We start from the raw sequence: 47,016 nt of genomic DNA on the forward strand, positions 1-47,016 counted from the left end.
GGTTTGGCTTAATGGCGTTGAATATTGGGATTTATGGATTGATGCTCACCCAATGGAAGTATTTGTTTGATATTTCATTTATCGCTATGAAGAAAATAGAACTGGGCGCTATCTATATCTTTCCTGCGCTGGCCATACAAATGCTTTGGTCTTTGCTGCGTTTGCCGATTGGTCCGCTGCTCAGGGCTTATCAGGTCAGTTTTGTGCTCGTGTCTATGATAGTGGTCGTTGTACCCGGGGACATTATTCACTATCAGACTCTGAGTTGGTGGCAGCTATGGACTTTGCCGGCTATTGCTACAGCCCTCTGGGTGATGGTTGGCCAGGTGCGGGTCGGCAACCCCGAAGCAAAAACGGTATTACTGGGGGCGATCATCTTTCTTGCCACCGCCATCAATGATTTACTGATTGACTTGGTGTATCTGGATTCCGTGAGGTTGGCCCCACTGGGGTTCGTCGCCATTTTACTGGCCATGGCGGTGTCAATGGCCAATAGATTTACGGCCATGTATTCCAAACTTGAGTCGGAGGTGGCAGAGCGCACGGCGGACCTTAGCGCGGCCAACAGGCGATTGGCTGAGGCAGCCAGAGTAGACCACCTCACTGGTCTGCTAAATCGTCGCGGCTTTACCGAAGAGGCAGAGACCGAAATTCGCCGTATGTTCCGTTCGGGCAAAAGTTTTTCCCTGGTGTTGACGGATGTCGATAACTTCAAAAGCTTCAATGACCGTCATGGCCATGTTTGCGGTGACCACGTGCTCAAACGGATGGCCAGCATCCTCGAGGAGCGTACCCGCGACGTGGACCGGATTGCTCGCTGGGGTGGCGAAGAATTTATCCTGCTGTTGCCGGAAACTGAAACTGAGGGCGCTGCCAACCTGGCCGAGAAGTTGCGTGAATCGATTGCTGAAAACGTGTTCGAATTCGACAACCAGCGTTTGAAAATTACCATGACATTCGGTATCGCCAGCTTCCGCAGAGGCGAGTCCCTCGATACCTGTATCGCTCGTGCCGATACCGCGCTTTACCATGGTAAAGAAGGCGGCCGAAACAAGGTCATGATTGGTAACTATAAAGGACTCAGCGTGGTTAGCTAGGCTGCCTTTTTGGCACCGATTGGCTTTAGCGGCTGCGAGTCTTTTAGTCTCTGAATGCTAGCTGTAATACCGGTCTTTGTATTCGCTGTAGTTCAGCCCTGTCCAGCGCCTGAATGCTCTGTAGAAACTGTTTACCTCTAAATACCCAAGCTGGTCGGCCAGGCATTTGCCGGGCAGCCAAAGGTTGCGCAGCTGTTGCTCGCAGCGATACTGTCGTGCCCGGTCCAGCAGGAACTGGTAGTGGGTATGATCGGCGCGTAATCGTCGCCGCAACGTTGTGGGACTAATACCCATGCTCTCGGCAATAGAGTCAGCCCTCACCCGTGACAGGTCGTCGTTGAGCAAAATTTGAAGAACGCGATCGGTAGTGCGATAGCGATGATGGGTGCCCGGCTGTTCCGAGCGCATGCAGCAGTGAGGCTCCCCACTGCCGAGGGGAATTACGTGTTCCATAGCCATAACGTCCTTGTCGTGGTGTATAGAAACTTGTCAGTTGTAGCCGCAATCGGCGCGGCGTACTATTTAGACTAGCACAGGATTTTTTATTGGGAAGTGGTTGGCTGAATTTGATGAAGGGGTCGGGCCTGCGGTGTCCAAATGATCTACAGCAACTCCGGTGAGGGGCAATCCATCACAGCGGCCATTGCCGCAATGATCTCTTTTTCTTCAGGGCTCAGCTGCCCATCTTCCCCGGCGGCGAGCGTCATGGCCTTCAGAACGCGTGGCTTCAGTAAGGGGTAGCAATCTGCCAGTTCGTGCACTGACTTGCTAAAAGCAGACACACTGCATTGGTCACGGGGCAGCAGTTGCAGGCTGTCCAGGCCCAACTCCCGGGTTCCCATCTGAAACACTGTTGCAGTGTCGCCGCCGCCTTCATGCGCCAGTACCGAGAGTGTCACTCGCAGATGTGGCTGTACCTTGCTTAAGCTCCGATGCCGAGCGCGACTGGGTTTTACCTGAATAAATTCAGGGTCTAGATAGTGGCGTACCAGTTGGTACAGGCACCATTCATGCAGTTCGGTGCGAGCGTCCGCCTGAATAAGTTGGAGCAGCGTGGTTTTCAGGCTTCTGTACTGTTTGAGTGAGATTGACTTGAGCGCGGGCAGGCACAATTCCAGCAGTGGCAGACGTTTGGGCGCGCCCAGTTCTGCTACCGCGGGAAACAGAGTATGGGTGAGCACCGCAAGCCCGCGAGTTTTACTTTGCTGCAACACATCTATCTGCAGCGGATAAACGTCCTCGTGCACATTCATCAACAGGGCACAGGTCAGGGCATGGGCACCCAATGGTTCGTGGCTGTGCCGCACCAGTGCTAAGGGTATTTGTGCCTGCTCAGCCGTTTCAGCCTCGAAATCCACGGTCTCTTCGGCGAAGTCGGCGTCTGGCAGAGCCTGCTGAGTCCCGGCAGACGAGGCAACGGAGGCCATGGCGGCGGCAACCAGCGCAGCCCTTTTCGTGCCGGCGACGTCACGGGGCTCGATTGTGGGATTGGGATAGTGCTTTGGTTGGCGCTGAATGTACTGACCGTCCCAGCGTGCATCCAGCCGACGAATGCGTTCCTGCAGCGAGGGGTGGGTACTAAACAGCTGCCACAAGTGGTGTTCTATCTGGCCAAAAAATATGTGTGACATCTCCGCAGCTCGCGCCGCATGTACCAGGGAGCCGGGTATGTATCCGCCAATGACCTTAAGCGCATCAGCAATGCCACCTGAGTCGCGAGTAAATTGAACCGCGCCCGCATCTGCGAGGTATTCTTTTTGACGACTGATGGCTGCCTTGATAAAGCCGGCAGCCAGGCCGCCCAGCCAGCCCAGTATCCATAGCGCCAGCCCCAGCATGGGCAGTGCCGCGTCATTCTTGCTGCTGCGGCCAGTGCGCACCCGGTTATTGCTGCGCAGCAGGATATGGCCCACATCGCCGATGAAGGTGATCCCCTTGAGCATCGCTGCCAGACGGATGTTAAGGCGCATATCTCCGTTGAGTATATGGCTGAATTCATGGGCGATTACGCCCTGTAGCTCATGGCGCTTGAGGTGATCAATGGTCCCTCGGGTGACCGCAACCACCGCATCTGCCGGCACAATGCCTGCGGCAAAAGCGTTGATTCCTCTCTCGTGATTCATCACATATACCGGGGGCACAGGCATATTGGCTGCCAGCGCCATCTCCTCTACGACATTGAGACACCGCCGCTCCGCTTGGTCGCGAGTCTGTGGAAGAATGCGAATGCCTCCCATGCTTTCCGCCACCACTTTGCCGCCAGTCGATAGCTGAATCCACTTAACCATTACTACCAGCGTCACGGTTGCAGTGATGGCCAAACCAATGCCGCCAAAGCGCTCCCAACTGAAATAGGAAAAAAAGCCTGATACGCCGCTGCGGCTGCCGCTATAAATGCTGTAGTCGTCACCGAAATAAAGGAAAGCGGCTACTGCAGCGTTGGTCAGCAAGATAAGCCCCAGCACGGCCAGACTGAAGAGCAGCACCAGTAAACGCGAATTGCGCCGGGCGACATCTTGTTGTTGGAAGAAGTTCACTCAGGCTTACCCCGTTATTGTTGCGAGCGACAGATTAGAGTGAGCCAGTGGCGACAGTACAGGTGTTTCACCGTAATGCCCGATTGAATTAAAACTGCACCTTGGGCGCCGCCTGAATTTCCGCAGAGTCCTCAAATTCCAGTAGACCAGCGTCTTCTGGATGCCCAAATTTAGCGGCGAAGAATACCGGCGGAAAACTCTGGCGGTAGGTATTGAAGTCCATTACCGCATCGTTGTATCCCTGCCGGGCAAACGCGATACGATTTTCGGTAGTGGTTAGTTCTTCCGACAACTGCTGCATGTTCTCACTGGCTTTAAGATCAGGGTAAGCTTCCATGGTCACATTCAGTTTACCTAGAGCCCCCTGCAGCGCTGTCTCTGCTCCGGCGAGTTTGGCAATGTCGCCACCGCCAAGATTGCTGCCCTCAAGCGCTTTGAGAACCGTTGCCGCGTCGTTGCGCGCGGTAATAACGGCATCCAGAGTTTCTCGCTCGTGGTCCATATAGCCCTTGGCGGTTTCTACCAGGTTGGGAATCAAGTCATAGCGACGCTTCAGCTGTACCTCGATTTGGGCAAATGCATTTTTGAAACGATTTTTGAGTGTGACCAGCCTGTTGTAGATGCTGACGATGTAAATCACCAGCGCCAGCAGCGCGAGCCAGAAGATAGTGCCGGACATAAATTTCTCTCCAGGAATAAACGATCAGGGCTACGACGATGGTATCACGGCATGAAATGTCGATTAACCACCGGGGTATGAGTTCGCGTGAGTTGGAGTTAGGTTTTTTTAGCTGGCGGCCTTTAACGCAACCAGCCCGGCTTTCTCGATATCACCTAAAAGCTGCGCCATGTCCTCCAATAACTGGTCGGCCTCCACCTCATACTCGTTCAGCATAGTGTCATATATCTCCTGTAGATTGCCGGAGGAATCAATCAGTTGCCAGATACGGGTGCCCACTTCGTCCAGTCCAAAGTAATGTTCGCTATTGAGGTCCAGCAGTACGGTTTCGCCAGAAACTTCCTGGGAGATAACATCAGGTGAGAGGGTAACAACTTGATTGAGGTCCATGGGGTGCAGCCTTTAACCGTAAGGCTGATAGGGTGCGTCGACAGGCCCCGAAAATCAAGTATAGGAAATCACTAACCCCGACCAGCGTTGAGCGCTCATGGCGGCATCCCGGCATTTGTTGCGGATGGGTTTATCATGCCATCCCGGATTTGCACAGGTGCGATGGCTGCCGCTTTCGTATTCAGTTACATTGCGGTTCGGTTTTTGAAAAAGAGTCATAACAGCATGCTTGAGAACCAACGCATTCTAATCACCGGTGCAACCGGTCAAGTCGCCAGGCCGATCGCAGAAAGCCTGGTGAAGAACAACCAAGTATGGGCAGCGGCTCGCTTTAGTAATCCGGATGCCAGGGGTGAACTGGAAGCTCAGGGCATTAAGACGGCGACCTTCACCATTGGCGATGCAGATCTCGCACACTTGCCAGATGTGGACTACGTGATTCACTGTGGCTGTAATACCGATCCCAAAACGTCCGATGAAGGCATGCTTAATGCCGAGGGCACTGGCTTCTTAATGCAACGCTATCAGGACGTAAAGGGCTTCTTTCACATGTCTTCATCCTCGATTTACCGGGATAACCCTGACCCGCTGGCGGTTATTGCAGAGGATGCAGTGCTCGGGGGTTTCTCACACTATTCGCATCATTACGCCATGAGCAAGCTCGCCACGGAGGCTGTGGTGCGCTATCAGGCCCTGTCCCTGAACCTGCCTACTATTATTGCTCGCCTTGATGTGGCTTACGGTGAACACGGACACGGCGGCGTGCCTATGGTGTTGGTAGATTTCATGAAAAACGGTTGGCCATATCAACGCAAGGCCGATAGTGAGAGTTATTGCTCGCCCATCTACCAGGATGATATTACGCAGCAGGTTCAGGGCTTGCTGGCCCATGCAGCAGTGCCGGCTCCGGTGGTTAACCTGGGGGGTGATGATCCTGTTTCAGTGGAAGCGATGGCCGCTTATATTGAAGAGATTACTGGACTGAAGTTGACGATGAACAGTGGTGACAATGCGATGTGGCAGATGAAAATTCTGGACAGCAATAAACGCATGGAGCTTGCCGGTGCCTGCGAGTATGGCTGGAAGGACGGCATCCGCGCTGCTATGCGCAAACGCTTTCCAGAGATTGAACTTAAGGCCTGAGCCGGTGCCGCTCAGGCCTGAGTTGCTTATGCTACGTTCAGATATTTGCTGACATCCACGTTATCGATCTGTGACGCTGGCAGGAAGCGCTCGGCGTATTGCAGATAAACCTCATCGCGAATAAATAGCTCAAAGCAGTCCTTATCCAGATGTTCATCGAGTACCATTTTATGCAGGATATCGATGGCAATACTGATGGGTTTGGCTTTTTTATAGGGCCGGTCCGAGGCAGTGAGCGCTTCGAAGACGTCGGAGACCGCCAGTATCCGCTCGGGAATACTGAGTTGTTCTCCCGGGAGTTTCCTCGGATAGCCAGAGCCACGCATCGTTTCGTGGTGAGTGGATGCGTAACGTGGCACGTTTTTCAACTCGTCAGGGAAAGGCAGGCTTTCTAGCATTTTGATGGTGCTAATCATGTGCTCGTTGATCTTGAACCGGTCTTCCGCAGTCAGTGTGCCCCGGGAGATAGACAAGTTATAAATCTCGCCCAGGTTATAAAGATTTTCCGGTATATCCATATTGATATTAAACTCGGCCGGATAATCTGTAGATCGGGTGCGCTCAATCAGGTGCTCGGGGCGATCCTGTAACAGATGTTCTGTCGCCGGTAAATCGGCAGTTTCATTGGGCGGCGTACTGAGTTCTTCGACCGGAGACAGACCCATACGATCATCAAAGTGCCGTTGCCAGGTTAGGTTGGCGATAGACTGCAGCCTCTCCTGTTTTTCTGGGTCCAGGAACTCGCCACCCACGTTACACTCGGCAATGAAAGCATAGTCATCCTGCAGTCTTTCGCGTTGGCTGGCCAGCTGCTCTTGCAGCGCTTGCTCTTTTTCGGGATGCTCAATGAGCTCCTTGAGGAAGTCGATTTCTGCATCTCGCCACAGCGTCTCAAAACGCATGCGCACTTCGTGGATTCGATTGTAAATAGTTTCCAGTTTGCTGCCTTTATCGACGATGTGCTCTGGCGTAGTGATTTTGCCACAGTCGTGTAGCCAGGCGGCTATTCTGTATTCCCGCCATTGGTCTTCATTGCCCAGGGTGAATGCATGGAAAGGACCATCGGAGCTTGCAGATGCCCTTTCAGCGAGCATAAGTGCGAGCTCGGGTACGCGCTCGCAGTGGCCTCCGGTATAGGCAGATTTGTCATCAATAGCTTGCGCAATCAACTGAATGAAAGCATCCATTAAGTCACGCTGCGCTATTTCATGGGCCTTGATAGCCCCCACCATCTCCACCATGGACTCTGACAGCTGGTAAATTTCCTTGATATTGGACGGCACTTGCTGCACTTCGTCGTAATGACGCAGACTGATCTTGTCGTTCTCAAGTGCTAACTGCCTGATCGGGCGCACAATGGGGGTGGCGAAGGCCCAGGACAGTGCAATCAGAAGCAGCAGAAACCCTGCAGTAAGCGCGCTGGACAACTTTACCTTGTCCATAAAGGGATCGATGACCACTTCTTTGGGGACCAACATTCCCAGTGATAGCGAGCCCTGGACGAAGGCGGACAGGTTAGCGGCATAGGCGTAATATTCTCGGCCATCGATTTCGATTGGCAGCAGTCTCTTCTGCTTCGTTTCGTCGTTGGCCGCTTGAATGAAGTCATCAGAAGGAACTGCCATATTTTCCCCGTCAGCTTTGCCGATCTCGTAATTCAGCCATTGACTGTTAAGGTATTTCCTTTGCTCAGGGCCTAAAGCTGCAATCGCTTTATCAATAATGTCGACTAGCTGTGGGTTGCCTTCTTTGACCAGAATATGCAGATTTTCTGGCACATCCCCGGTTCCCAGGTCTATATCGATATCGTATTGAATGCCGGTGAGGAAATAATGCTTTTCCAGGTACCGCAGGATCATTTCGTTATCCATGGCAGCATCGACACTGCCGTCCTGCACACGTTCGATGCCTTCAAGCGTATTCCTGGTCGCGACAATCTCCACGTCTGGAAAACGCTCTTCCACCACCGGTACAACCGACCAGCTGGAGGGGATAGCCAATTTGCGCCCCGCTAATTCGTCCAGGCTGCTAATGGCGGGCGAACCTTCTCTGGTGACCAGAGTCCAGGGAAGTCTGGTGTAGCTGTTAGTAGGCTGACCCCACTGGGCGTTTTCCTCACTCAGGCGCACCGAGTGTAATAAATCTATTTTCCCGGCCTTGAACTGGGCGACCAGATCCGTCCATGTGAGGCCTTGCACAAAAGTGATGTCCAAACCAATCATTTTGGCGATCATGCGCATAACATCGACAGAGTAGCCCTGCGGTTTGCCCAGCAGGGTGTAGTCGATGGGAGGCCAGTTCGCTTCGTTCGAAACTACCAGAGGCGGCAGCGAGGCGATATAGGCTTGTTCCTGTTCAGTGAGCAATAGCTGAGGCACCTCAAAAGATGCCGCTTCCTCGGATGCCTTGTTCGAGGCGATAATTTGTCCATCTGCTTTGTAGATGAATATTTCTGACTCATCTGAAATATCCTGATCCCTCAGGAAAGCGGAGAGGGTATCCAGCGTCATATCGATACCGATTACTGAATCGGTGTCCGCGATTCGCTTGGACAAGGTTCTGCCGGGCACACCTAGCTGGGCGAATAGATAAGGTGGCGAAACATAGGCTGAGTCTGTCTTGAGAGCCTCGGTATACCAGGCCCTCTCGGTTGCCAGAAAATCGGTGGCCTCGCTTCTGACAATTCTGGTGTTGAACGAATCGTCCAGATATTCAAAGCGCCGGTATTTTTCGATAGCGGAGCCATCAATGCTGATCACCACCCACTTGTCGCTGTGGGTGGCCCGAAGTGACTTGCGGGCCGATTTGCTTGCGTCGAGGTTGACCAGTTCGTAGAAGCTGCCGTCAGCGTAACCGAGATACATACCGTAGTAGAGAGGATTGCGCTGCATGACACTGGCGAACGTTGCGAGGTGCTTATCTACCTCATCTCGGTTGGTCATATTTGGATTGTCTGAGAGCAGCGAGATAACCGTTGAGTTCTGGTCACCGATCGCATCCCATTTGGTTACTATCCCTGCAGAGGCCGTCGTATAAAGCTTGGTTGCCGCCTCGGAAGCCAGTTCCCGGCCAAAGTGATATTGCAGTCCGATAGCCAGTGCGGCGGTGAGGGCAGTGGCCAGCATGAACACGGCGACCACAGTCATGCGAATGCTGATAGCAAAGTGCTTGGATTCTTCTTTCATTTAAATCTTTTAACCGGGGGTCATTGCGAAGTAATAACTAAAGCACAGTTTGAGGGGATGTCACTATTTTCTGTAAACATTAAACGGACATTTGCGCATTTTGTGGACCAAGCCATTCATGTTTGGTGTTAGCGCCCTGCGTCTCTTTGGTTTTTAAGATTCCTAGGGGACCGGGATGTGAGGGTGGTATAAAATTTAGCTATAAAAAAACCGAGTCGACTGACTCGGTTCCTTAATATGGTGCCCAGAAGAGGACTTGAACCTCCACGCCCTTGCGAGCACTAGCACCTGAAGCTGATATCCCGACTCCGGTCTAATCCGGTCTTCAGCGTATAATCTCCGTAAATTACTGATATATATAACAAAAAAATTCGGCATCCCGGATCCCGGTTAAGACCGTTTTACGCCGTTTTGGTCGCAAATGGTCTCAAAATGGGCGCGATGCCTGGGCAAAATGATAACACCAACTGAGCCCGTGAGAGAGCGGTTTTAAACCGACGGCGGCTCTCTTGGCATCTCTTATAGTCTGTGGACCACCAAGTACGCCCCTCGCTGATTGGTAGGTAGGACTTCGACCGCCCCGACTCAGGCTCTCTTGCGGACTGAGCCACGGACATTCGTTCTGGTTGGATTAAGACCGCACTCGTCATCGGCCGTCATTTGAAATAGATTAGTTCGAAGGCAATTCGCGCTGCTCTTCTCGAGCCTGGAACGCCAAGAAACGCAGTGGCAGCTTCTGTCGTAGTTACTCAGCTAATCGGGACTGGGACGGGCGCCCGCGTCACTACCCGCTTTTTCGCTCTGTAGTGACGTGAGCAGCGAGTGTCTTACGCCTTCTTCACCCCGGTAAACTACCGCATTGGATGAATCGCGACAGGCCCGAAGGCCACTTCTGATGTGGCATTATCCGGCCTCCCGATACAGGCAGTTTTGTTCGGTCTCCCTGGTCTCCAAGGCGGAACCACCATGTTGGCACAAGGCAGGGATGGCCTTGGCAAAACCGCCTACGAACGCCATCAACCCGAGCAGACACTACTCTACCAACTCGTCGAAGCGTACTTTCCCGCCCTTGTGGACCAACTGGCCCAGCAGGGCAAATCCCTGCCAGACCATGTCCACAGGGAATTCGAGGCCTACCTGAAGTGCGGCCGCCTCGAGCACGGCTTTCTCCGGGTACGCTGTGACAAATGCCATTTCGAACGACTTGTAGCGTTTTCCTGCAAGAAGCGCGGATTCTGCCCCAGTTGCGGAGCACGCCGCATGGCCGAGACCGCCGCGTTGCTGGCGGATGAAGTCTTCCCCGATGTGCCATTGCGCCAATGGGTCATCAGCTTTCCCTTTCCTCTGCGCTACCTGTTTGCGGCCCACCCCCAGGCCATGGCCAAGGTGCTGGGCACCGTTTACCGGGCGATCTCCACCCACCTGATCCACAAGGCCGGATTCTCGCTCAAGGATGGCGCCGCCGGAGCAGTTACTCTAATCCAGCGCTTCGGTTCCGCCCTGAACCTCAACATACATTTCCACATCCTGTTCCTGGATGGCGTCTACGTCTATCGCGACAACCGCCCACCCCGATTTCAACGCGTCAAGGCGCCGGACAAAGCCGAGTTGGAGGAGTTGGTCCAACTGATCAGCCAACGCGTCGGCCGCTGCCTTGAACGCCAGGGCTTGCTGGAACAGGACGCCGAGGGCGCCTGGCTGGATCTCGACCCCGCCGAGGATACCGATGCCATGCCGCAGATTCTGGGCAGTTCCATCTCCTACCGCATAGCCGTCGGCCCACAGCAGGGACGTAAAGCTTTCATGATCCGCACCATCCGTCCGCTGGACAGAGCTGATCCTGGGCTGGAGCGGGTGGCCAGGGCCAATGGTTTCTCTCTCCACGCCGGGGTCAGCTGTGATGGGAATCAGAAAGACAAGCGTGAGCGCCTGTGTCGGTATATTTCCCGCCCTGCCGTGGCAGTTCCTCGCCTTTCACTGAGCTCCACGGGCAAGGTGGTTTACACCCTGAAGACCCCGTACCGAGATGGAACGACACAGGTAGCCTTCGATCGGGGCGGCCATCCGCCGGTGGATTTCGTTGCCCGTTTGGCGGCTCTGGTGCCAAAGCCGAGGGTCAACCTCACCCGCTACCATGGCGTTCTCGCTCCGAACCACCGCTGGCGTGGGCTGGTCACACCAGCCAGGCGCGGGAAAGGCATCAAGTCTATCTCCAACGCAGAAGTCCGCACACCCGCCGAGCGCCATGCCGCCATGACCTGGGCCCAGCGCCTAAAACGTGTGTTCAGTATCGACATCGAGGTCTGCGGCCGCTGCGGTGGTTCTGTCAGGGTCATCGTCGGGGCGCCGAACCGTTGCATTGAGGATCAGGACGTCATACCCGATAAAGCGGGGCAGGCCCTCGATCGAATACTGAATCACCTGCGCCAGAAAGAACAGGAAACACCGACTCGGCCATTGCTGGTGCCACCGACCAGAGCGCCACCTGGGACGTTGCCTCTTTTCGCTGGGAAGGATTCCAGCACAACAGCACTACACCAGCAAGGAAGCCAGTGAATACCGCATGGCATGAGCTGTCGCGTGCACCCGTTCAGGAATGAACGTATTTGAATGGCATGCTCAACGCCGCGAACAGGATTTTCGGGTCAATAGACGGGTATTTCGACAGGTCAGCAGGTCCAGTCGATACAATTAGCGAGGATGTCTACTCTCAATAGGCCGTTTGTATTTCCTATCCTTAACGCTCTGATTCTGCTGCAAAACCTCGGAAAACCCAGCAAACAGCAGCTGGTCATCCACAGTCGGTGCGGCCTGGCGGGGCATCACTATATTATAGCATTATATATGCTATAATATTGGTGCAATTGTATTCAGTCATTCGTATAGATGAGGATTCCCATGAACGTAGAAAACAAATTGGTGGCCAATAAAGAGCAAATCAGGGGCTTTATGAAAGAAGATGCAGGCACACCAGTTCATATGGTGAACCTGCTTAAGTTTAAAGATAAAGCGGAATATGAAGATGGTCGTGAAACAGATCTGACAGGGCAGCAAGCCTACGCGATCTATAGCGCTGAGATTAAGGGGCATATCGAAAAAGTGGGTGGGCAAATAGTCTTCGAGGGTCAAGTTAGCCAATTGCTGGTAGGAGAGGTAGAAGATCTTTGGGACATGATCGCTGTCGTCAGGTACCCCGACGTGCAGGCGATGGTGAAAATGACCAGTGATCCTGCGTACAGTGAAATCGCGATACACCGAATCGCGGGTCTGGAAGGGCAGCTCAACATTAAAACACTGGAAGGGCCGCTCACCCCTTAGACTAAAGTCTCCTGGCCCAGGCTGTCGCGGTTTAATCCTGCCGGTACTTTGTCCAGGCGGGAACGTCAGCGACAATTGGCGCATAGAACGGCAAGGCGTGGATGCGCTCTACGTAGGCGGCATATGCGGGCCAGCGCGAGGTGTCGACGCTCACGCCTGCGAGGTTCAGGTTGACGAAGCTGGTGGTCAGGGCGATGTCCGCGAGTGAGAACATGCCGCCTACCATGTATTCGTCGTCTCCGAGGCACTTCGTCAGGTAGTCAAGCGCTCGGGGAAGGGTCTTTCCGAGTAAATGGTCGACAAGCTTCGTGTTTGTCTCAAGCTTGAGGATCTTGGGCTTCACGACGCGCTCGAAGAATATACCGGCCGTTGCTTCGTTGAGCTTCGAGCCTCCGTACTCCTGGAACCACAGCGCTCTGGCACGGGGCTGCGGGTCGGCGGGCAACAGGGGTGGCTCCGGGTAGCGCTGCTCGATGTAACTCAAGATCACCGAAGAGTCGGGCAGTACAAAGTCGCCTTCCTGCCATACGGGGATCTTCGACAGGGGGCTGAGCTCTCGGAACTCAGCTGGGGCGCCGAATGGCGTTTGCTCCACGTCTTCGAACTCTACGTCCTTGTAGGCGAGGGCCACCCTGACCTTGCGGACATAGGGTGAGACGGTGCCGCCGTACACTCGCGGCTTCTGCTTGTTCAATGATTTATTCATAGGATAACTCAGCCGAGCCTCAAAATTCCGATCACCAAACCAATGGTAATCAATTCAAAGACAATGCCTATCACGCCTTCCTTACTTTTGCCGTCAGCTATCAAGCTCACCACACGGCCCAAGATCACCGCTGCCATGAGGCCGATGATGGTTAAAGCCCAAACCTCTCCGTGAAATAAGAACAGGAAAATGGCAATGCCTGAGGTAATCAGGAGGCCACCGATATCTCCCCTCAAGTTGCTCCTGCCTATATTGGCGGTGGTCGAGATTCCGGTATCCGCCATCATTTTTTCAAGGCTGAAAATCCAGCGCCCACCCATAGTCAGCAGTAGAAGCCCCATTAAACCCAGGCCCACTTTCAATATAATCAACATAGGCTATGTCAAGAATTCCTTAACGAATAATAGTAATACAGAATTTACCGGCGAAGAACTCAATCTCGTTGGTCGAGTCGCTATGGGAGATGTGTTGCGCGCAGTGCCGGGGCGGGCTCAGTGGTCGAACACCGAATTGAGCATACTTGCTATTACCTTGGTTGCCTGTGCTTTACCCAAACCCTGATGACGGCGCAGACGATTCCACATCTCAAACGAGATGATAGCATTTGCCGATTCACGCGCGGTGCGGTCAAAGTCCTTCAGTTCGGGTAGCCACTCATCCAGTTCCTGGCGCAAATTACTTTGGTGGCGCGCATAGTTCTTGCGTAGTGCTCTGGAACGCCAGAACTGGGCCTGGGTTGATAGAATAATATTTTCATGATGTTCCCAAATGAAGCTCCGAAACTCGATCAGGCGGGTTATGCGCTCTGACAGGGGAGCGTCAGGCTCAACCGATGGGATTCCCCCCGGATACTCCTTCTGGAGATCGTCCTGGAGCATTTGATCAAATGCGATATGTAGGTTTTCCATGTCATCAAAGTGGCGAAAGACCGAACGAATGGCGACGCCGGCTCGAGCGGATATCTGCTGCGCACTCGGAATAAGGTTGCCTTCTTTAACCATCGCCATGGTTGTTCTGAGAATAGCCTCCTTCATGCGTTCACCGCGTGCTATACGGCCGTCTTGTTCTACCGCTTCTTCAGATTCTGGCACTGCTTGATCCCTTGATTAAAAAGCCTGCTTCATATAATGACGCGCCAAAAGAAATAATTCTAGCGCTGTTATGGGTTTCGATCGCCCACCGAGTATTCAGGCGGCTGTGGTCTGCCCAATTTCGGCATGTACAACAGCGCCGGCCAATCGATTCGTGATGATCTGCTCAGCATCGCTAACAATTGTCTGTACCAATTCCCGGCAGGTGGGAATGTCGTTGATCAGGCCCCCACACATGCCTACGGTTACCATACCTGCATTGATGTCACCGGTTTTCCAGGCTTTATCCTGATTGCTACCGGACACCAGGGAATGCACCTCGGCAAACTCGCCTCCTCGTGACTCGATATCGACCACCTGGTCTGCGATGGAGTTGCGATATACCCGGGCGGTGTTGCGATAACTGCGGAAAATCAGGCGTGTCTGGTTTTCATCCATTTCTACAAACTTTTCTTTGATTGCATGATGGATTGGTGCTTCCTGCGACACCAAAAACCGGGAGCCCATATTGATGCCGTCGCAACCCAACGCAAGTGCGGCAACCAGGCCGCGTCCATCGGCGATGCCACCGGAGGCGACCACCGGAATCTTCAGCGCCTGGGTGGTGGCCGGAAACAGCACCAGCCCGCCCACATCATGCTCTCCCGGGTGGCCGGCGCACTCGAAACCGTCGATACTGACCACATCCACGCCAATACGCTCGGCGGAGAGTGCATGACGTACGGTGACACATTTGTGAATCACCTTGATGCCCGCCGCCTTTAACCGATCCATGAACGGTTCCGGACTGCGCCCTGCCGTTTCCAGGATTTTGACGCCACTGTTGATGATTACGTCGAGAATATCGTCGTAATCGATCTGAGTGGCGACAACGCCGACAGTAAGGTTTACGGCAAAGGGTTTGTCAGTCAGCGAAGCGCAGCGAGCGATCTCGGCTTCCAGGCCCTCGAGTGTCGGTTGGGAAAGGGCTGTCATTACGCCCAGGGCGCCTGCATTCGATACCGCGGCCGCGAGGTCTGCAGTGCCGACCCGCATCATTCCGCCGCATATGATAGGGGTTTCAATGCCCAACAATTCTGTCAATCTGGTTTTCACGCCAAGCTCCCAGCTCATGAAATCAAAATCCGAGCATACACAAATAGCAGTGGTAATGTCAATATATGGGCTTTCCGGTCTTGCTCAGGTAGAAAACTCCTTGAGTGATGAATCATGTGGGCTGGATTGTCTAACTAATATGGCGTACCCTATGCTAAAACAATACGAACTATGGTAAGAGCCGGAAGATGAGCGAGCGAGAAGCCGAAGGCTACGACATTTCGGCGGTAGAGCAGTGGGTCGCGGAGGGAGTGCCCGACCTGACCCCGCCTTTTAAGTGGGAGCGACTGGAGGGTGGTCACTCCAACCTGACCTACCGGCTGCAGGATCAATCCGGGAAGCTCGCGGTTATTCGCCGCCCGCCGAAGGGCGAGTTATTACCCAAAGCCCACGATATGAGCCGCGAGTGGGAATTGATTTCGTCGCTCGGCGCCACCGGCTTTCCGGTGCCTGCAGCCTATGGCTTTTGCGAGCGCAAGGAGGTGACTGGAGCATGGTTCTATGTCATGGGCCATGTCGAAGGTCGTCCTCTGCACAACGCACAGCAAACATTGGATTGGGTGCCGGAGGATAGACGCGTCACGCTGGCATACTCGCTTATCGACACACTTGCTGATTTGCATGTGTTGGACCCGGATGGCATTGGCCTGGGCGAGCTTGGTAAAAAGGAGGGATACGTGGCGCGGCAGTTAAAGACCTGGTACCGCTCCTGGACGGCATCGATCGAGCCTGCAAGATACGATGATCGGCGAGCACATGAACTGCACCAGTACTTTGTCGAGCATATGCCGGAGCAGGGCATGGCGCGCGTAGTACACGGTGACTACGGCTTCCACAATTGCCTGATCAACGAGCAGTCCACCGTTGCGGCCGTGTTGGACTGGGAACTTGCTACTCTCGGTGACCCGCTGGCAGACCTGGGTTACACCCTGAACCTCTTTGGGGAGAGCCAGGCCGATATCGATACCAACTCCGAGATGGCTACCTCGCTGCCCGGCTTTCCTCCCCGAAGTGTGCTGGCGGCTCGCTATGCCGAGCGTACCGGGCGCACCCTGGAAAAGCTGGACTATTACAGGGGGTTCAATTACTGGAAAAGAGCGGTAATCGTCCACGGCGTTTACGCCCGTTATATGGCAGGCCAGAAGAGTACGGAAGGCGTTGACCTGGATGGATTGCTGCAGACTATCGACAAATCGCTGAGTTCAGCACAGCAGGCTGTTGACAGGCTGGAGTACTAAATGAAAGCAAAGATAACAACCTGGGCAATTCGTCTCCTTATAGGGCTATTGATTCTGCTGGCCCTTGCTTATCTGGTCCGCAGCAGCCTGGTGCCGGCACGTACGGCAGGCCTGTTTTTGGACTATGCAGAAGGGGTGGATTGGATTCCGGCGCCGCAGAACCCGCTTTTTGACGGCGGCAGCATTGAATTTGCCGGATACGATCCGGTGCAGTTGGCCGGCCCAGATATGGGCGAGTGGGAGGAAATGGTGATCGTAAGTTTCTCCAGCGACGATCGCTATGAGGATTTCCTGAAGCGCATCGAAGCGCATCAGGGTTTGTCGCGCTACAATCTTTCGCTATTTATGCCCGGGTATGAGCAGCGCATGTTTGCCAACTGGATGCTGCGTCGCGATCGGGGAAACGACAGCGTCAATATTGATGATAGGGCCACGATCGACGAAGCCATTCCCGCCAATCCCCATTATGTTGATCGTTGGCAAGACATTTTTGCCGGCGCCTACCGGGGCGAAATAGTCTTGCTTAACTTTGTGAGCCGGAACAAAGATATGGGTGACGCTGAGGGTGCAGAAGACGCCGAGGAACTGGAAAAGCAATATAGTAAACCTGCGATGCGTATTCTCGGCAGAATGGGAGCACAACTTGCCGCTGTAGGCAGTGTAGAAGAGGTTGTTGTAGGGCCGGAGCCGCGCCAGCACGACGAATACGGCTTTGGCCACTATCCCTCGGTTGATGCCTTTGAGGTTGTATTTACAGCGCGCGGTCGACTTGCCCTCGTTCCCACCCGGAACAAGGCCATGAACGCGGACCGTTCCGTTGGTTATTGGCTTAAACCGTATGCACCATTCAAGCTGACTGCAAAGGACCCCTGACGCCGTCTAGCCGGGGGTGTATGCACCTTGTGGAATGTTCTAGGGTGAAAACGTGCGTGATCGTGCAGATGTTGGAAATCAACCACACTCGGAAGAGAAGCAGTAGATGAAAAAGGTTGATCGTATTCGAATTCTGGGTGATACCGGATCCCCCTATACAAAAAAAATGTTGGCGGTTATGCGTTACCGGCAGATTCCCTACAGTTTGATCTGGGGAACTCCAGGTCCAGTTCTTGACGAGATGGGCCTGGCTAGACCCAAACCGTTATTGCTGCCGGTTATGGTGATGCCACAATTTGATGGTAGCGACGTTGCCCGCTATGACTCCACGCCAATTATCCGCGATCTTGAGGCCATCTATACGGGTCGCTCGGTACTGCCGGACGACCCGGCCACAGCCTTCCTGGATTACCTGATCGAAGATTTCGGCGACGAGTGGTGCACCAAGTATATGTTTCATTATCGCTGGCACCCCCCAGAGAGCGCTGATAATGCCGGTACCCGATTGCCGCTGGGTCACAATATTTGTCTCGATTCTGAGGAGCACCAGCGAGCAAAAGAAGATTTTGCCAGGCGCCAAATAGACCGCCTGTACGTTGTTGGCTCGAATGAGATGACTGCTCCCGTTATTGACCGAAGTTATCGGCGTTTTCTGGCAATAATGGAGGCCCACCTGGCCAGGCAGCCCTTTATTTTGGGTAATAGGCCGGGGGCGGGGGATTTCGCTGTTTACGGGCAACTCAGCCAGTTGGTGGGGTTTGACCCCACGCCGCGAGCTATCGCCCACGAGGTTTCGCCACGCACGGTGGAATGGGTTGATTTGATGGAGGATCAAAGTGGTCTTGAGCCCGATGAGGAGGCATGGAACGACGTGAGTGACTTGCCAGGCACGTTGCGTGAACTGCTCAAGGAAATTGGCCGTGTTTATGTGCCCGCGATGCTGCGCAATGCCGCAGCGGTAGCGGCAGGTGAGAGCGAATGGGAAACGGAAATTGATGGCACCGCCTGGAGCCAGAAAACGTTCCCCTATCAAGCAAAGTGTCTGCGCTGGCTTAACGAACAATATGATGCTCTGGACGCCGACAGCCGCGATAGAGTGGATGCGGCATTGAAAGGTACCGGCTGTGGAAGGCTGATTGGTCCGAACGAACCAGATTCTGAGGAGTCACCATGAAAAATCTCAAGCAAAAGGTCGCGGTTGTCACAGGTGCGGGCTCCGGTATCGGTCGTGCCACGGCTCTGGCATTAGCGGATGAAGGCTGCCTGCTGGCAATATCGGACATTAGTGAGCCGAACCTTGAAGATACACGCCTTGCTGTTGAAGCGCTTGGCGCGAAAGTACTGGCCAATGTACTGGATGTTGCCAATAGAGAGGCTTTCGAGAACTATGCCAGTGATGTCGCGAACACCTTCGGTAAGGTAAATATTGTTATTAACAATGCCGGGGTCATTGTGCGTGGCAGCCTGCAAAACACCAGCATTGAAGATTTTGAGTGGATTATGAATATCAATTTTTGGGGAATGGTGTATGGCAGCATGGCTTTTCTGCCCTATCTCAAAGAATCTGGCGAAGGGCATATCTGCAATGTCTCCAGCATGTTCGGCATGATGGCGCCTGCCAATGTGGGGGCGTATGCCGCAGGCAAGTTTGCGGTCAGAGCGTTTAGCGAAACCCTGCGTACGGAGTTGGATGTAGAGGAATGTGGCGTCAGCGTCACCTCGATTCATCCGGGCATGATAAAAACCACGCTCTTGCGCGATGGAAGACTGGATCCTTCGCTACTCGAGGAAATCGGGGCGGCGGATGAAGAAGAAGCTCATGCTCAATACACTCAGAAAGCCTTTAACACTCCGGAGAAAGTCGCCGATAGCATCATCAAGGGTATAAAGAAGAACAAGATGCGAGTACTGGTTGGGTTTGATGCCTATCTCGTGGACTGGGCAACGCGCCTGACTCCGGTTCTATTTCGCCGGCTGGCGACCAAAATATTAAAGATCGATAAGGCCAAAAGGCAGAAAGCGGCGGCAGCATCTGCATGAGTCACAAGTCTGAAGATGATTGTTTTCGCCATCGATTGTGGGTTTATCTATGAACGCGGAAAGGTCTCCCGAAAAAGATCTGGATATTGTTGTCTTTGGAGCCACCAGCTTTGTGGGAAAACTGGTGTGTCAGTACCTTGTCGCGCAATATGGTGTCGACGGGCAGGGCACTGGTCGCATTTCAGAACGGGTGCGATGGGGTGTTGCCGGTCGTTCCGAGCCCAAACTGAACGAGCTGAAAAAATCGTTAGGGGCGGACGCAGAGCATCTGCCGGTGGTTCTCGCCGACGCAGAGTCAGAGTCAGACTTGCACAGCTTGTGTGCGCACAGCCGGGTCATAATTTCCACGGTAGGCCCCTACGCACTATACGGTTCCCCTCTGGTTAAAGTGTGTGTTGAGACAGGCACTGACTATTGTGATCTTACCGGTGAGCCGCAATGGATTCGACAGATGATAAGACGTTACGAAAGCGCGGCCAAAGACAGTGGCGCCCGCATCGTCCATAGTTGCGGTTTTGATTCGATACCGTCTGATATGGGCACCTGGTTCCTGCAACAGCAGTCAGCACGAGAGCACGGAGAAACCTGCGCGGAAGTCTGCATGCGTGTTCAGACCAGCAAGGGCGGGATATCGGGAGGAACAATAGCCAGCTTACTCAATCTATGGAAGGAAGAGGCGAAAGATCCTGAACTGCAAATGATCATGGCCGATTCCTATTCAAATTGCCCTGCGGATGCCGTCAGGAGCAGTGAGCAACGAAGTATCAAGCGAGCCGAGAAGGATGCCAATGCGCAAGGATGGATCGGCCCTTTTCCTATGGCACCAATTAATGAACGGATGGTGCTGCGCTCCAATGCGCTGGCGCCCTATCACCAAGACTTCAGCTATAACGAGGCAGTAATAACGGGCGCCGGGTTCGCCGGTGCATTCGGCGCAAAGGCATTGGCGGCAGCGGGGCGCATCGGCAGTTTTGCGCTGCGTTTTCCGTGGCTGATAAGCTTGCTGGAAAACAAGGTGCTTCCCAAGCCTGGAGAAGGCCCTTCGGCAAAAGAGCAAGCCGAGGGCTTCTTTGATTTACTGTTTTTCGGGTCAACCAGTGGCGGCAAAAAGGTCGCAATCAAGGTAACCGGTCAAGGCGACCCGGGATACGCCAGTACAGCAAAGATGCTGAGCCAGGCTGCGGTTTCTCTTGCCCTGGATGTTTCCAAAACTGAAAAGGCAGGTGGTTTCTGGACCACCGCCACTGTGTTTGACGGGCGATTAATAGAGCGCCTTGAAAAATATGCCGACATGAAATTCGAGCTGCTATAGGGCTTTTGAAGTCATTAGCGATTCGCCACTATCACCAGCTCTTGCTCTTGTTTTTCCCCCCGCCAGCCGGCTTGGAAGTGACAGATCTCGAGCAGGCCTGATAGTTCCAGTAATCGCTCTGCCTCGGCCAGGTGTTCTGTGCCCAGCTGCAGATAGAAATCTCGCAAACGTTGGCATCTCCAGGCCGTATAAGGGGGGACCGCTGAACCGATACCGATGATCTCCCCGGGAGGCCTGTCGCGCAGGCTCTGATCGGCTTGCTTCACCTGGTTTAACGCCCGTTCGCCATACCACTGGCCGAAGCCGGCGAGCACATGCTCCATGGATGGCGTGAGGTATAGGTCGCCTCGATCCGATTCCCCGGCCGCCGCTAACATGTGTTCCGTCCATAGAGACAGGCTGATACATTCCCAATGCATATAATCACTGAGTTCACCGGGGTCGCGATAGAGATGCCCGTACATTGCGTTGAGCATGCCCAGGTCTGCAAGGGAAGGCCGATCACCGAGCAGGAAGGGCGTGGCAGTGAGATGGGTATCGAGGCGGGACAGAATGTCGCGTGTGGCTTCTATGTGTAACTGCGGGTCATAGTCAGTTCCAGCCAGCTCAGCAAACCGCTTGCGAATTGAGGTTCCTATGCGCACGCCGTTATCAATCCCGCGTTGGCGCAACTGGGTATCCTTTACGCGTTCACTGGAAACCTGGCTGAATAGCCGCTTGGCCCACTCGGCGTTGCGGTCATGGCACCAGCGGGTTGTCATTGCCCCTTCAAGAATAAAGCAATCGGCTATCAGTTCTGTGATTAGACTGACCAGGTGTAGCAGTGGATCAGCGGGGATAACCGGACGCGCCGGGTGGCGCTTTTCGAGCGCTTCAACAATATCGCAGCCATCGCGCAGTACCGCACCGTCCGGGCACATTACCACCGGGTATATATGCGATCCGGTAAGCTGCTTGGCGCGCATAATGGATTCTATATTGGCGGTCACTTCGACATAGGGCAGGCGCTTGTATAGCAGGCAGGCGCGCACCTTTGCGGAGAAGTAGGAGTTTTTTGACCCAATCAGCTCGTACTCATCCGGGTATATCACCAGCTGGTGTTGCTGCGCCTGGTTGGCTTTGTCCTGATCACTCATAGCGGCCATCCTGTGTCATTGATTGCCAAGGGCCTATTTTAGTTCAAGTACACGGTCACGGACCGGGCGCATCCGTAAGTTGAAGAAATCCATGTAATAGTTCTGGTAGACGCGCCAGAGCGACGAATCGCCTTGTTTGGGGAATAAATCCATGCCGCGTGTAACATAGCCTGACGACAGGTCGAGAAAAGGAGAAGCCTGCATGCCGTTTGCATCTGCGCGGGGTGTGGCTATTCGTTTCCCGGAGCGACGCATGTGGTTGCGGAGCCGGCACACATACTTACTGATCAGATCCGCCTTCAGTGTCCAGGAAGAATTCACATAGCCAAATACCTGGCCCAAGTTGGGCAGGTCCGACAGCATGGTACCTCGATAGACGAAGTGCGATGACAAGTCGATTTCCTGACCATCAACGGTCACTGAAGCGCCACCCAGGTATTTCATGTTCAGGCCCGTTGCCAGCACGATGATATCTGCCTCTAAAGCATTCCCGGATTCCAATTGAATTCCGGTTTCAGTAAAGCTGGAGATCTTGTCGGTCACGACTTCGGCGCGCTCTTCGCGAATAGCCTTGAACAGGTCATTCTCCGGGACTGCACACACCCGTTGGTCCCACGGGTTATATCTGGGAGTAAAATGCTTTTCGATATCGTAGTCGGCGCCCAATGCATCACGAGCCTGTTGCAACAGTGCATTGCGGGCCAACTGCGGCCTCCTGCGTGCTAATTGATAGCCAAACATCTGTGCAGCCATCTGTTTCCAGCGGGTAATGCGGAACGCCCAGGTGTTCGGCAGGAACTTGCGCAGGGTTACAGCCCAGGGATCTTCGATTGGATTCGAATAAATGTACGTTGGCGAACGTTGCAGCATGACGGTGTGTTTTGTCTGCTTCGCCAATTCCGGAACGAGTGTTACAGCGGTGGCACCGCTGCCAATGACGACTACTCGCTTGCCCTGATAGTCGAGCTCTTCAGGCCATTGCTGCGCGTGTATGACTTTGCCTGAAAAACTATCGCGACCAGGAAAGTCGGGCGTATAGCCGGCTTCATAATCGTAGTAGCCGCAGCACATCATTAGAAAATTACAGCTAAAGCAAACAGTCTCCTCGGTATCTGTTCGCAGGGCCGTAACCGTCCAGCAGGCGTCTTCTGATGACCAACTGGCGCTGATTACCTTGTGCTGAAACCGAATGTGCTTATCCACGCCAGCCTCCCTGGCCGCTTCGGTGATGTAGTTGCGTATTCGGGTTCCATCCCCCAGAGACTGTTTAGCCAGCCAGGGTTTGGACCCATAGCTGAATGTGTACATATCGCTGTCAGAGCGAATACCGGGGTAGCGAAAAAGATCCCAGGTGCCACCGATAGCGCTGCGAGTTTCCAGCAATGCAAAGCTATCTTGCGGGCATTCACGCTGCAGGTGTCGCGCTAAACCGATACCGGTAAGGCCCGCACCCACAATAAGAACATCGACCCGCTGCGCTTCATTAGTCATATACATCCCTCAGTTGGGCCAATAGATATAGTCATCACCCGGCTCATAAGGCTGACCTCCGTGCTTGTCTATGACCATCGGCCCAGCAATTACCGATGGCCAGATAGGGTCAACCTGCTCTGCGTTGTGTGCGGCCAGCAGGGCTTCGAGTTCTGCCAACTTATCAAGGCGTTGTTCGGCCAGGTTTCTCTGCTCAGTAGGGTCGGCACTGAGATGAAACAGAAACTTTTTCTGCGGGGTTCCAGCCGGTTGATCCGGCTGGTTGGCGCGAATCAGCTTCCAGCCCTCATGCAGAACCGATTGGTGGTGACCGGAACGCCAGAACAGGGTGCGGTGGGGGGGCTCGCTGCGTTCGCCGAGTATAAAGGGAATCAGGTCTACCCCATCTATCTTGCGATCAGTCGGCAGTGCGGCATTCGCCGCGGCGGCGATTGTTGGCATCAGGTCCATGTGATGCACCGCGCGTTGATAGGTTCTACCGGCGGGTAACCTGGCGGGCCATTTGGCGATAAACGGCACGTGCAGGCCGCCCTCGAATTGAGTCATCTTCCAGCCACGATAGGGCGCATTGATGTCAGCTTGCTCGATGATGTGAGTGCCACCGTTATCGCTGGTGAACAGAATCAGGGTGTTGTCTGTAAGCCCGTTGTCGGCCAGGGCCTTCGTAACTCTGGCAACGCTGCGATCCAGTGAACGCAGCATGGAGGCGTATACCCGCAGGCCGTGCTCTTCAATATGCGCCAGTGATTGATAATCTTCGCGACTGGCCTGTAGTGGATTGTGCGGACCCCAGTGTGCAAGGTAGAGGAAGAACGGGCGATTTCGGTTGGCTTCAATGACTTTAACCGCCTCATCCGTGTAGTAGTCGGTCAGGTATTTCGCTGGTGCGAACTCTTCACTACCGTTGAAGCGCGCGGAGAATTTTCCGGCAGCCCAAACCATTCGGTCAGTGACATCGTGCGGAAATTTCTGGTTGACCACATTGGGATCGTCCTCAGGCAAATACAGGAGGCCGCTGAGCTCAAGGCTGTCGTCGAAACCCTGTTGATTGGGTGCCATATCGCCTTCCGATCCGAGATGCCATTTGCCGATATGCGCCGTGTAGTATCCGCTATCGCGCAGCAGTTCGGCGACCGTGATCTCGTTTGCGGGCATACCCGCCTCGTAGACTCCAGGCATGGCATCAGCTCTTTCAGCGTCGATGAAGCCCGGTAAGGCGCCTGGATTCTGGTCAAGCATCCATTGGGATATGGTGACACCGATTTTGGGGAAAGGAGTAAACTCATAGCCAAAACGGGTGTTGTAACGGCCTGTCATGGAAATGGCGCGGGAAGGGGCACAGATGGCGTTACCCGCGTAACCGTTGTCAAAACGCACGCCTTCCGCAGCCAACGCATCGATATTGGGCGTCATCAGGCTGCCATCGGCGGCACCGCCGTTGTACAGGGAGATATCGTTAAAGCCCATATCGTCCGTCATGATCAGAACGATATTGGGTGGACGTTGCTCTACAGGCAGCGCGGCAATATCGGGGCCCGCAGACCATTTAACCGGCCGGTTCGGCGCCACGGGGGAGGAAAGCGCCGTCAGCCTGGGCATGGCCCAGACCAGTAGGTCGACGCGATTTTGCCAGCCGATACCTGCGGTGACTGCAACCAGTAGCAAAGCGACAAAGAGTTTTCTCATGTCGAGGATTGAGCCTCCAGAACACTACGTGCTTGCCACCAACCCACAGCGCAGCCGATCAAGCCCAGCAGCAGAGCCAGCACTAGCCTGGGATCGCCCAGGTAATTGAACGGGGCAACGGGAAAGGCGATGGTTTTAGCCAGCGCGGCCACCTTGAATTCGTGCCTCCCAGTAAACTCCGGATTGGTTGAGATCTCGATCATGTCGCGTCGACTACGGTAACGAACACCAGCGGCTCCGGTCCATGTCTCCATGCCATCTGCATTCATGATATCCATAGCCCGGTCGGACACGGCCTGGCCCTGAAATACGGGATGACTAGCCCTGGACAGCATGGCCGGGAACATATATTCCATGTATTTTGCCAGTACCTGATCGGTGGTCTCACCGGGCTCCACCCCTTCGATCTGCAAGGGCGTGTCGTTCATTTCCATGATGTTGATCATCACGAAATCATTGCCGTCATCGTCTTCCATGAACTTGCGAAAACTGGCGAGTTCCTCGGGTTTTGCTTCGACTTTCTCGAGATAATGGTCGATTTCCTGCTGGGTAAGTGGCTCCTTGAACGAGGTATACCAGCTGAAAAATGCGACGTAGATTACCGATATTATTAGCCATGTCCACTTGGTGACTGTCACGAATACTTCTCCACTAAATGTCTGCGCAAGTAATAATTACTGACAGGATCAATTATTTGATCAGGAGACTATATTATTAGCACTGCCTGTGTCAAAATAAAAATAGCGCACGGGCAGGCTTACGCTGCAACGGTGGCCGGCAACGCGACACCAATCGCACAAGATAAAAAGGAGTAAGAAATGAGCCATACAAACAGACAGTGGATACTGAAAGAACGCCCTATGGGATTGGTGGGGCCGGAGCACTTTGAGTTGGTGGAGTCTCCTCTGCCGGAACCAGATCTGGCTTCGGGCCAGGTACTTCTCAAGACCCTCATGCTCAGTTTCGAGCCCGCCATGCGTGGCTGGCTGGACGACCGGCCAAGCTACGTGCCCCCGGTCGGAATCGGCGAGCCCATGCGTGCCCCCGGCGTGTGCCAGGTGGTCCGCTCGGATAACCCCCAACTGCCTGAAGGTACGCTGGTGCAGGGAATGGCGAACTGGCAGGAATACAGTATTGGCGACCCCTCGGCCGCTTCATCACCGAGAGCACTACGCGAGGGTATGCCACCCAATCTCGCCCTTGGTGTTTTCGGCGGCACCAGCCTGACGGCCTATTTTGGCCTGCTTGAAGTAGGTCAACCGCAACCGGGTGAGACTGTACTGGTTTCCGGTGCTGCCGGTGCCACCGGCAGCGTTGTAGCGCAGATCGCCAGGATCAAGGGTTGTAAGGTGATCGGCATTGCCGGTGGCCAGGAGAAGTGTGCCTGGCTAAAAAACGAGTGCAAGCTTGACGCGGCGATTGACTACAAATCGGAAGACCTGGACAGCCGCCTGCGGGAGCTGTGCCCAAAGGGGGTGGACGTGTTTTTTGACAACGTCGGGGGCAACACACGACAGACTGTTCTGAATCACATGGCGGAGTATGGTCGCATAGTGCTGTGTGGCAGCATCTCGAGCTATAACGACGAAACCCCACCACCCGGTCCAAATAACCTGGATTTGGTGATATCCCGGCGCCTGCGCATACAGGGTTTCGTTATGATGGATTACATGGCTCAAGCGGGGAAAGCTATGAAGGAACTGGCGGGGTGGGTGAACGGGGCGGAAATCGTCTGGCGGGAAGACATTCAGGAAGGTTTCGAAAATATTCCCGCGACCCTGCAGCGCCTGTACACCGGCGCTAACGAGGGCAAGCAGTTACTGAAAGTGGCGGATCCGCAGTAGGGAACTAACTTGGCAGTACCGTTTAATGAATTCCGGTGTCCCCCGTTAATGATGAAGAGCCCTTACGTTTCAGATACATACACTCGACAAAGGGCTCCATGCACCCCACTAGCGACATAGAAATCACGCTCGAATCCAGGACACGCCATCATACCAGCCGCAAAAAGAGTGCCAGTAGCCACTCGCCCCTTTTCCAATCCTGTCTCTAGATCAACTACCACGGCGTCGACAGACTGGTCGGCTAACACATCGTCGAGAATCACTTCTCCTGTGTCCGGGTAATAGAGTGCTTGGTTGGAGTTGGCTATGTCGCGAACCCACAGTTCGGTAAAGTCGCCAGCGCCGTTGAATCGCCACGCTCCAGTTTTTCGATTGAGCGTATCAAAGGCCATCAAAATGCTCTTATCCTGCACATAAAGCGCTGAAGCCGCTTGGCCCCCTGCAGGCAGACCGAAGGGGGTAAGTACATCCGATGAACTGCTGTCATGTGTTGAGACTCTGTGAACACGTAATGGAGCCTGATTCAGAGGAGAAAACGCGATGGGCTTTGTGCCGACAGGGTAAGCACGCATCATGGACTCAACTGGAGGAAGATCACCCATATCCATAAACCATACGCTGTCATCACCAACAGTGTTGCACCAAGCAAAGCCCTGATCCTCGCCGGGCAAGTCATAGCAAGCACTCCAGTTTGGATCCATGCTTAGATGTCGGTCCTTGTAGATGAGTCGATGAACATGGGTAGGAGTTGTGGCATACAGACTGTCCCAGTCCTTCCCTGGATCAATGCAAAAACGTCCTATCGAGGACCCGACAAACTCGAAAGTATCCAAACACTCGAGATTGCCCGGGTCAAAAAGGGTGAATACGGAATTTCTGCTTGGGTCGTGTTCCATGCTGCGCGTAACCATCATACCGTCCGACAAACGCATCACGCCGTTATGCGCTTGATCTACAGGAAGTTCCATCTCAGCGACTAGCTCAAGATCAAGATTAAGCTTGTGGATGTACCGACCAAACCCGGTAATGATAGTGCCATCTGTGAGTACACCCGCGCCACCACACCAGTTGTGCCCCCCTGTAGCCAACTCTGGTGAGGTGTTAATCGTATCCAACGTATTTGGGTCAACCTCCTCAACCCAGCCAAATGAAACATCAGGCTGTCCTGGGGTAGAGCAACCAAATACGAAAAGCCTACCATCAACATCGAACGTGGCGATAACCCACCGTCCAGCTGAAAATTGGCGTGATGTAATGGCTAATCTCTCATTGGGCTGAATATTCAGCCCTGGACTCCGAGCGTGCTTCTGGCGCCTGACGCCACCACATTCTACTGGGTAGTTCGAATTCTGATAGTACCCGGCGGTCCCCAGCTGAAAATCCTGTAGCGTCATGTTCTTTCCTCGGTTTGGTTACAACGTTGTTCGGTAGGCAACAGCTATCACTATCAGCAAGGCGAGTACCGCGAGGAGTAGTTTCCCGGATAGTGTGCTTGCCAAAATCACTGCTCCAATTTGGATCTGCAAAATGTTTGCGTTCAAAGCTTCAACTGACTGGACAATTTAGTTTATCAAGAGACTACACTAATAGCACTACATATGACAATATGTAAAGTAAAGCGTCGGCAAGCTTACGCTGCAGCGGTGGTCAGCAGCTCGACGCCAATCGCACAATATTGAAAAGGAGAATCAGATGAGCCATACAAACAGACAGTGGTTACTGAAAGAACGCCCTATGGGATTGGTGGGGCCGGAGCACTTTGAGTTGGTGGAGTCTCCTCTGCCGGAACCAGATCTGGCTTCGGGTCAGGTACTTCTCAAGACCCTCATGCTCAGTTTCGAGCCCGGTATGCGTGGCTGGCTGGACGACCGGCCTAGCTACCTGCCCCCGGTCGGAATCGGCGAGCCCATGCGTGCCCCCGGCGTGTGCCAGGTGGTTCGCTCGGATAACCCCCAACTGCCTGAAGGTACGCTGGTGCAGGGAATGGCGAACTGGCAGGAATACAGTATTGGCGATCCCTCGGCCCCTTCATCACCGAGAGCACTACGCGACGGTACGCCACCCAATCTAGCGCTGGGTGTCTTAGGCGGTACCAGTTTGACTGCCTATTTCGGGCTGTTTGAAGTAGGCCAGCCACAGCCTGGAGAGACTGTTCTGGTTTCCGGCGCCGCCGGGGCCACTGGCAGTGTGGTGGCACAGATTGCCAGGATCAAAGGCTGCAAAATCATCGGCATTGCCGGTGGCCGAGAGAAGTGCGAATGGCTAGTCGATGCTTGCAAAATCGACGCGGCGATAGACTACAAATCAGAAGATCTGGACGGTCGCCTGCGAGAGCTGTGCCCAAAGGGCGTCGACGTGTTCTTCGACAATGTCGGAGGCGAAACTTTACAGACCGCTCTCAACCACATGGCGGACTTCGGTCGGATTGTCGCCTGCGGTTGCATCTCCAACTATAACCATGAGAGTCCGCCGCCGGGGCCAAACAACCTGAACTTGGTGATATCCCGGAGCCTGCGTATGCAGGGCTTCGTGATGATGAATTACATGGCTCAGGCGGGCAAGGCCCTGAAGGAGCTCTCTGGATGGGTGAATGCCGGGGAGATCGCCTGGCGGGAGGACGTCCAGGAAGGGTTCGAAAATATTCCCGCAACGCTGCAGCGATTGTACACCGGCGCCAATGAGGGTAAACAGTTACTGAAACTGGCCGACGTTCAGTAGAGCCTCATCCGTATCTTCAGTTCATGCCCTGATGCGTCAATGGGCCTTGGATTTTCGAACTGCAAGGTACAGCAGTACTGCTAGTGCTATAAGCGCGGGAACCGCTCCTGCGAAGGCCGGGGGCGTGTACGTATAGTGATCGGGGGTCAACGGATGCATTATCTGCACCATGCAGATAAAGAACTGCTGCATCAGCATAAGCGCTAGCATCAGCGGGATCAGGCTGCGGTAACGCCAAAGCACCAGGGCATTGAGCGCCGCGAAACTCATTTGAAACGCTCCTCCGCCCGATTGCAGCATGTAGATGACGTCGTTTGGATTAGGCGTGCCTTCAAAAATTATGATACTGGCGATGGAGTTTATTCCCCCGTCGGGAAGGAGGAGATGAACTGTGCTACGGAAGAACCCAGCGGCAACGAAAAGACAGAACCCGTAGAAAGCAATGGCCCCACCACGGTACTCGTTGTCGGCCGTTTTGGGAAAAATGATGTCGAGGGTTGATGTCATGGGTTTTTCCTCTTCAGCTGTGAGTTCCGGGTGATATTCTGTTGTCGCTAGTTTGGTTAGCTGGAGCTCTTTCCCAACGCTATCGCCTCTTCTTCATACTTTTTATAAGACGACTTCACAAGCGAGTGATTTAATATACATTCAGCAACAAGCTCGTTACTTTTTTCGTCGTATACCTTTGTCAATGTCCAACTGGATTCTACACGACGGCTTTCGGCTAAATGAATGACTTCACGCTGTAAGCGGTAAGGGTGATTAACGAACAGAGGCCCCTTTATCAATTTAATTTCCTGATCGACAAATAATCCAACGGCGGGACCTTTGCGGGGTATTTCGGCTTCGCGGGCGGAATATTCAGTGAGCACACTGATCATTTCAAACGGGATTATCGCTTTCCCCCAGGGGGACTGGCTACCGCCCGCATTTGTGTACCAGGATGATGGTTCGGTCATTCTCTCGACTTTCTCATTCAGGCTAAACGGATAAAGATCACCCATTTGTTGATCAAAACCCATCACCACATGTTCATCCTGTTTGCCTTTCATGCCGATATGTTGCTCTGCCAGAATCACCAGCTGCTGCGAAGGGCGTAGCCTGGCGCGGCGGCGATCCAGTTCAGATTCCGGGTGATTCGGGCCGATACAGGCACTGCCTTGCAAAACCGGGGTGCCATCTTTTTTTTCAGCCCAAATTACCGCGCTTTTTTTATCGTCGGCAGGTGTCGCGAAAGCGCGAACTTCTTCGCCTTCGATCACCATGTTTTGGTAGTGAGCACTGATGCAGCCGTTTTCAAACCAGGCTTTACCAAACAACTCAAATAACAGGTGGTCGAACTGACTGAAGTGGGTTGGTCCCTCGATCGGTGCGCCGGAGAACCCTAGATCATTTGCCATGTTGTCATCGTGAATCGACACATGCCCTTCGTAGGTTTGTTCCTGCAACATTTGGCGAGGGTGGCGCAAGGGGCCACAGAGCGTAACTGCTGTTTTAAATGCAGTCATAATTAGCGTTCCCACTTGTAGTGAATTAGTGAACCGTCCCGTTTACTGCGCCACCCAGGCTGCTCTACAAGGATTGATTTAGTCCTATAACCATTAACCCGTGATTGTCAGCAATTTCCGCAGTATCGCCTCACACTCTGATTGTTTCATCAGCCGAGGTACCGGGTACTGCGGGTGAGCTTCTGCGAGCGCACGCTTAGCCAGGTTGGGTATATCCGATGCCCGCAATTGCGCGATACCGGTTGGGATATCCATATTCCGGTTCATCTCCCGCACTTTATCTATAAAACGCAGAGACAAGGTTTCGGTGGGCTCATTATCGCGGCCGATACCGCCGATAACAGCTAGTTTTGCCAACTGCGCCTCACAGTCTTGCCGACAAAAATCGAGTACAAAGGGCAGAATAACGGCATTGGCCAGACCATGTGGCACGCCATACAGTCCGCCGAGATTGTGAGATATGGCATGAACGTAGCCAACCATTGCGCGAGTAAAGGCCAGGCCTGCATGGTGTGAGGCCATGGCCAGGTTTTGGCGGCGGTCCACATCCGTGCCATCGAGATAGGTCGCTTCGAGGTCTCGAAGGATAATTTCCACGGCCTGCTCGGCGTGTAAGTTGGTGTAATCGGAAGCCCAATTGCCAATATAGGACTCCACCGCGTGAGTGAGAGCATCCATGCCGGTGGACGAAGTGATATGTGGTGGCAGCCCAATCATCAGTTCCGCGTCCAATATAGCGTAGGGCGGGACCAAATATGGACTGGCAACACCGAATTTTTCGTGGCTTTCCGGGTCACTCACCATCGCCCCGAGGGAACACTCCGACCCTGTGCCTGCCGTTGTGGGTACTGCGAACAATGGAGATAGCGGCCCGGAAACTTTCATGCCACCTTGCATCTGGATCACGGTCTTCTTGGGGTTACCTATCCTTGCGTTGATAACCTTTGCACAGTCCATGGGCGAGCCGCCGCCGAAGGCGATGATACCGTCGCATTGGTTCGCCCTGTAAATCTCAACGCCCGAGTCAATGTTTGCAATCGTCGGATTGGGTTGCACATCGTCGAATACCGTACAGTCGATACCGGCTTTGTCCAATGCTTGCACCAGCGGGTCGATCAAGCCGATGCCGGTAATGCCTTTGTCAGATACCAGCAATACGCTTCGAACACCCTTTGATTGAATAAGTGCTGGCAGCTTCTTCAGGCTGCCCGGCCCGCTAAGTAGTTCTGGCTCGGGAAGGTCCATTCGGCCCATTATAAAGCCGATAAATTTACTCAAGCATCGAATAAAAAATTTCTTCACCAGCCACATTTGTTTTCCCTCTTCAATCTATTTCTGAGATTGAGCAGGCTGTTGAGAAGCCAGATTCGCTCGTGGTGTTTGGATTGTCTGAATATTATGGCGTAGTATATGCTAATATATATAGCGACACAATGAGAAAGCCTAAAGGGAGCCAACAATGAGCCGGACATCGGATAAGCCTGTCTACACTCTCTATGGCTCCTATGCATCGTACGCAACAGCAAAGCCGCGTAGCTATCTCAGGAAAAAGGGAATTCCTTTTGTTGAGCGTGTACCCGGTACGCCTCGGTTTCGCGAGTACGTACGCAAAACCAGCGATAATCACCGCATCCCGCAGATCGAAACGCCCGACGGTCAGGTGATACAGGACAGCATCGCGATCTTTGATACACTGGAACCGCAATTTCCTGAGCCTCCGGCCTATCCGCCGGGCATTCGCCAGCAAATGGCTGCGCGCCTGTTTGAGTTTCTGATTGATGCCACACTGGGTCGTTCTGCCTGGCATTACCGCTGGAACTACAAGGACGATAATTACGACTTTGTCGGTCGAGAATTCGGCCGTTCATTCTCACCTCATGGTGCCGATGAAGAACTCGCTCATTTCGGTGAGGTGATTGCCGAACGGATGAATGGGTTTCGAACAACTGTTTTCGGTGATACACCTGCTACGTGGCCGCTATTCGACGCGATATATCTGGATGCACTGGGAATTCTGGAGGAACAGTTCCGGCAGTATCCTTATCTTTTTGGTGGTCTGCCCAGCATCGCGGACCATATATTGATGGGCCCGTTATTTGGTCACTTTGGCCGTGATCCGGTGCCCTCTAATATCATGAAGCTAAAGGCCCCGCGAGTATTCCGCTGGACGGAGCACATGAATACCCCTGACATCGTCTCGCCCGAGCATCATGATATTCCCGAAGCTTATCTGGCTGATGATGAGATTCCCGAGGGCACATTGGCATTCTTGCGTTTTTGTCTCGAAACCTATGGTCCTGCTATCGTTAAATCGGTAGAGCTCTACAACAACTGGGCGTTAGACAAAAGCCAGAAATCCTCCGGTGATATGTTGTCCGACAAGCCGAGGGACCACGAACCTGTGATCTGCCAGTTCACCGCGACGGTTCGCGGCACGCCATTTCTTCAATCGGTATCGAGTTACGAGATCTGGGTCATTCAGCGGGTGCTGGACTGGATAGACGCGCTCTCTGACAATGAGAAAAAAGCGTGCCACAGCCTGTTAGCACGCTGTGGCGGAGCGCAAATCTCTGACCTGAAGCTGGAGCGCCGCTTGACCCGGGTTGGGACCTACATGGCATTCGAGTAAGGTGCTGCTCATGCAAGCGGTGAGCTCGACTATTACCGCCTGGCTTAGAATTTGAAGCCCAAATCTGCTCCGTAAGTACGTGGTGCATTGTAGTGGCCCGCAATACTGCCCAGGGTATCGGTAACGAACTGGCCACCGCTGATATAGCGATCGTCGGTGAGGTTGTTACCCCACAAGCGTATGCGCCAGGTTTCGTTGCTCCAAGTGAGGCTGGCCGACAAATTTTCCCGGTCCTGATTGTAGGCTCCGCTGACGCAGCTGCCCCTGTCCTGGCAATACTCTACCGAATCACGATAATTGTAGGAGATCTGCGGTGTCAATGTGCCACCAGCAACCGAGAAATCCATGCGCGCACCCAGTGTATAGGAGTATTCCGGCAGTCTCGGCAGGTCCTCGTCCGAGCGATCAATAGAGCAAACCTCCAGCGGTGCTGTATCCAATTCAATGCAATCCAGCCCCAACTCATTGCCCGCGCCTCCGCCAAGAATCTGGGTGTCGTCAAACTCATCGATGTCACCGTCGTTCAACGTCAGGTTGGCCGTTAGCTCAAGGTTGCTCAGCGGTAGCCAGACAGTCTCGATCTCCAGTCCCATTACTGATGATTCCGCGGCATTGATGGCCGTACCCTGGGGTGCGCCTGTGGTGGGATTGAGCTTGACGCTAGTGAGCTGGCGATCGGTATAGTCCATGTAAAACAAGGCCGTGTTGATGGACAGCGTGTTGTCCAGTGCAACCAGTTTCACACCAAGCTCATAGTTTTTAACTTCCTCAGGTTTGAAAGTGCCCAATTCACCGCTAACCGGGTCGAGCTGCTCTGATACGCCACCCGACAAAAAGCCTTCTGAATAAGTGAGGTACGCGTTGCCGTTATCGACCCAGCCTATGTTTTCGAAGGAGTAGCCCAAGCTGACCATCGGCGTCCAGTCGTCGCTATCCACGGAAACGGTCTGGTCGTTCTGTGGATCGATGGACGCTATCCAGTCGTGCGCGATATTAAAAGTCTCTATGCCCCCAGGCAGAAGCCATGCGCTGACCTCGCCACCGATAACACCCCCGAGCGGTTGTGCCGGTGGATTCCCCACAGTGGCATCGGGAACCAATCGCGTGCGTCTGAACTCGCGCGTTTCATCGGTGTAGCGGATTCCGGCACTGACAGTCCACTGGTCTGCCAGATCCCAGTCAAACTGGACATAGGCGGCCATTGATTCGTTATCCGTCTCAGTATCCAGTAAAGAGAAGTTGTAGAACAGAAAGTTGGTATCGCCGGGCAGTGGGAAAGGCGCGCCGGGAAAGCGGTCCGCACTCAAGGGTCCTTGCCCACTGGCCAGATTTACTGTGCCATTTTCCTCGAAGTAATACAGACCGGTTGCGAAGCTCAGTTTGTCGTTCAAGGTGCTGCCGGTCAACTGGAACTCCTGGCTGAAAATATCGGTCTGAAATCCATCCGTAGCCGGAGTAGAGGCGCCGGCGGTGAGAAGCGCTATACCCACGGCGTCGACGTCAGTGGGCCCTTCGCTCTCGATGTCTCGCCAGGCGGATATGCTCTTGAAGCTCAGGCTATCGCTGAGCTCCCACTCCAGCGTGGCAATACCCTGCCATATCTCTTCCTTTGTATCGGGCGTGAAGTAGTCGTTTATTACATCGTCTTTACCCAGCGCACCGTTATCCGCACAATGCTCCGCGTATGTCTTGCCGGTAGTCTCCAGCAAAAGCGGGGCCAGCTGCTCAGCCAGGAAACCGGCCCCGGGTTGGTCAATCGGATTGCAATCTTGACCAAACCCGGCCTGGTCCGTTTCACTGTAGCTGAGGTTCAGGTCAATAGTGACGGCGTCCGTGGGAAGCCAGCGCAATTGGCCCTGGCCTCCGACGCGATCCTCCTCATTGCGCTCGCTGTCGTCCCACTCGTTGTCGATGTAACCGTCGCGGTGCACAGACCAGGCTGACAAGCGGGAGTTCAGGGTGCCCTCTATCAATGGCACATTGACGGTTCCTTTGAAATCCTGTCTGTCGTAGTTGCCTACGCGGACTTCGAAATCGCCCTCCCACCCGTCCACCGGTCGGTTGGTGGTATAGATGATGGCACCGCCCGTGGTGTTTTTGCCGAACAAGGTACCCTGGGGGCCGCGCACAACCTGTACGCTGGCGAGGTCTACGTTGTCCAGGAGACCGCCCTGCATGCGTGAGAGGTACGCACCGTCGACATAGATACCGACACCGGAATCATAATTGATACCAGGATTGCGGGCACCCACACCGCGGATGTAAATCTGTGCTTGTGCATCGGTTGCCACATCTAAGTTAGGTACCACCCGTGCGAGATCGGACAGATTGCGCAGGCCCTCGGCGCGCAATTGATCGCCACTGAATGCTGTCACTGCCAGTGGTGCGTCCAGCAGGGTCTCCTGCCGTTTACGGGCAGTCACTATGACCTCCTCAAGGCCCACTATTTGTGCGGCGGAAGGCAGGGCCACCATACTCGTGCTTGCTGCTGCAATGGCGGAACAGAGTGCGGACGGCGAAATGGTGGCTAGCATTCTATTTTTATACATAGCTAATTGCTCCTGAGGGAAAATAGGGGGGTTAGATGTGGTGCGATCAGGGTTTGTCTGCGCTGCTGGAGTGATGTCACAGCGGGTCGCCACCCAGCACGGCGGGTGTCTCACAATATGTCGTTAGAATATACCGCTGGTGATCTTCAATCCTCTGGGAAAGAGCCTCTGCAACTACCGGGATCTCTGAATTCATTGCGAAGTACTCCAACGCTTTTTTGTTTTGTCGGGTCAGGGGCATGATCTCGGGGGGAGGGGGCAGTACCGTAATGCTCATTGTCGCCCAGTAGACGTCAGCGGCGGTTAGCGTCTCGCCAACGAGATAGCGAGAGCCGCGCTGTTCCTGCGCTTCGAGGCGGCGATCGATCAGGCTGACTACCGCGGCGACCTTGTCCGGAGCCGCGGTACAAGCCGCCTCGCTGTAACCGTATTTTCTTCCCAGCGGGGTATCGATCAGAATTCTCATATTCCAGACCATCCCGTCCTCGCCCATTACGACAGCGCAGAGGCCGAAGACTTCAGCGCGGAGCTCGAAATCATCAGGAATCAACGAGGGGGAGCCCGTTGCGCCGATTCGTTCGGCCAGTGCGAGTTGCTCACTCCAGACGTTTCTGGGCCGCTCCTCGTTGTGAAACATCGTGGGTAAGCCGGTCTGGCTGGTCAGCTCGTATAGCCTTGCCTGTCGATCCTCGCCGGTGGCCTTGTCGATGCCCATGTGTGGATGCAGTACCCGGATCAGCGGCACGCCTTTCACAAAACAGATGTTCTTGAGGGCCTCAGAATACACAGCCGGCATTCCGGGGACGAAGGTGACCCTGGTGCCGGTTTTCATGGCCGCAGCTTCGTCGAGGCTGATGAACTCTGGGCCGGATGATGTCTGCACTGCATTTGAATGTCGCTCGTTGTTCGACATGATGCGGTACTCTCGGAAGTTTATCGTTATCACTGGCCTCATGTTATAGCATGAGGTATGCTATTAAAGCAATCGCTGCGAAAATATATATCCCGCTGGCTCGAGCGTGTGGATACCCGACGGGCGTTTGACCACCTGGCATAATCAATTTCCCTGGTTCAACCGGCCTTGTCATACATTGTCGGTGACACCGTAATCACTATCAGGAGGCTTTCTTGTAGGGAGGCCTCATGGTCGCGGCAATTTTGGACACGACCTTCGATGTGGTGAAGATTGACTTGGAATGACTGAAGTTCTTGAAGCCATCGTAGCCATGATATGAGCCCATGCCGCTGGGCCCGACGCCGCCGAAGGGCAGGTCCTCCTGGCCTACGTGCATGATGACATCGTTTACGGTAACTCCGCCCGAGGTTGTTCGTGTCAGCACCCGGGTTTCCTCTGCCTTGTCCTCGCCAAAGTAATACAGCCCCAGTGGTCGATCTTTGCTGTTCACATAATCCAGGGCTTCGCTCACGTCCTGGTATCGCTTTACCGGGAGTAAGGGGCCGAAGATTTCGTCTTGCATGATTTGCATGTCTTCGCTGGGGTCGAGTACCAGCGTGGGAGGGATGCGACGGTGCTCCTGCTGAGAGAAATCTTCTTTCGCGGGGTTAAGTTCAGCCAGGTTGGCACCTTTTGCCTTCGCATCGTCAAGGTAGCCCTGCAATCGCTGGAAGTGGCGCTCGTTAACGATGCTGGTGTAGTCGGGATTATCCTTAATCGTTGGGAACATCCTGGCAACGCAAGCACGCGCATGTTCGACAAATTCATCGCGGCATTCTTCCGGTAAATAAACGTAATCCGGTGCCAGACAAATTTGCCCGGCGTTCATGGTCTTTCCAGCAATGATATTGGTTGCGGCGAGCTTGAGATCCGCAGATCGACCGATAATCACCGGTGACTTGCCACCGAGTTCCAGTGTTACCGGAACCAGATTCTCTGCTGCCGCCCTCATAACATGTCTGGCGACCGATGTCGCGCCGGTGAATATCAGGTGGTCGAAGGGAAGGCGGGAAAAAGCGCTGCCAACTTCAGGGCCGCCGGTAAATATTGCGACTTCCTCTTCGTCAAATTCCTCGGCGAATACCCTTTTCATCAACTCCGATGTTTCTACCGTGAATTCAGATGGCTTGATCATGGCGCGGTTGCCGGCGGCGAACACTCCGGCTAGCGGGCCGAAAGTGAGTTGAACCGGGAAGTTCCAGGGGCTGATGCAGCCGACCACGCCAACAGGCTGGAATTCGAGGCGGGCGCGCGCTCCAAGCAGGCCCAGGGGGAACATAACCTTGCGTTTTTCAGGCTTCATCCAATTTTTCAGATGTTTTCTGGCGTACTTTAATGGCTCAATTGAGCCATCAATATCTGTCTGTTTGGACAGTTCGCGAGAGCGGTGTCCAAAGTCGGCGGCCATAGCGTCGCCGAAACGGGGTCCATGTTTCTTGAGTATGTTTATCGCCCGATCAATTCGATCTATTCGTGTTTCGGCGCTGACAACACCTTCTGTCAAAAGGGCTTTTCTTTGCCGGTCCAGTGCTGCCTGCATGTCTTCATATATCGGCTCTGCCATGAAGTTCTCCCGTGCTTATTTGAGTTGAATACTTAGCGAGATCACGCGCATTTGAGTGCCTCTTTCACCGCGATGCGACCTGCCATGGTCTTGGGCATAGCGGCCAGGACATATATTGCTGTGACCCGTATGGTGAATCACCATGGTCATAAACATCTCTTTCAAAATCCATGATACTGTAATAAAATAGCATTGCATATGCTATAACTATTTTTGCATAGTAGGGCTGGTGTGGAGAGAGACACTGATACATCGGCCAGGCACAAAACTGGAAGAGAAATGAAAGATTCAAGGAACATACAGTTGATTGGCGCGGTCGGCTCGCCCTATACCCGCAAGATGCTTTCCCTGCTTCGCTACCGCAGAATCCCGCACAAAATCACCTGGGGGCAGCCGGAGTTGGTAATTCCCACCCTGGGGCTTGAGCTGCCAAAACCGGTACTGCTGCCAACATTCATATTGCCGGAAGCCAACGGCGATTTGAAAGCCGTGACCGATTCCACACCCATAATCAGGCGATTGGAAGCCATGAGCCCGGATCGCTCAGTTCTTCCTATCGACCCGGCACTGGCTTTTATCGACTATTTGCTAGAGGACTTTGGTGATGAGTGGGTCACCAAATATATGTTCCACTATCGCTGGCACCCTCAAGCAGATGCCGACAATGCCGGCACCTTGTTGCCACTACACTTTCGTGTGAATTTGCCACCCGAGCAGCACGAGCAAATGAAGAACATGATACCCGAGCGTCAGATCAGTCGCCTGTATGTGGTGGGTTCCAATGATGCGACCGCTCCGATTATTGATGCCAGCTACCGGCGATATCTACAGGCGATGGAGGCACACCTGAAGGCCCAGCCCTATATGCTTGGTAACCGGCCCGGTGCCGGTGATTTTGCCATGGTTGGTCAGTTGACCCAATTAGTGGGGTTTGATCCAACGCCCAGGGCTATCGCCCACGAGTTATCGCCACGCACAGTTGCGTGGACGTCACTAATGGAAGATCTCAGTGGTTTGGAGCCAGGTGCCGATGATTGGAATAGTACCAATGAGATGCCAGCTACACTGCGCGGCATTTTGACAGAAGTAGGCAGAATGTATGTGCCGGCGCTGTTGGCCAATAGCCGGGCTGTTCAGGCGGGGGAGAAGACCTGGGAAGCAGAGATCGATGGTGCGCTCTGGACGCAACAGAGCTTCCCTTACCAGGCAAAATGCCTTAAATGGATTAACGAACAGTATCAGGCGCTTGGCACTGAAGATCGAGCGCGTGTCGATGGCATTCTGGCGGGTACCGGATGCGAAGCTCTGCTTCTGGGGAATGTGTGATGGGCCACGGTACTAAACCATACTTCGCGACTTGCGATAGAAGCCGTTCGAGCCAGAAAATATCGGTACGAGACAGTAACAGATAAGGAGATGCAAGAATGGGTTTTGAGATAAGTGAGAAAGTTCAAAAGATCAATGCGCAACTCGAAGCGTTTATGCAGAAGCATATTTATCCCCGTGAGCACGACATGGCCGAATGGTGTCTGGATCCGGGAAATTTGTGGCAAACACCACCCTGGTTTGACGAGCTGCGTGAGCTGGCAAAAGCCGAGGGCCTGTGGAATCTGTTTCTGCCCCACGAGTATCAACCCTGGAGCCCCGGCTTAACCAACGTGGAGATTGCGCCGCTGTTTGAAACGATGAGCAGGGTGGTATGGGCGCAGCCAGTGTTTAACTGCAACGCGCCGGACCGGGGCAATATTGAAGTGCTGGCCAAGTACGGCACAGCCCAGCAGCAGGAACAGTGGCTTGAACCACTGTTGGCTGGCGAAATTCGCAGTGCCTATGCCATGACAGAGCCCCAGGTTGCCTCCAGCGATGCCACCAATATGGAGCTGGAAATCAAGCGCGATGGCGATGAGTACGTGCTCAACGGCCGCAAGTGGTGGACCACTGGAGCCGTCAACCCACGCTGCAAGGTCATGCTGGTAATGGGCAAGTCCAACCCGGAGAACCCTCGCCATAGTCAGCACTCAACCATTCTGGTGCCCCGTGACGCCCCGGGGATAACACTGGTGCGGCCGCTTCGCGCCTTCGATAACCTGCATTCGCCCGGCGGTGAAGCGGAGCTGCTGTTTGAAAATGTGCGCGTACCGGTGAGCAATATGATCAAGGGCGAGGGCTGCGGCTTTGAAATTGCCCAGGGTCGCCTCGGTCCCGGCCGCTTCCAGTATGCGATGACGCTGGTGGGGAACGCGCAGCGCTGCCTGGAATTAATGTGCGCACGCGCCGATGAGCGTGTGGCCTTCGGTGAGAAATTGAAGAAGAAAACCAGCGTTCAGCACGAGATTGCCCGCTGCCGTTGTGATATCGAGCAGGCTAGGCTGCTGACCATGCAGGCCGCCCACGTGATGGACTCCGAGGGTGTGGAAGCGGCAAAGCCCTACATCAGCATGGTTAAGATTGTTGCACCGAACATGGCACAGCAGGTGGCGGATCGCGCCATGCAGGTGTTTGGCGGCATGGGTGTTTGCCAGGATACGTTGATACCCGAGGTCTTCACCCATGCCCGAATCTGCCGTATTGCTGATGGCCCGGACGAGGTGCATATGTCACAGTTGGCGAAGCTGACAATGCGCGAATTGGCAAGCTGATATGGGTGTCCTGGCTTACTCCCGCGAAGTGGTACGGGTTCTGGTGGAGTTCGCGCAGATAGTACCGGTTTTAGCCGGTAAGAAACCTAAAAAGGGAGATAAGGCATCGCTGGCTACTGTATTTGAAGATTCGGTGGCCCGTAGGCCACAAAATATGATGCTGCTGTTTGAGGGGCGTCAGTGGACTTACAGCGAATTCAACGCCGAGGTTAACCAACTGGCGCATCTGCTGCAGGCGCGGGGCGTCAAACGGGGTGACTGCGTGGCGGTGCTGATGGAAAATCGCGCCGAGTTCATTCTCGCCCTGTTGGCGCTCGCCAAACTGGGCGCGCCGGGTAGCCTAATTAACAGTAGCCTCAGCGGCAATGCCCTGGTGCACTGCCTCAAAGAGACCAGCACAAAGAAATGTATTGTGGGAGCCGAGCGCACAAACAGTCTGGCTGAGCTTATGCCCGAACTGGCGCAGGGCCTGAATTTGCAGGCAGGTCGTGACTACTTCTGGGTGCCCGAGGTGGGCGAAACTGCCGATAATAATGGCTGCCCGGACTGGGCCGAAAATATTGCCCTTGAGATGGCGAGCATGCCACAAGACAATCTGCAGGTAACGCGCGAGATCTCCGCCACCGAGACAGCGATGTATGTCTTTACCTCCGGTACTACCGGGCTGCCGAAGGCGTCGTTACAGCCCCATTTTAAATATCTTGTGGTAGCTCGGATGATGAGCAAGCTCGGTTTTCAGGTCAAACCCAGAGACCGGCTGTACCTCTGTCTGCCGCTGTACCACTCCACGGGTATGATGCCCGGGCTTGTTAGCTTTATGGCACATGGGGCCTCGATTTTTCTGCGGCGCACCTTTTCAGCCTCGAACTTCTGGCCTGAGGTGCAAGAATACCAGACCAATTGTTTTGTCTATGTCGGTGAACTGTGCCGTTACCTGGCGGATCAGCCGGAAAGTGCTGCCGAGAAAAACAACCCCCTGATGAAAATGATGGGCAATGGTCTGCGACCGGATGTGTGGGACCAGTTCAAGGGCCGCTTTGGCGTGCAGCGCATTTGCGAGCTCTACGGCGCCAGCGAGGGTAATTTCTCGTTTTTGAATGTGTTGAATAAAGATAAAACGATTGGTGCTGCACTGAGTCCGGTTGCTCTGGTGCAATACGATATTGAGAACGAAAGCATTGTTCGCGATGGCGAGGGACACTGCATCGAAGTGCCGCTGGGTGAGCCGGGTTTATTATTGGGTAAGATCACGCCCGAAACTGAATTTGAGGGCTACACGAACCCCGAGGCGACGAGCAGCAAGATTGTGGAAAATGTCCAGACCGATGGTGACCGCTGGTTCAATAGCGGCGATCTGGTGCGGCAGATCGATGTCGGTTTTGCCATGGGTATGAAGCACTTCCAGTTTGTGGACCGCACCGGCGATACCTTTCGCTGGCGCGCCGAGAATGTATCTACCAACGAAGTGGCGGAAGTACTCAACGCCCACCCCCAAATTACCATGGCCAATGTCTACGGCGTGGAAGTGCCGGGTGTTGAAGGACGAGCGGGCATGGTCGCCTTTCAGCTAGAGGGTGGGGGCGAAGCGGCAGCGGCGCTGGACATCAATGCATTCCAGGCTCTGGTGGAGCGGGAGCTGCCCGCTTACGCACAGCCGGTGTTTATCCGCGTTCTGCGCAATGTGACGACCACGGCAACGTTCAAGCTGCAAAAAAACCAATTGCGTGAAGAGGCCTATCACCCGGACAGGGTAGATGGTGACACGATCTATGTCCGTAAACCGCGCAGTGACACTTATCAATTGCTGGATGCTGCCTTTTATCAGCAAATAGTGGCTGGCACATCGGGTTACTGATAATCAATGATTATTATTGATGGAGATATCTTATGAACCTTTTTGATTTAACCGGCAAGGTCGCCTTGATAACCGGGTCCTCGCGCGGGATCGGCAAAGCGATTGCAGAGCAAATGGCTGCGCATGGCGCCAGGGTCGTTATTTCCTCGCGCAAGGCACCGGCCTGTGAGGAAGTAGCCAAAGCAATTAATGCGGAACATGGTGACGGTACCGCCATTGCGGTAGCTGCCAGCATCTCCTCCAAAGAGGATCTGCAAAGGCTGGTAGAAACAACGAATGAACAACTGGGTGAAGTGGATATTCTGGTCTGTAATGCAGCCACCAATCCTTACTATGGTCCGATGGACGGCATCTCTGACGAGCAATTCAAAAAAATTCTCTCTAACAATGTGATTTCCAATCACTGGCTTGTTCAACAGGTTGCTCCGGGTATGCGTAAACGCAAAGAGGGAGCCATCATCATCGTGTCCTCCGTTGGCGGCATGACAGGCAGCACGACAATTGGCGCATATAACATATCCAAAGCGGCTGATTTCCAACTCGCGCGTAACCTGGCGGCGGAATTTGGGGCCGATAATGTCCGTGTAAACTGTATTGCGCCAGGCCTGATCAAAACAGATTTTGCCCGTGCTCTTTGGGAGGACCCGCAAATGCTGGAACTTGTTACGGCAACAGCGCCTATGAAAAGGATCGGGTTGCCGGAAGAAGTTGCCGGGGCCGCGGTATTTCTCGCTGCACCCGCGGGTAACTTCATTACGGGACAAATTATTGTCGTCGATGGTGGTGTCACAAGCGTCTGAAAGGTAGAACCTCTGTTTAACGACGGTCCGCCAGCCCACAGCGCCGTGGAAAAAAAGGACCAGGCCAATGATTGAGCTCGAAAAAGACGACAACATTCATGTCGCTACCATGAATAACAATGAGAACATGATTTCGCCAGAGTGGCAGGATCGAATGTTGGAGATTCTCGATATAGTAGAGAGCGATTGCTCGGCCGGGGCCGCTATGGATTCCGCGACCGAGATTCAGACATGGACATCGGATTGTTGTTGTCTCTCGCCCACTCAATGATACGCTTATGATGGTCATAAAACTGCCAGGAGGACATCAAGTCGCAAAACTGCTGTTGCAGTGGTGTTTTAGATTTTGACTTGCTTGATTTGAGATCGAGCACATCATAGTACTCGGTAAGTGCAACACCGCTAGGTACCGCCCTGAGTGATGAAGGAAGGTTTTTCTTCGCGAGCTTCACCAATAGATCATGCCAGGAGTTTGTTGCGCGCGCTGCGACATATAAATTGATGCCATTCCCAATTACGAGAGCAATATCGGAGCGATGTCTTCGGAGTAATGTCTTAATTTCCACTTCGGCTTCTACCCTAGCTGTTGACGGATCTTATTAGCGTGTCCGGCAAATGTTCGCTTACCTTGACGGCCTGATCCAGTCTTGTGTGCCGTTAATGTCTTTCGGTTCCAGGTAGGCCCCCCCAAGTGGTTGTATACGATGATTATGGCGTGTCGTGTAGACGTCGATAGACCCTACTGCGTTGTTTGATTTTGTTTAGCGGGCTCCATACATTTAGCATTAGTCGGTCTTATCGATCTATTTATATACATCAAAGTTACCATATGAACTATATTAATATATCAGGTGCTGACAAAGATGAAACAATGATCTATTATTATATATAGCGTAATCTTTTTGATCTATAATAGTAGATAGACGGTGAGGGTATGGAGACGATAGGCGAGATCGCGAGAATAATCAGGACCGCCCGTGAAGCTAAGGGCCTGAGCCAGCGCGCACTCGCAAAAATCGCGGGGGTGCCTCAGAGTCATATCTCCAAGATCGAAAATGCCGGGGTGGACCTCCGTGTGTCGAGTCTGACTCAAATTGCCCGCGCTCTGGACCTCGAACTGGCGCTTGTGCCGCGTAAGGCCGTTCCAGCGGTGAAGTCCATTTTGCGCAGCGCTCAACCCGACTTACCCAGCCTGACGAGCCTCGCTCTGAGTGATGACCTGGCTAAGTTGGAAAAAACTGCCGACAAGATAGCCGAAAAGCTCGGCTCGGTGAAGGAAGCGGCTCAGCTCCAAAGCCGCGTACATGATCTAACGCGGTTTTCCATGCCTGAATCCTTTCTGAGCAACATCAGGGAGCTGCAAAAGGAACTGGACAGGGTTAACAGGCAGCCCGATCTCAAGCGCTTGATAGAGTCACTTAACAGTGTGCAGGCGTTACGTAATGCAATAGCGCATTCTCCGGCGGAGGAAGTCAGGCGAGTGAGCCGATCCGCATACAGTCTGGAGGATGATAATGGCTAATGTGTCTGTGCTGGAGGTCCTCTTATACGGCGAGCCTATTGGTACGCTGACGCGTGTTGAGGGTGATCGCAGCTTATTCGCGTTTAATGAAGAGTACATTGCGGATGAAAACCGGCCCGTCCTAGGGCTGGGGTTTAAGGACAAATTCGGAGAATTGCTGACCGAGTTCAGACCCTATCAAACCCAGGTAATGCCATTCTTTTCCAACCTTCTGCCCGAAGAGCGGCTGCGCGAGTACCTCGCCGAGCGGGCCGCTGTGAGTCCCGAGCGAGAATTTTTCCTACTCTGGGCCCTGGGGAATGATTTGCCAGGTGCGGTGAGGGTCCAGCCTGCCGATGGTGAGGAATGGCCTCCCGAGGCTGGGGAGCCGTTGGACGAGGGGGTAGTGCGCGAGCGTGAAGAGAAAGCACTGCGTTTTTCTCTGGCCGGTGTACAGATAAAATTCTCTGCTGCTGCGAGTGCCACCGGTGGGCTGACCATTCCCGCCAAAGGGGTCGGCGGTTCCTGGATCGTAAAGCTGCCGTCTGATAAACACGATGGTGTGCCTGAAAACGAGTTCTCGATGATGACGCTCGCGCGCAAGATAGGCATGAATGTGCCTGCGCTGGAGCTTGTCGACATTGCTGATATTGGCGGCTTACCGGAAGACGTGGCCGCGATGAAGGGACAGGCACTTGCCATTGAGCGCTTTGATCGCTTGAGCGATGGGAGCAGCGTGCATATTGAAGATTTTGCGCAAATTTTCGGCATTTATCCCAAAGACAAATACAAGAAGGCCAGTATGTTCAATATCGCCAGTGTCATCGCAGCCGAAAGTGATGACGCCGATATCCGAGAATTCGTGAAGAGGCTCGTCTTCAATACGCTGATCGGTAATGCCGATATGCACATCAAGAACTGGTCCGTCTACTATCCGGATCGGCGGATCGCCCGGCTGGCACCGGCTTATGACTTTGTATCCACGATTGCATATTTGCCGGATACTGAGGCGGCACTCACCGTCGGACGTTCCAAGCGCTTTGACCGGTTTGATGAAGACGAGCTTGTGTATTTGGCTGACCGGGTTGGGCTTGCCAAGGCGTTTGTGCTCGATACTGCGAGGGAAACAGTGGAGCTGTTTCATCAGCACTGGGCGGCAGAGAAGAATAATCTGCCACTGTATTCGGATGTGGCAGTAAGGATTGATAGCCACCTGGGAACAGTGCCATTGGCCGCAGTGCCTTGAATCTAGTGAGGGGCAGACAAATATGGCGACCAAAGAAGACATTCTGGAACAGATTGTCGAGGAGTGTACGTCGTCAGCCAACTTGGGACCAATGGGCCCGATTTTTAAGAGACACTTTTCTGCCAGTTGCTTCTCCAGTCTAGCCTGCAAATCGCAGGTTGTGTAATTTTCGCTGGTTCAGCGTGCGGGAT

At 53.9% G+C, this 47,016-nt stretch carries 39 protein-coding genes (1 of these 39 cut by a window edge); 19 read left to right on the plus strand and 20 right to left on the minus strand.

The genetic code is table 11. From position 1 onward, the window contains the following. Positions 1–1,097: the 3' portion of a sensor domain-containing diguanylate cyclase gene (locus EYC87_RS17460; RefSeq protein WP_279254004.1), read on the plus strand. The gene continues 736 nt to the left of window position 1, outside the view; the window shows 1,097 of its 1,833 coding nt (coding positions 737–1,833); the start codon falls outside the window, past its left edge; it ends in the stop codon at positions 1,095–1,097. A 57-nt stretch (positions 1,098–1,154) separates the two neighbouring features. Here EYC87_RS17460 and EYC87_RS17465 read toward each other — a convergent pair whose 3' ends face one another. The 4 genes from EYC87_RS17465 to EYC87_RS17480 form a co-directional block, all read right to left on the minus strand. Continuing rightward, entirely contained in the window at positions 1,155–1,550 is a 396-nt protein-coding gene (locus tag EYC87_RS17465; protein WP_279254005.1) for a helix-turn-helix domain-containing protein, read from the minus strand. A 149-nt stretch (positions 1,551–1,699) separates the two neighbouring features. Then, positions 1,700–3,634, minus strand: coding sequence for a M48 family metallopeptidase (locus tag EYC87_RS17470; RefSeq protein ID WP_279254006.1), 1,935 nt, complete (start codon positions 3,632–3,634; stop codon positions 1,700–1,702). 88 nt (positions 3,635–3,722) lie between these two features. After that, positions 3,723–4,313 (minus strand): LemA family protein, encoded by a 591-nt coding sequence (locus EYC87_RS17475; protein ID WP_279254007.1) that lies wholly within the window; start codon positions 4,311–4,313, stop codon positions 3,723–3,725. A gap of 108 nt (positions 4,314–4,421) precedes the next feature. Continuing rightward, positions 4,422–4,703, minus strand: a complete 282-nt coding sequence (locus EYC87_RS17480; RefSeq protein ID WP_279254008.1) for a PqqD family protein — start codon at positions 4,701–4,703, stop codon at positions 4,422–4,424. 225 nt (positions 4,704–4,928) lie between these two features. On the opposite strand from EYC87_RS17480, the gene EYC87_RS17485 reads away from it, so the two are divergent. Continuing rightward, complete coding sequence (locus EYC87_RS17485; protein WP_279254009.1) at positions 4,929–5,846, plus strand: NAD-dependent epimerase/dehydratase family protein; 918 nt, start codon at positions 4,929–4,931, stop codon at positions 5,844–5,846. 26 nt (positions 5,847–5,872) lie between these two features. Here the strand turns inward: EYC87_RS17485 and EYC87_RS17490 are convergent, their stop codons facing one another. Then, positions 5,873–9,031: an HD domain-containing phosphohydrolase gene (locus EYC87_RS17490; RefSeq protein ID WP_279254010.1), complete on the minus strand. Its 3,159-nt coding sequence runs from the start codon at positions 9,029–9,031 to the stop codon at positions 5,873–5,875. 966 nt (positions 9,032–9,997) lie between these two features. Here EYC87_RS17490 and EYC87_RS17495 point away from each other — a divergent pair. Both EYC87_RS17495 and EYC87_RS17500 read left to right on the plus strand, forming a co-directional pair. Further along, the gene (locus EYC87_RS17495; RefSeq protein WP_279254011.1) at positions 9,998–11,587 is read left to right on the plus strand and encodes a transposase; all 1,590 of its coding nucleotides are present in this window, start codon (positions 9,998–10,000) and stop codon (positions 11,585–11,587) included. A 342-nt stretch (positions 11,588–11,929) separates the two neighbouring features. After that, positions 11,930–12,349 (plus strand): DUF1330 domain-containing protein, encoded by a 420-nt coding sequence (locus EYC87_RS17500; protein ID WP_279254012.1) that lies wholly within the window; start codon positions 11,930–11,932, stop codon positions 12,347–12,349. A gap of 31 nt (positions 12,350–12,380) precedes the next feature. On the opposite strand, the gene EYC87_RS17505 is transcribed toward EYC87_RS17500, so the two are convergent. The 4 genes from EYC87_RS17505 to EYC87_RS17520 all read right to left on the minus strand — a co-directional run bounded on the left by EYC87_RS17505 (position 12,381) and on the right by EYC87_RS17520 (position 15,259). Then, positions 12,381–13,043 carry a glutathione S-transferase family protein gene (locus tag EYC87_RS17505; RefSeq protein WP_279254013.1) on the minus strand — a complete coding sequence of 221 codons (663 nt, stop codon included), beginning with the start codon at positions 13,041–13,043 and terminating at the stop codon, positions 12,381–12,383. Between the two features lie 20 nt (positions 13,044–13,063). Next, positions 13,064–13,417 (minus strand): hypothetical protein, encoded by a 354-nt coding sequence (locus EYC87_RS17510; RefSeq protein WP_279254014.1) that lies wholly within the window; start codon positions 13,415–13,417, stop codon positions 13,064–13,066. A gap of 129 nt (positions 13,418–13,546) precedes the next feature. Then, positions 13,547–14,146: a TetR/AcrR family transcriptional regulator gene (locus EYC87_RS17515; protein WP_279254015.1), complete on the minus strand. Its 600-nt coding sequence runs from the start codon at positions 14,144–14,146 to the stop codon at positions 13,547–13,549. Between the two features lie 96 nt (positions 14,147–14,242). Beyond that, a complete protein-coding gene (locus tag EYC87_RS17520) occupies positions 14,243–15,259 on the minus strand; it encodes an NAD(P)H-dependent flavin oxidoreductase (protein ID WP_341474996.1) in 1,017 nt (338 codons plus the stop codon). A gap of 170 nt (positions 15,260–15,429) precedes the next feature. On the opposite strand from EYC87_RS17520, the gene EYC87_RS17525 reads away from it, so the two are divergent. The 5 genes from EYC87_RS17525 to EYC87_RS17545 all read left to right on the plus strand — a co-directional run bounded on the left by EYC87_RS17525 (position 15,430) and on the right by EYC87_RS17545 (position 20,704). After that, positions 15,430–16,479 (plus strand): phosphotransferase family protein, encoded by a 1,050-nt coding sequence (locus EYC87_RS17525; protein WP_279254017.1) that lies wholly within the window; start codon positions 15,430–15,432, stop codon positions 16,477–16,479. After that, a complete protein-coding gene (locus EYC87_RS17530) occupies positions 16,480–17,352 on the plus strand; it encodes a hypothetical protein (RefSeq protein WP_279254018.1) in 873 nt (290 codons plus the stop codon). It abuts the gene before it with no gap. Positions 17,353–17,458: 106 nt separating this feature from the next. After that, complete coding sequence (locus EYC87_RS17535; RefSeq protein WP_279254019.1) at positions 17,459–18,526, plus strand: glutathione S-transferase C-terminal domain-containing protein; 1,068 nt, start codon at positions 17,459–17,461, stop codon at positions 18,524–18,526. Next, positions 18,523–19,392, plus strand: a complete 870-nt coding sequence (locus EYC87_RS17540; RefSeq protein ID WP_279254020.1) for an SDR family NAD(P)-dependent oxidoreductase — start codon at positions 18,523–18,525, stop codon at positions 19,390–19,392. Before EYC87_RS17535 ends, EYC87_RS17540 begins: the two co-directional genes overlap by 4 nt. 49 nt (positions 19,393–19,441) lie before the next feature. Next, on the plus strand, positions 19,442–20,704 hold the full coding sequence (locus tag EYC87_RS17545) for a saccharopine dehydrogenase family protein (RefSeq protein WP_279254021.1): 1,263 nt from the start codon (positions 19,442–19,444) through the stop codon (positions 20,702–20,704). A 14-nt stretch (positions 20,705–20,718) separates the two neighbouring features. Here the strand turns inward: EYC87_RS17545 and EYC87_RS17550 are convergent, their stop codons facing one another. The 4 genes from EYC87_RS17550 to EYC87_RS17565 are packed head-to-tail and all read right to left on the minus strand — an operon-like array spanning position 20,719 to position 25,655. After that, entirely contained in the window at positions 20,719–21,840 is a 1,122-nt protein-coding gene (locus EYC87_RS17550) for a glutathione S-transferase family protein (RefSeq protein ID WP_279254022.1), read from the minus strand. Positions 21,841–21,873: 33 nt separating this feature from the next. Further along, positions 21,874–23,331: a flavin-containing monooxygenase gene (locus tag EYC87_RS17555; RefSeq protein WP_279254023.1), complete on the minus strand. Its 1,458-nt coding sequence runs from the start codon at positions 23,329–23,331 to the stop codon at positions 21,874–21,876. Positions 23,332–23,340: 9 nt separating this feature from the next. Then, positions 23,341–25,017: a sulfatase-like hydrolase/transferase gene (locus EYC87_RS17560; protein ID WP_279254024.1), complete on the minus strand. Its 1,677-nt coding sequence runs from the start codon at positions 25,015–25,017 to the stop codon at positions 23,341–23,343. Beyond that, positions 25,014–25,655 (minus strand): hypothetical protein, encoded by a 642-nt coding sequence (locus EYC87_RS17565; RefSeq protein ID WP_279254025.1) that lies wholly within the window; start codon positions 25,653–25,655, stop codon positions 25,014–25,016. Before EYC87_RS17565 ends, EYC87_RS17560 begins: the two co-directional genes overlap by 4 nt. 180 nt (positions 25,656–25,835) lie before the next feature. Here EYC87_RS17565 and EYC87_RS17570 point away from each other — a divergent pair, with 180 nt between their 5' ends. Next, positions 25,836–26,861 carry an NADP-dependent oxidoreductase gene (locus EYC87_RS17570; protein WP_279254026.1) on the plus strand — a complete coding sequence of 342 codons (1,026 nt, stop codon included), beginning with the start codon at positions 25,836–25,838 and terminating at the stop codon, positions 26,859–26,861. A gap of 62 nt (positions 26,862–26,923) precedes the next feature. On the opposite strand, the gene EYC87_RS17575 is transcribed toward EYC87_RS17570, so the two are convergent. Continuing rightward, entirely contained in the window at positions 26,924–28,255 is a 1,332-nt protein-coding gene (locus tag EYC87_RS17575; protein WP_279254027.1) for a hypothetical protein, read from the minus strand. Between the two features lie 298 nt (positions 28,256–28,553). Between EYC87_RS17575 and EYC87_RS17580 the strand changes: the two genes are divergently transcribed. Then, positions 28,554–29,579, plus strand: a complete 1,026-nt coding sequence (locus tag EYC87_RS17580; protein WP_279254028.1) for an NADP-dependent oxidoreductase — start codon at positions 28,554–28,556, stop codon at positions 29,577–29,579. 36 nt (positions 29,580–29,615) lie between these two features. Here the strand turns inward: EYC87_RS17580 and EYC87_RS17585 are convergent, their stop codons facing one another. The 3 genes from EYC87_RS17585 to EYC87_RS17595 form a co-directional block, all read right to left on the minus strand. Next, complete coding sequence (locus tag EYC87_RS17585) at positions 29,616–30,086, minus strand: hypothetical protein (RefSeq protein WP_279254029.1); 471 nt, start codon at positions 30,084–30,086, stop codon at positions 29,616–29,618. Between the two features lie 56 nt (positions 30,087–30,142). Next, the gene (locus EYC87_RS17590; protein WP_279254030.1) at positions 30,143–31,087 is read right to left on the minus strand and encodes a hypothetical protein; all 945 of its coding nucleotides are present in this window, start codon (positions 31,085–31,087) and stop codon (positions 30,143–30,145) included. 93 nt (positions 31,088–31,180) lie between these two features. Beyond that, the gene (locus EYC87_RS17595; RefSeq protein ID WP_279254031.1) at positions 31,181–32,389 is read right to left on the minus strand and encodes an iron-containing alcohol dehydrogenase; all 1,209 of its coding nucleotides are present in this window, start codon (positions 32,387–32,389) and stop codon (positions 31,181–31,183) included. A gap of 157 nt (positions 32,390–32,546) precedes the next feature. Between EYC87_RS17595 and EYC87_RS17600 the strand changes: the two genes are divergently transcribed. After that, positions 32,547–33,716 (plus strand): glutathione S-transferase family protein, encoded by a 1,170-nt coding sequence (locus tag EYC87_RS17600; protein WP_279254032.1) that lies wholly within the window; start codon positions 32,547–32,549, stop codon positions 33,714–33,716. A gap of 44 nt (positions 33,717–33,760) precedes the next feature. On the opposite strand, the gene EYC87_RS17605 is transcribed toward EYC87_RS17600, so the two are convergent. The 3 genes from EYC87_RS17605 to EYC87_RS17615 all read right to left on the minus strand — a co-directional run bounded on the left by EYC87_RS17605 (position 33,761) and on the right by EYC87_RS17615 (position 38,784). After that, on the minus strand, positions 33,761–36,265 hold the full coding sequence (locus EYC87_RS17605; RefSeq protein WP_279254033.1) for a TonB-dependent receptor: 2,505 nt from the start codon (positions 36,263–36,265) through the stop codon (positions 33,761–33,763). A 76-nt stretch (positions 36,266–36,341) separates the two neighbouring features. Next, complete coding sequence (locus tag EYC87_RS17610) at positions 36,342–37,148, minus strand: glutathione S-transferase family protein (protein ID WP_279254034.1); 807 nt, start codon at positions 37,146–37,148, stop codon at positions 36,342–36,344. Positions 37,149–37,380: 232 nt separating this feature from the next. Then, the gene (locus EYC87_RS17615; RefSeq protein WP_279254035.1) at positions 37,381–38,784 is read right to left on the minus strand and encodes a coniferyl aldehyde dehydrogenase; all 1,404 of its coding nucleotides are present in this window, start codon (positions 38,782–38,784) and stop codon (positions 37,381–37,383) included. Positions 38,785–39,063: 279 nt separating this feature from the next. On the opposite strand from EYC87_RS17615, the gene EYC87_RS17620 reads away from it, so the two are divergent. From EYC87_RS17620 to EYC87_RS17650, 7 genes are all read left to right on the plus strand, one after another. Beyond that, complete coding sequence (locus EYC87_RS17620) at positions 39,064–40,110, plus strand: glutathione S-transferase N-terminal domain-containing protein (protein WP_279254036.1); 1,047 nt, start codon at positions 39,064–39,066, stop codon at positions 40,108–40,110. A gap of 98 nt (positions 40,111–40,208) precedes the next feature. Continuing rightward, the gene (locus EYC87_RS17625) at positions 40,209–41,423 is read left to right on the plus strand and encodes an acyl-CoA dehydrogenase family protein (RefSeq protein WP_279254037.1); all 1,215 of its coding nucleotides are present in this window, start codon (positions 40,209–40,211) and stop codon (positions 41,421–41,423) included. A gap of 1 nt (position 41,424) precedes the next feature. Next, positions 41,425–43,278 (plus strand): long-chain-acyl-CoA synthetase, encoded by a 1,854-nt coding sequence (locus EYC87_RS17630; protein WP_279254038.1) that lies wholly within the window; start codon positions 41,425–41,427, stop codon positions 43,276–43,278. 32 nt (positions 43,279–43,310) lie between these two features. Further along, a complete protein-coding gene (locus tag EYC87_RS17635) occupies positions 43,311–44,078 on the plus strand; it encodes an SDR family oxidoreductase (protein ID WP_279254039.1) in 768 nt (255 codons plus the stop codon). A 67-nt stretch (positions 44,079–44,145) separates the two neighbouring features. After that, positions 44,146–44,349 carry a hypothetical protein gene (locus tag EYC87_RS17640; protein WP_279254040.1) on the plus strand — a complete coding sequence of 68 codons (204 nt, stop codon included), beginning with the start codon at positions 44,146–44,148 and terminating at the stop codon, positions 44,347–44,349. 663 nt (positions 44,350–45,012) lie between these two features. Beyond that, entirely contained in the window at positions 45,013–45,600 is a 588-nt protein-coding gene (locus EYC87_RS17645) for a helix-turn-helix domain-containing protein (RefSeq protein ID WP_279254041.1), read from the plus strand. Next, entirely contained in the window at positions 45,593–46,825 is a 1,233-nt protein-coding gene (locus tag EYC87_RS17650; RefSeq protein WP_279254042.1) for a type II toxin-antitoxin system HipA family toxin, read from the plus strand. The genes EYC87_RS17645 and EYC87_RS17650 overlap by 8 nt, the downstream gene beginning before the upstream one ends. Positions 46,826–47,016: the final 191 nt, after the last annotated feature.

Source organism: Candidatus Seongchinamella marina (genome assembly GCF_026262685.1).
In the GTDB taxonomy this organism is placed as follows: domain Bacteria; phylum Pseudomonadota; class Gammaproteobacteria; order Pseudomonadales; family Halieaceae; genus Halioglobus; species Halioglobus marinus.

Coding starts and splice junctions, on each gene's coding strand:
- EYC87_RS17495 (WP_279254011.1), top strand. CDS start 9,998: ATGTTGGCACAAGGCAGGGATGGCCTTGGCAAAACCGCCTACGAACGC.
- EYC87_RS17485 (WP_279254009.1), top strand. CDS start 4,929: ATGCTTGAGAACCAACGCATTCTAATCACCGGTGCAACCGGTCAAGTC.
- EYC87_RS17500 (WP_279254012.1), top strand. CDS start 11,930: ATGAACGTAGAAAACAAATTGGTGGCCAATAAAGAGCAAATCAGGGGC.
- EYC87_RS17580 (WP_279254028.1), top strand. CDS start 28,554: ATGAGCCATACAAACAGACAGTGGTTACTGAAAGAACGCCCTATGGGA.
- EYC87_RS17650 (WP_279254042.1), top strand. CDS start 45,593: ATGGCTAATGTGTCTGTGCTGGAGGTCCTCTTATACGGCGAGCCTATT.
- EYC87_RS17615 (WP_279254035.1), bottom strand. CDS start 38,784: ATGGCAGAGCCGATATATGAAGACATGCAGGCAGCACTGGACCGGCAA.
- EYC87_RS17535 (WP_279254019.1), top strand. CDS start 17,459: ATGAAAAAGGTTGATCGTATTCGAATTCTGGGTGATACCGGATCCCCC.
- EYC87_RS17520 (WP_341474996.1), bottom strand. CDS start 15,259: ATGAGCTGGGAGCTTGGCGTGAAAACCAGATTGACAGAATTGTTGGGC.
- EYC87_RS17540 (WP_279254020.1), top strand. CDS start 18,523: ATGAAAAATCTCAAGCAAAAGGTCGCGGTTGTCACAGGTGCGGGCTCC.
- EYC87_RS17585 (WP_279254029.1), bottom strand. CDS start 30,086: ATGACATCAACCCTCGACATCATTTTTCCCAAAACGGCCGACAACGAG.
- EYC87_RS17635 (WP_279254039.1), top strand. CDS start 43,311: ATGAACCTTTTTGATTTAACCGGCAAGGTCGCCTTGATAACCGGGTCC.
- EYC87_RS17480 (WP_279254008.1), bottom strand. CDS start 4,703: ATGGACCTCAATCAAGTTGTTACCCTCTCACCTGATGTTATCTCCCAG.
- EYC87_RS17630 (WP_279254038.1), top strand. CDS start 41,425: ATGGGTGTCCTGGCTTACTCCCGCGAAGTGGTACGGGTTCTGGTGGAG.
- EYC87_RS17555 (WP_279254023.1), bottom strand. CDS start 23,331: ATGACTAATGAAGCGCAGCGGGTCGATGTTCTTATTGTGGGTGCGGGC.
- EYC87_RS17590 (WP_279254030.1), bottom strand. CDS start 31,087: ATGACTGCATTTAAAACAGCAGTTACGCTCTGTGGCCCCTTGCGCCAC.
- EYC87_RS17465 (WP_279254005.1), bottom strand. CDS start 1,550: ATGGAACACGTAATTCCCCTCGGCAGTGGGGAGCCTCACTGCTGCATG.
- EYC87_RS17600 (WP_279254032.1), top strand. CDS start 32,547: ATGAGCCGGACATCGGATAAGCCTGTCTACACTCTCTATGGCTCCTAT.
- EYC87_RS17620 (WP_279254036.1), top strand. CDS start 39,064: ATGAAAGATTCAAGGAACATACAGTTGATTGGCGCGGTCGGCTCGCCC.
- EYC87_RS17475 (WP_279254007.1), bottom strand. CDS start 4,313: ATGTCCGGCACTATCTTCTGGCTCGCGCTGCTGGCGCTGGTGATTTAC.
- EYC87_RS17570 (WP_279254026.1), top strand. CDS start 25,836: ATGAGCCATACAAACAGACAGTGGATACTGAAAGAACGCCCTATGGGA.
- EYC87_RS17550 (WP_279254022.1), bottom strand. CDS start 21,840: ATGAGTGATCAGGACAAAGCCAACCAGGCGCAGCAACACCAGCTGGTG.
- EYC87_RS17525 (WP_279254017.1), top strand. CDS start 15,430: ATGAGCGAGCGAGAAGCCGAAGGCTACGACATTTCGGCGGTAGAGCAG.
- EYC87_RS17645 (WP_279254041.1), top strand. CDS start 45,013: ATGGAGACGATAGGCGAGATCGCGAGAATAATCAGGACCGCCCGTGAA.
- EYC87_RS17545 (WP_279254021.1), top strand. CDS start 19,442: ATGAACGCGGAAAGGTCTCCCGAAAAAGATCTGGATATTGTTGTCTTT.
- EYC87_RS17490 (WP_279254010.1), bottom strand. CDS start 9,031: ATGAAAGAAGAATCCAAGCACTTTGCTATCAGCATTCGCATGACTGTG.
- EYC87_RS17575 (WP_279254027.1), bottom strand. CDS start 28,255: ATGACGCTACAGGATTTTCAGCTGGGGACCGCCGGGTACTATCAGAAT.
- EYC87_RS17625 (WP_279254037.1), top strand. CDS start 40,209: ATGGGTTTTGAGATAAGTGAGAAAGTTCAAAAGATCAATGCGCAACTC.
- EYC87_RS17640 (WP_279254040.1), top strand. CDS start 44,146: ATGATTGAGCTCGAAAAAGACGACAACATTCATGTCGCTACCATGAAT.
- EYC87_RS17530 (WP_279254018.1), top strand. CDS start 16,480: ATGAAAGCAAAGATAACAACCTGGGCAATTCGTCTCCTTATAGGGCTA.
- EYC87_RS17560 (WP_279254024.1), bottom strand. CDS start 25,017: ATGAGAAAACTCTTTGTCGCTTTGCTACTGGTTGCAGTCACCGCAGGT.
- EYC87_RS17605 (WP_279254033.1), bottom strand. CDS start 36,265: ATGTATAAAAATAGAATGCTAGCCACCATTTCGCCGTCCGCACTCTGT.